Source organism: Streptomyces poonensis, from assembly GCF_014650915.1.
Lineage (GTDB): Bacteria > Actinomycetota > Actinomycetes > Streptomycetales > Streptomycetaceae > Streptomyces > Streptomyces poonensis.
In genome coordinates this window covers 575,753-633,209 of sequence record NZ_BMVW01000003.1, presented here as the reverse complement: position 1 = coordinate 633,209, position 57,457 = coordinate 575,753, and the positions used below count along the sequence as shown (strand labels likewise).

Below are 57,457 nucleotides of genomic sequence, written 5' to 3'. Positions count from 1 at the left end.
TGTGCTGCTGCTCGTTCGTGGCGGTCGAGGTCAATGCGGGGTCTCCCTGGACAGTGGTCCGGCGTGGTCGTGAGGCTCAACGACCGGGCCGGGATTTCGAACTGATGTGTTTCGGTCGCTCTCGGAGTCCCGAGATAGAGCACGCGGCGGAGCGTGCGGGATGCATCGACCCGCTCCACACAACAGGACTGGCAGGAATGGCGGTTGGCCGAAACGCCGAGATCCGTCCGGCGGGCTTACAGAAGGTCTCGAAGTGCTCGCTCGGCCTCGTCCACGGCTTCGGCGAGGGCCTGCATATGGGCCGGCGGGAGCTCTCCGGTGCCCAGCCCGGCAGCGGTGAGTACGGCGTTGAGTTCCTGTCTTTGCTCAGCGGACAGGCAGGAGCCTTCCGCGTCGCGGTGCAGGACGTCGCGAGCGGCATAGGCGTCGAGAACCGCCACGTCGGCGATGGCACTGCACAGGTGAGCCGCGTGAGGGCTGGTGCGGTCGCAGACCAGGTCGAGCGCGGCCAGCCCGACGCGGGCCTGGAATGCCGCGGCCGCAGCGTCGGGCTGGGCCACCACCGCGACCGCCTCCTGGAGAGCGAGGTCCACTTCTGGTTGCGGCGCGGTGGCCACGTCGGGCCGGCAGTGGACACGCAGAAGAGCCGCGACGGCGTTCTCCCACGGCTCTGTGAAAGCGGTGGTCTCGACCATGGAGCGCGCCTGCTCGTCGAGGCCGCGTTCCATCAGCGACATGATCATGATTTGGCGGCCGTCGAGGAGACGGTGGCCGATGCCGCGGTGTGCGGTCATGGCTTCGGCGGCCTTGGTCCAGCAGCCGATGCGTGCCAGGGCGCGTGCGCCGTCGACGAGCAGGGCGACCCACAACTCCTGGCAGATCTTGCGGTGGTCCGCGTCCGTGCTGATCAGGGCCGGGAGGTCGATCACGTGGCCGTGGATCTCGGCGGTGCCGCGTTGCTGGGCGGCGCGGTAGAGGCGGGTGAGTACGTCGTAGGCGGCGTGGCCGTCGCCGTCGCGGGTCAGCAGCCGGGAGATGTTGATCAGGGGCATCAGCGACATGACGGCGATGTCGCCCGTCAGGTGCCTGGCGCTGGCGAAGATCCGGTGCTGTCGCCAGCACAGGTCGGCTGCCAGGGCGGGCATCCCGGCGTCGGAGGCGATCAGCGCGGCGTAGTTGAGGACCCCGCAGGCGCGGGCCACCCGGTCGTGGTGGCTCGCGCCTGCGGGCGCGACGGTCAGCCCGGTGAGGTGGGTGATGCGCTCGTCCAGCGGGAGCGCGGGCGCCTTGGGGCGCTTGACCAGGGGGATGCGGCTGGCTATCGCGGGGATCATCGGCTCAGCCCTTGCGCGGCCAGTCGACGACGAGTCGGCTGTGCGCCTTGTCGATGACGAAGCGCGGGTCGGCGACCGTCAGCCGGCCGCGGGCGTCGCCGACGGCCATGCGGAAGCCGGGTTCCGGGGCCGTGTTGCCCCAGCCCTCGTCCCAGGTGCGGATCTCGGTGACGAACCGATCGGCGAGGTCGGCGCCGTGGGAGCCGTGACCGATGACGCCGATCTCCCAGAAGCGGCCGGCGTCGTCCGCGCCTTCGCGGATGGTCAGGTAGGCGAGGGAGTCGCCGTCGAGGGCGGCCATGGAGCCCCAGCCGAAGTGCGGGGTGAAGCCGGGCCGGGACCCGGGCATGCGGGACAGGCCATTGGGCAGCGCGCAGGCCAGGTACAGGTACAGCCACTCGAAGGGGTCGCCCTGGCGGAGCTTGACGCCGGTGAAGATCTTGGTCTGCGGCGTGTCCAGGACGGTGCGGAGCGCGTCGCGGTCCACCTCCTGCTCGCTGAAGGTCTCCAAGCGGACGTTGCCGTCACCGGCCATGGGCACGAGGGTGTAGATGTCGTCGCAGACGCCCTTGCGCAGGGGGATGAAGGTGCACATCTCGCAGGAGACGGTCCTCCAGGTGTCGCCGTCGCGCTCGAAGGCGAAACTGCGGCTGATGCTGCCGCGGATCCGCATGGGCAGGACCAGACGCCCGCCGGGAGCCAGCTGGTCGAGGAGCTTGGCGGGGACGTCGCCCGCGCCGACGGTGAACTGGATGCGGTCGTAGGGGGCGTGTTCGGGAAGGCCGGCGGCTCCGTCGGCCAGCACGGCGGTGACGTTGGTGGCCCCGGCCTGGGCGAGGTTCTTGTTCGCGCCGTCGACGAGGTCCTGGTCGACGTCCAGGGTCCACACCTGCCCGGAGGGGCCGACCAGCTTGCCCAGCAGGTGCGCGTTGTAGCCGGTGGCGGCGCCGGCCTCCAGGACGGTGTGGCCGGGCCGGGCGTCGAGTTGTTCGAGCTGAGTGGCGACGATGGAGGGCGCGGAGATGCAGGAGATCATCTCGCCGTGCTCGTCGTGCTTGATGGGCACCGCGTCCTCCTTGTACGCCGACTCCAGGTCGACGCCGGGGAGGAACTCGTGACGGTCGGTGGTGCGGAAGGCGTCGATGATGGCGGGGGTGCGCAGGTGGCCGCTCTCCTGAAGGCGGTTCGCCAGGGATGCGCGCAGTTCGACGGGGTCGGTGACGGGTGTCACGGTGATCTCCATTCGAGGAAGGTCAGGGTCCGGCGAAGCGGACCAGCGGGTAGGCACAGGGGTATCAGCCGTTGTGGAGAAGGCGACTTGACGGCCCAGCCATGCGGTGGCGGCCTGCTCGGCGACAGGGATGCCGGCGCGATTGCACGCGAAGATCGCATGATGGGCGAGGACAGCGCGCAGGCCGCGTATCAGCCGTCCATCGGCGGCGAGCCGGCGCAGACGCCGGCCGGCGTCTGCGAAGGCGGCGACGCGGTCGGTCCAGCCCGGTTCGGCGTCGGGTCGCCGGGCGGCGTCGGCGTTCACCAGCCGCCGCATGGCCGCCACGGAGCGGTCGAGTGCGGGCCCGGCGGGCGGATCGACGGAAGGGCGCAGGGCGGCGAACTGGGACCAGACGTCCCCGGCCTCGAAGGGGTCCAGGCCGGCTTCGCGGATCATGACGGACAGCAGCATCACGCAGCGCTCGCGGGTGCCGGAGCTGCCGGTCTCGGGCAGGGCGCTGCGGCTGTCGGCGCAGAACACGGCGTGCGCCACGTCCATGCCCTCGGGGCCGCCGAAGGCCTCGGTTTCCGGCTCATAGATGCCGCGGATCCAGCCGGTGATCTGCTGCTCGGCGACGAGGCGGTCCAGCAGGGCCGCACAGGGGCGTTCGGTGCGCAGGCGCAGCCCTGCATCCTTGCGCAGGAAGTGGAAGCGCTGATCGTGCAGGGCTGCCGACAGGGCCTGGGCGGCCGCGGGGCTCACCGCGCCGCCGGGGAAGGCGACGCTGGCGTGCCACCAGGTCGTGTCGTGTGTGATCGGTAGGTTTTCGTCGTCGAAGGCCATACGCGTGGGCGTTCCTTGTCAGCGGGGGCGGTGCGGGGTCAGGTGATCAGCAGCACGCTGGTCCAGTTCGTGGCGTTCGTGCCGTCGAGGGCGAGCCGCGCACCGCTGCGGCCCTCCATGAAGCCGGGCTTGGACAGTTGGTCCAGGTCGGTGGCCAGGCGCTGCTGCAGGTCGTTGATCAGCGGTGCGAAGCGTTCGGGGGCGGGGCTGTCGGCGGCGACGGCGCGGGCGAGGGTCACCAGGCCTGCCCAGCCGTGGCACAGCGTGGCGTCGGTGATCCGGGCGAGGTGAGCGGGGTCGGTGAGCGTGCGTACGACGGTGTCTTCTGCTCTCTGGCGTCGGGCGCGGTCGCCCAGGGCGAGCGCGGCAAGCTGTTGGGCGCGGGCGATGCCGGGTCGGCCGTAGCACCAGGACGGACGGGCAGGCCCCGGCTCGGGCGGCTCGGCGGCGTCCAGGTGGGCGCGGGTGGTCCAGTAGTGGCCGCCGTACCGGTCCAGCCAGCGGGCGAAGACCTCGATCGCCTCGTGCTGGCCCGGCACGAGGACGTCGTGACGGGCGGCGAGGGAGAGCACCGACAGGGGGCCGGCGATGCCGTGCGCCATGCCGTTGTTGCTGTGCCCGCCGGCCATCTCCTCGCCGCCCGGCCCCACTGCGGACCACCACCCGGGCAGCCTCTTCCCCTGGGAGTAGACCGGCTGGGAGAGGGAGACGAGGTAGAGCAGCACGTCCGTCAGCCGCGTCGAGGGCACCGGGCGGGTCAAGAGCAGCGCGCCCAGTCCTGCCAGGCCCCGGATGTGATCCCATTCCGTGAGGTCCGGCAGTGCCCCGGAGGACTGCCGTCGCCGTGCTGCGACCAGGCGTGCGTCCACGACGCGGTCGACGACCTCGCGTATGTCGGGACCGGCGTGTCCGGCACGGGCGAGCACGAACTCCAGCGCCGGGGCTCCGTGGAACAGGCTCGCGTTGCCGCCGGTACTCACGCCGTGGGCGATGCCCTGCGCGAGGTGGCGCCGCGCGGCGGTCAGGTCCCCTCGCTCGATGTCCAGCAGCGCGATCCCGAGAGGGCCCTCGGAAAGGTCCTGCGTACGGGGCGGGAGCGTCGTGGCCGTCATGCGCGAGCCACCAGGGGGAGGACGAGGCTGTGAGCCCGGCCGCCGATCCAGTTGTCGGCGTCGGCCGGCGGCGCTTCGTGCAGGGTGGCAACGCCGATGGGGCTGGCGTCCAGGTGGGCGCGCAGCAGATCCAGGTGCATGTCCTGATGGAGGTCAAGGGGGAGCTGCTGGTCGTCCTCGGCCAGCAGCACCCGGTCGGGCACCCGCAACCGGTCCCGCCAGGCGTGCAGGTGCTCGGCCCACTCCTTCAAGGCCGTGGTCCGGCCGGGTAAATCCCGGGCGCGCACCTTCCAGCGCGCGGCCGTGAGGACGGACCGTCGGTAGGTGAGCGCCGGGGTGAAGGGCAGGGCCCAGGCCACGCCCCAGTCGAACCAGGTCACCTGGGGTGCGGTGGCCCGGCTGATCTCGCCGAGGAAGCGGGCCATCGGCGGCGTGTAGTTGTTCCAGAGGAAGTTGATCGCTGTCGGCGCCAGGAGTTCCAGGTGGGTGCCGGTGGCGATCTCCACCAGGCGCGGGCGGCCGTCGCGGACGCTGACCGCCAGGTCGGCGGGGAACAGCACACCGTCACCGGGGTGGCGGAACTCGCCGACGCTGACGATCCGAGGCAGCACGCGCGGGGCGCGGGTGAGCAGGTCGGCCGGTACGCGTCCTGCGTGGAAGGAGAGCTGGGCCACCTCGGCACCGGGCTCCATCGTGGGCAGGGCCGTGTGCGGGACGCCGGCTTCCGGGAGCAGGTGCCAGAACCGCCCCGTCATCGAGCCGGCCGAGCGGGAAACGGTGGCCACCTGAAGTCGGAAGTTCCCGCGTTCCAGCGCCTCGGCCGAGGGGGCATGGATCTGGGCGGCCAGTTCGAGGTGCGGTGCGGTGAGTCGGGGCTTGTCACCCACCGCCTCCAGCTCCTCGATCATCGCGCCGGTCAGGGGCACCGAGCGGGCGCCGGCGACGGCCGCGGTTCCGGCCAGCTCCAGCAGTAGCCGGTCGCGGCGGGACATCGGGCGGGGCGGCTCGACCATCTTGACGAAGCCGTCCGGGAAGCCGACGCCTCGCTCGGCGTCGGTCGCCACCTCGACGGGAACCGCAGTGTTCTCGCCGTATCGGTCGGTGAACTGCTCGATCCAGCGGCACCAGGCCGGAGTGCCGTTTGGGTGCGTGGCGAGCCGGGCCAGGACGGTCGCGGCCGTCTCAGCCTCGGTCAGGACTGCCTGCGGCAGTTGCACCGTGGCATCGAGCCGCAGATCGGCAACCGTCGCGAGATCGCGCACCTGTGCGCGCAGAGCGGGCGGTAAGGCTTCGGCGGGGTCGACGACGGTGGCGGGGGCACGCAGCGACGACCGCAGCAGCCGTACCCGAAGAAGCTCTCCGAGGAGCTGGATACGGGCGCCTTCGGCGGTGGTGGGGAACTCGGCGGCGAGCTTGTCCGCCAAGACGGAGTAGCGGATGGGGGCGTGAGCTGCGTCGAGCACGAACCTGAGCGCGGGGCTGCTCAGCGCGAGGCGGAACTCGGCGTCGCCCTCGGACGGCACGCAGACATGTCCGTCGCGCTGCTGGGCAAGGGGATGGACGCACACGTCGACATCGGTCATCCGGGTGGCGTCCGCCTCCCAGGCGCTGATCGCCTCGTCGAGTGCCACCGGATCGGGGCGGGTGACGGCCTGGTGCCGGTCCCCGAAGCGGATGTTCGCCGTGTCCCCGAACTCGATCATGGCGACGCCCGCGAAGAGGCCGTACGGAGTGGAGCGGCGCGCGTACCGGATCGCGTACCGGGCCGTGGCCAGTGCCGCCCGGCGCACGCGGCGCAGCTTCGGGGCCCGGCCGCCGAGGATCGCCTGCACCTGGCCGGCCAGGTCCGGGCTGGCACTGCCTACGGCCTGCCGGAAGGTCTCGTCGGCCCACACGGTGCCCAGCCACACACGCCAGTCGTCGAGCGAGGCCGAGCGCCCCGGCCACGGCGCCATGACCGGCTCATCGACGCTCACTGCTGCGCGCAGCATCCCTTGCCCGGTGCCCCGGTACAGGCGGTGTCGTGCGCGTGTCATCACCACTCCTTTCTTGGTAGGCGGGGGTGTGCGGGCCGGCCGGGTCAGCCCCGTCCGGCCCGCAGTGCCGAGTTGCCTCGGGTTTTACGAGGTGACGCAGGCGCTCGGGCAGGAGCTGCCGCAGGTGTCGCCGGTGCTGCACATCAGGACTGTCTCGGTCGCCGGCGTCCCCTCGATGAAGGTGATGTCGAGGTTGAACGGGTCGGTGGCGTCGTGGACGGCCTCAGCGTCGGGCTGCGTGGGCGCGATCGGACGCTCCAACTGGATGGTCATGCGGTGCCTCCTTGGGGCAGTCGTTGATGGTGCACGGCCCGGGCCCTGAGACGGGGTCCGGGAGTTTTTGGCCCATGTCGCCGTGGGGCTGTCCGGTGGTGCGAGAGGGCATGGCGGCCGGGCCGGTAACCGGCATCTGGGCGCGGCCCGGCCCGGTCGGTCAGATCCGTTCCCGGTAGCGGTTGATCTCCGTGTCCGGCACAAGCCGGCCCAGCGTCATGACCTCCTGGTATGCCGCCGTGGCGTAGTGCGTGACGACGTCTCTGCCGAAGTACTTGTTGGCGATGCTGCTCGATTCCAGGGCCCGCGCTGCGGTGGTGAGGCTGCTGGGGACGGGCACTACTCCCTTGCCCGCTTCGGCCTCATAGCCGTCGCCGGTCCACGGCTCGGGCGGATCCATCTTGTGGGCCAGGCCGTAGTTGATGCCCGCGCAGACGGCAGCGACAGCCAGGTAGGGATTGGCGTCGGCGCCGGGCAGCCGTACCTCCAGGTGGGCGCCCGCGCCGTGGCCAGTGACCCGGATCGCGCAGGTCCGGTTGTCGACTCCCCAGGTGTAGTGCGTGGGTGCGAAGGAGTACGGCTGGTACCGGCGGTAGCTGTTGGGGTTCGGCGCGTACAGCGGCGCGAGGTCGGGGAGTGCGGCGAGCAGTCCCGCGATGGCGTGCCGCATAGCCTCGGGCAACTCCGCAGGGCCGGTGGCGGCGAACGCCGGCTCGTCACCCTGCCAGAGGGAGACGTGCACGTGGAGGCCGCTGGCGGTGCCCGTCTGCGGGGCGGCCATGAAGGTGGGCAGCATGCCGTGCTCGCCGGCTATCTCCTTCAGCAGGTGCTTGTAGACGGTGTAGTCGTCGCACGCCCTCATGGCCGGCCCGTAGGGGAACGCCACCTCGATCTGGCCGGGCGCTCCCTCGGTCTTCACGGACTCCGCGGGCGTGGCGGAGAAGGCCAGCGCCCGCTCCAGCTGGGTGAAGAAATCGGTGAGGGCGCGGGGGTGCTGCAGCGCGTAGTCGAGATTGTGCTGGGTGACCGGGCGCAGGGTGGTCGCGTCGTAGAGGACCACTTCGTTCTCCAGGCCCGCGCGCAGCTCGACGCCGTGCTCGCTGGTGAGCGCGTCGAGCTGCTGACGCAGCAGGTGCCGGGGTGCCACCGGTACGGGCTGCCCGCCGGGGTGGGCGGCGTCGCAGTGGACGAGCGCGGTACCGGACTGGTGGCGCAGGACGCGCAGTGTGCCCAGGTCCGGCATCGCGGCGATGTCCTGAAACCCGGCCATCCAACTGGTCAGGTCGTAGTCCTGGGCGGGGCTCATATCGATGTCTGTGGCCAGGACGTACGCGCATGCCTCCGCCACCGGGCGTCCTGGCTGGGAGGCTGCCTGCATGAACTTGCCTGCGGCCAAGCGCTTGCCGCGCAGGTTCCCGCCCATGTCCGGCAGGACGGGCAGCACAGTCGTAATGAGTCCCTCGTCGACCCAGTTCTCAAGGCCGTCCAGGGTGATCATGCCGGTTGGAGTCGACGGCTGCGCTTCGTTGTGGGTGGTCATCTCGCGAGTCCTTGGTAAGAGTGGGCGTGCGGCTGGGTCAGGCGGCGGTGCGGCGGATCCATGCACCGGGGTCGCTGATTTCGTCGGCGGTGGGCAGCAGCGTGTGATCGTTCCAGGCGCGGTTGATCGGGTCTGTGCCGCGCTCATGGACGACGTGGTGGACGAAGGCCACCCCGCGCAGGTAGGCGTCGTGCCTCACGCCGGCGAAGAGCGGGAGGTGGCATACGCCTTTGGCGAGCTGGTATCGCAGAGAGCGGTGGGCGTGCTCATGGTGGTCGACCGGCCTGCCGAACACGCGGCAAGTGACCTGCTGTGCAACCCAGTGGGCGTGCCCCTTCACCAGGGTTACGGCACCGCGGGGGCAGATACGGCGCTCACGGGGGAAGAGCGTGCGCCACGGTGCTCCGGCGACGGCTTGGAAGTGGTGAGTGAGTTCGTGGGCGACCAATTGGCAGAGCAGCGGCGCCTCATCGACCAGGCCGGTGTGGTGCAGTGCCCGGGGGGCGATGATCGTCTCGCTGCCGCCGTCACCGGCCTCCACGGTCAGGGCGGAGAACAGCGGCCAGATCACAGCCGGTAGGAAGCCGGTGATCTTGACGGCGATGTCGGCACCCTCCAGCTGTTCGGGCGTGAGAACAAGGTCGAGGTTGGCGCGATCGCGGTCCAGGACGCGGCGAGTGTGCTGCCCGCACTCGTGCCGCCACGCCTTCGGCTCCAGCAGGCGGAAGCGGACCTCGTTCGACGGGGCGGGCAGACCTGTCAGCTGCCGTACGTGCGGCGCCACGATGATCAGCAGCTGCTCGATGCTCTCCTTGAGCTCGGAGTTGCGCTGGGTGTCGTCGAGGACGGTGCAGAACACGAGGATCCCGTCTGAAATCGTGAGCTGGGGTTGCTGTGCGGCGAGCCGACGTGCCCGCTCGGACCGCCCCGCCGCCCGGGGTGTGACGCCCCGATGGGCGGCGGGACGGAGCGCAGAGGTGGGGGGAGGCCCGAGGGAAGGGTGGCCTCCCCCCACCCTTCATCCGCAGCCGCCCGTCGTTGCAGGGCGGATGCGGAGATCTGGCCAGATCGGCGTCACAGGACGCTCCTGGTGAATTCGGTCTGCTCGTCGATGTTGCCGAGGGTCGGCACCTTGTAGTTCTGGCTCTTGCCGCGGACCTTCCACATCGCCGCCGCCAGGATGATCATGGCGAGCGCGGTGACGCCGGCGTAGTTGAAGCTGCTGACGGTGATGGGCGAGGCTTGTGGCAGGCAGAACACGATCGTGATGACGATGACGTAGGCGACGGCCGTCCAGCCGATCGGTCCGCTCCATCGGCCCAGAGTCCACGGGCCGGGCGTGAAGCGGGCGGAGTGCCGGCGCCGCAGATAGACGGGGATGATGTAGGCCGGGGTGATGCCGATGACGTTGATCGCGGTGACGGCCGCGTAGGCGGTCGGCGAGTACAGGCTGGGCAGTGCGATCAGCAGGGCGACACCGACGGAGGCCCATACCGCGGCCACGGGTGTGCTGTTGCGGTTGACGCGCCGCCACAGGTGCGAGCCGGGCAGGGCCCCGTCCCGGGAGAACGCGTACACCATGCGGGACGCGGCCGCCGTCTCCGCGTTGCCGCAGAACAGCTGCGCCACGATGACGACGAGCAGCAGGAGCTTGGTGGTGGTCGCGCCGAGGACGTCGAGCATGATCTGGGCGGGCGGCACACCGGTCGCGGTGGCGACGGTGCCGGCGTAGTCCTGGATGGCGAAGAGCAGGCCGGCCAGCAGCAGGAACCCGACGATCCAGGCGGTCCACACGGAGCGGACCATGCCGCGAGGCGCGGCGATCTGCGCATTCTTGGTCTCCTCCGACAGGTGCGAGCTGGCGTCGTATCCGCAGAACGTGTACGCGGCCAGGAGGCTGCCGATCATGCACACGTAGACGGCGGAGCTGAAACCCGTGCCGTTCTCGAACTGCCCGAAGACGAAGCTCACGTCCTGGTGCTCGGCCGGCGCCAGGCTCAGTGCGCCGATGATGAGGGCGACGCCGCACACCTGCCACCACACGCTGATGCTGTTCAATATGGAGGCCAGCCGCACGCCGGCTGTGTTCAGCGTCCCGTGCAGCAGCAGGATGCCCGCGAAGATCCACATGGTCAGCTCGGGTGTCGGTGTGATGCCCCACTGCAAGTTGGCGAACGCACCGACGAACAGTGCGCATCCGTAGTCGATGCCGGCGATGGCGCCGAGCAGGCCGAGCAGGTTGAACCAGCCGGTGAACCAGCCCCATCGGGGCCCGCCGAGCTGGTGGGCCATGTAGTACAGGCCGCCGGACGTGGGGTAGGCGGACGTGACCTCCGCCAGGGACAGGGCCACCAGGAGGGTCAGGAATCCGATGATGACCCAGCCCCACATCATGACGGCCGGGCCGCCGGTGTTCAGGCCGAACCCGAACAACGTCAGGCAGCCGGCCAGCGGGCAGATCACGCTGAACGAGATGGCGTAGTTGCCGAAGCCACTCATCCGGCGGGCCAGGACCGGCTTGTAGCCGAGCGCCTGCAGAACGCCGTCGTCGGTCGGGTCGTCGCTGTACGGGGCAGACATTCGTCTCGCGGACACCGTGGTTTTCCTCGCATGTGGATGGGGAGTGACAGGGGCGGACACGTGGGGGCTCGGGGGTGCTCGGCTGCGGGTCATCTCCACCGCCGTAGCGCGCCCCGGCGCGCGGTGTGGAAGTCGTGGATCCAGTCGCCGCCGATGCTTAGGCCCTCCCAGGGGGCGGGGGTGGCGTAGGGGCCGATCGCCTCGAACACCTCCGCCGCGCCGGACAGGCCGGTGGCCGACAGGGCGTACGCCAGGTGGTTGAGGTCGGTCAGGGGCGCGGCTTCCGGGTCGCTCAGCTTGCGGAACCAGTGGTCGCGTGCGCGCTCGGTGTAGTAGACGACCTGGCTGTCCTGCCAGAAGCCCAGGGTGTTGCCGATCTGCCCGTTTCCCAGCCGTTCCCGGGCGAGCGCGGCGTAGGCGTGCAGCACGAGCGGCAGCACTGGGGAGCCCTCGGGGGCGACCTGGTTGGCCCAGCAGGCGAAGTCGAGCGCTCCGTATCTGCGGGCGTGCAGGCACTGGTACATGCGCAGGAACGCCTCACGCGAGCCCTCGGGGTGGCGCGCGTGGACCTGGTCCAGGAGCTGCCATGGGCCGCGGGGCAGCATCGGGTCCTGCGTCCGTCCCCAGTGGTGGGGGCGGTGGGGGTTCATCGGGTCCGTGTCGAGCGCGGTAAGGGCCAGCTGGCACACCCAGGGCACAGGATCGGCGGGGTAGGCCTGGGACGCGTTCCCACACGCACGCCGTGCCCGCTCCACCACGTCGTACGGCACCGTCCCGCGGCGGCCCGCGGTGAGCACGCCCTCGGTGAGGGTGCGCGCCCACAGCATCAGGGCGTCGGGATGGTGGGGTTCTTCCTGGCGCCATGCGCGGACGTTCTCGGCGTCGAGGTCCACGCAGGCGATCACCTGACTGCGCGCCGTGCGCAGAGCCCAGTCGTCGCCTGTGCGGGCCAGCAGGTCCCTGGTCGAATGCCAGTGGCCCATCCGCAGATCTTCGAGCACAACGCGGAGGGCTTCGTCGCGTCCGGCAGGATGAATTATCAGGGACATGTCATCGAGCTTCACCGAGGTGCCTCCCCCGCGTACTTGCGGACATAGGGCAGGGCTGGAGTCAAGGGCATGGGAGTCGAGGGCCTTGGGGGAGTGGTCGGATTGGAGAACTGGTCGTCAGTGCGGTCTAGGCTGCGACGAAAACCCAGATGTCTTTGCCGGAGAGGCGCCGAGTCACGTTCATCTCGTCGACCAGGGCGCGCACGAGAGTGAGGCCGCGGCCGGCCTCGGCGAGACTGCTCACCGGCCTGGGTGCAGGCACCCTGTCATCTCTGTCGCCGACAACCGCGCTGATACCGCCCGGCACGAGCTGGATACGGAGCTCAGCTATGTGGCAGCCATTGAGGTCAGGCTCGGTGTGCTCCAAGACGTTGCTGAGCAGCTCGTTGACTGCCGTGACGAGACGTTCTTGCACATCCGGATCGATGCCCCACCATTCCAGGACGTCGCCGAGGATGCGCCGTATAACCGACAGGTGCTCGGCTTCGACATCGAATCTCAGGGTGAGCACACCACGTCCCACTTTCGGCACCGTCCAGATGGAATTCCCCTCGCGGGAACCGCTGACCGTTCCGTTCATGGTGGCTGCTCCGTCCGCTCTTGCTCATCCTTTGCCGTTCAGGTCCGGTGCGGTGTGTACTGGTGCGAGAACCGGCAGCAACCATTCAGGCAGAGCGGCCCGAGAGTGTGCAGGGGGCCGATGCCGACAGCTGGAAGGTTCGGCATCACGAGACGGGAATGGGATACATGCCGCAGCCAGAGAAGCAGCTCGATCCGGGAGCCTCGCCCGCGCAGTGGTTCGGGTGGCAGCTACGCAAGCGGCGGAAGGAAGCGAAGCTGTCAGGAAGGGCGCTTGGTCGGTTAGTCCAGGTCAGCGACGACATGATCCACGCGATCGAGAAGGGCAAGTATCCCTCGTGTCAACAGGACCTGGCCCGTCGGCTGGACGAAGTCCTGGAGGCTGACGGCCTCTTCGAGAGCGCTTGGCCGATGGTGTTCGGCAACCGCGATGCCGAGAAGAAGCGCGCTGATGCCGATAAACGGTCCCGAGGGGTGGCGGAGGCAACGGTTCAGCCACTGACAGGCCGCATCCTGGGCAGAGACGAAGAATCTCCTCGCTCTGGGAGCACTGCACCTGTGGACCGACGCGCCTTCCTCCAGACCAGCGGCGTAGCCGCCTTCACACCAATAGAACTCGCTCAGGCGTTCACGCCGACCGACCTGACATGGCCCGAGTCCATTGGCGCGGCTCACATCGGTGAAGTCCGGGAAGCGGCCACCGCCATCAGCCTCCTCGACAACCGCTTCGGCGGTGGCGGCATAGTTCGGGGTTTCGCCGGACGGGCGATGCAGTGGGCCGCGGGCCTCCTGCAGGTGCCCTGCTCAGAGCACATGCGATCGGACCTCTTCGCAGCCGTTTCCCACTTGGGCATCGTGGTTGCCGCTTCCGAATTCGACGCCTACGAACACGGCGCAGCCACCCGGAACTTCCTGTTCGCGGCCGACTGTGCCGAGGAAGCAGGGAACTGGCACCTGCGAGCCAAGGCGTACAGCTTTCTCGCCCGCCAGGCCGTGTGGATCGGCGAACCCGACGACGGGCTGACGTACGCGGAAAAGGGCCTGGTGCGCTCCGACCGGATCACTCCCACGGAACAGGCCATGCTCTACACGGCGAAGGCCCGCGCGTTCGGAAAGATGGGCATGGTCCGGGAGTGCATGAAGGCCGTCGGCGAGGCTGACGAAGCCTTCACGGACGCCCGCCCCTCCGAAGACCCGCCGTGGATGAAGTACTACGACGAGGCACAGCACAATGGCGACACCGCTCACGCCCTGTTCGATCTCGTGATCCTCACCGGGCAGGATCCCGGCCGCACGGCCCGTCGCTTCGACACCGCGGTGAAGAAGCACTCGGACGACTACAAGCGGTCCCGAGCGATCTCCCGCACCAAGCTGGCCTCCCTCCTCATGGCCGAGGGGGACCCGCGCCAGGCAGCGACGATCGGCCACCAGGCGCTGGACGAGGTCGGTCGACTGACCTCCCGGCGTGCGGCTGACGACCTCAGGCAGCTCTCGGCCTTCGCCGCCAAGCATCCGCACACTCCTGAAGCAGTCCACCTCCGTGAGCGCATCGCAAGTACGGTCTCGACATGACGACATCGACCGCCGCCCCTGCCCGCCACGTCCTCGAAGAAGCCTGCGCCATGGCCGGTCTGAACGCGGCCGGCGCGGAACCCGTTCGCCTGGCGGAGAACCAGATATGGCGCCTTCCCGGCCGGGTGATCGTGCGGATCGCCCAGTCCGGGCAGGCCACCGCGGCGGCCCGCGAGGTGCGTGTCGCACGGTGGCTCGCCCAGCAGGGCGTCCCCGCGGTGCGCTTGATCGATGTCGAACAGCCAGTCCAGGCACAGGGACGGCCGGTCACGTTCTGGAAGGAACTCCCACCGCAGGAACACGGCTCCCCCCGCGACGTCGCCTACCTGCTACGGCAGTTGCACGCACTTCCGGTACCGGACATCGAGCTGGGCTACCTGAACCCGTTCGTCCGGGTCACCGAGCGGCTGGAAGCTGCTACGACGATTTCGGACGATGACCGGGCGTGGCTCCGCGGCCTCCACAGGGACCTCGCCGCGGCGTGGGCCGACCGGCCAGCTGGACTCCCGGACCGGGCCGTACACGGTGACGCCTGGCCGGGCAACCTCGTACGGGCAGGTGGTGAGCCCCTGATGATGGACCTGGAACGCTTCTCTGTCGGCCCTCCGGAATGGGACCTGGTGTCAACTGCGGTGCGCGCGAAGACGACGGGCGCGGCCACGAGCAAGGAGTACGCCGAGTTCTGCGAGGCCTACGGATTCGACGTCACTGAGTGGGAGGGGTATCCCATCCTGGCCGGTGCCCGGGAACTGCGAATGACGACGTACGCCGCCCAGCACGCAGCATCCAACCCTGAGTGGGCGGACCAAGCGCAGTACCGGATCGACTGTCTGCGCGGTCGATCCGGTCCGCGGCCTTGGTCTTGGAAGGGCATCCTCTGATTGGCGCGCCCGTCGCGCACCGGAGCCAGCGCCTCCTTCTCCAGTAGACGCCGCAGGCTGCGCCGGGCGCCTGCGGGCGGCCTGCCCCGGGCCGGAGCGCGCTCCAACTCTCCGCGTCCATGGCGAGCTGGCGCCGCCGCTCTTCGCCGACCCGCAGGTCGGCAAGGAGCGCGTCGAGCGTGGTGATCGAGGCGTACTCCGGCACGCCCTCGATTGTCCCCAGTGCGATGCCGTTGCGACGAGGCCGAGCCCAGAGTTCATCAACACGGCGTGGCGCACGAGGGTCGATGCCCTCGGCATGAGGGAGTCGGCCCGGCTGCGGATGCTGATCGGCTACGTGCACGGCGCCACCCATCCACACCGCTGAGTCGGGCGCTCACGCAGCGGCTCGTGCCAGGAGTTCGGGAACGCCCTGGGCGGTTCGGTATTCCTCGAACCGCGGGATGAGGTCGTGTACGAGCTGCACGCAGCGGGGGGCCCCGACTCGCTGGGCGAGGTCCAGGGACTCGAGAGCGGCCGCAGCGGCGAGTTCTGGCTCCCTTACGTCGAGATGGCTCGCGGCCTGATAGGTAAGGAACACTCCCCGTGTCTTGCCACGGCTGGGCGGCAGGAGGTCTTGGCCTTGGCGGATGAGCTGGTGTGCGCGACGGGTTTCGCCCAGGTCAAGGAGGCTTTGCCCGGAGTCGACGAGCAGGTCGGCCTCGGAGAGCCAGGAGCACCAGCCTGGGATGGGTTCGCCCGACGATGTCCCCAGCAAGTGCTCGGCTGCTTCGAGCGCGCGGAGGGTGCCGCGGCGTTCCCCCTGTGCCGCCAGCGCACGCCCGAGACGAAGGTGAAGCAAGGACTGGGCTGCTGGGTGATGCGTGCGGGTGAGGGCGCGCTCGAGGATTCCCGCAGCCGCGCGGGGGTCGTTCCGCCAGGAGGCTTGATAGGCCAGATCCCCGAGCAGGGCGGCGCCCATGTCGCGGTCACCGCCGGCGTGGGCACTGTGTAGGCCGGCCACCCAGTATTTGGTGGCCTGTGCGTGCAAGCCGTGGTCGAAGCGATGCCAGGCCAGGGTCTGTGCCATGGATGCGGCCAGCGCGTGCAGGCGCACTCCGAGGGGGCGGGCGTAGTGCCCGTCGGCGATGAGCTCGGTCACCGTCGCCAGATGGGCTTCCAGCAGAGGCGCGGTGTCCTCGCGGTGCTCGATCGGCATGGCGGTCAGCCGCGCACTGGTCTCCTCGAGGAAGGCGACGAACTCGTCACTAACCGGTTTGCCGCTGGTGGCCTCCACTGCTGGTGTCCACGCCTCCGTGCCTGCCCAGGTACCGGCCAGAGTGATCAAAGCCGTGCTGGAGATCGCGGTCAGGACGGTGCGGCGGGAGCGGTCCATGGATTCCTTCAACGCCTCTCGCAGGGCTAGCACGACGCGGCTGGCCGGGCCGAGCGGGATGACGCCCGCTTCGGGCAACCAGTACGGCCAGGACGCCGGGTCCACGATTTCGGTCGGCAGCCCGAGTGCCTCGGCGATGTAAATCTGAGACGTCTCATCGGGCCTGATTCCGCGGATCTCCCACTTGTTGACGCGCTGTTTGTCCGTGCCGGACCGCAGTCCGCGGCGTGCCGCGGCGGCGCGGATGCCCTCTGCGAGGTCCTCACCGGTCATTCCTCGCACTTCCCGGGCCAGCGCCAGGGGGTGTTTCGCAGCCACGCCGCCATCCAATCAGCAGATCACCCGCGGTGCGTAGCCGGGAATCGGCCGGGACTACTAGACGGGACTACCGCTTAACTCTTCCTCCGCTAGACGGCGTTGGTCGATACTCAAGCACCCCCACGACTTGGTGCACCGCCGGCATCCGTCGGTTATCGAGTGCGCTGAGCTGAGGGTTCCACCCCGTTTCTGCAGCGCCGCCCGGCGGCGCCGCACGCATGCATCGTGAAAGGAATCCGCAGATGCGGCAATCACCGTTCCTGGGCCGAAACTCAGCCTCGGCCGACGTGATCGCGGCGAGCGGCTCCCCGGCGCATGCAAACCTGGGCCGGCCCGTCCCGAGGGGCATGCGCACCACCAGGTAGATCAACGTGCAGTACGCCGGGGGCTGCCGACAGAACCGAACCGCATCACCGCCGACAAGTACCTGCTGATCACCGTGCCGGCTATCGGCGCTTCCGGTCGACTCGGCCACGGGATTGGAGCGCGGTCTGCTGCGCCCCTGACCCAGTTCCCTGCCGGGGTCGGCCCGGGGGCCGTGAGGTCCGTACTGACTAGGAGAGATATGAGCATCGCACCACCCGATCCGTCGGAGTTCACGCTGCCCATCGCCATCATCACCGGCGGCTGGTCCAAAGAGCGCGACCGGTCGCTACTGAGCTGCGCTGATGTGCGGGACGCCCTGGCCAGTCTGGGCCTGCAGCCGCGGGTCATCGACCTGGAGCGGGACCGAGACAGCCTCGTGAGACGACTGGACGGCGTGAGCGTGGCGTTGCTGGCGATAGCCGGCCGCGGGGCAGAGGACGGCCGCCTGCAGGGGTTACTGGAGACGCTCGGCATCCCCTACACCGGGTCGGGGGTACTGGCATCCGCTGTCGGCATGAACAAGCTGGCCGCGAAGACGATCGTCGCTGCTGCGGGTGTCCGAGTGCTGGAAGGCTGCCGGATTGATCGAGAAGCCAAGGCGGATACCGAAGCAGCCCGGATCGCGCAGGAACTGGGGCTGCCGGTGATCGTCAAGCCGGTCAGCGAGGGGGGATCGATCGGGCTGCGCATCGCCCACGGCCGAGACGAGCTCGTGGACGCCATCCTCGGTGGTGCTGGCGACGAGCTGATGGCCGAGGTCTACCAGCCGGGCCGCTCGGTCAGTGTCGGGGTGTTGGTGGACGAGGACACCGACGCGGTGCGGGTGCTGCCGCCGCTGGAGGCGGAGACGTTGGACGGCGTCTACTCGTACACGGCGAAGCGGAATAGCGCCCAGTGCGCCTACCACTGTCCGGCCCGCGTCGGGCCGGACGCTCTGCGAGCCCTGCAAATGCAGGCGGTGACCGCCCACCGCGCACTGGGCTGCCACAGTTACAGCCGCCACGACTTCATCGTCACCGCCAGCAGCGAGGTCCTGTGGTTGGAGGTCAACACCCTGCCCGGGCTCACCCGCGGCGGGAACCTCGCCCGCATGGCACACACCGCCGGCATCGGCTACGAGCACCTGATCGCCCATATCCTTCGCGGCGCCCGCACCGACCGTCGGGCCCACGCATGAGACAGGAGAAGACCGCTGTGCCGATGACGCCCACCGACGTGCTGCACGCGGTCGGAAGACTGCGCGGCGTCGCCGCCCGGACCCCGCTGCTCACCTCGTCGCCGGTCGATGACTTGCTGGGCCGCAAGGTCTGGGTCAAGGCCGAGACTCAGCAGCGCACCGGATCCTTCAAATTCCGCGGCGCCTTCAACGCGCTGGCCACCCTGGACGATCGCGCCCGCGCGGCGGGCGTGATCGCCGCGTCCTCCGGTAACCATGCCCAGGCCCTCGCCCTGGCCGCTCGCCTGCACAAGGCCCCGGCTACCGTCGTCATTCCCGCTGACGCGCCCGCTGTCAAACGGCAGGCAATCGAGGCGCTCGGCGAGCGGATCATCACCTACAACCGGCGAACGGACCGTCGCGACGCCCTGGTCGAGCAGATCGCCCACCGCGACCAGCTGACCATCGTGCCCTCCGCGAACCACCGTGAGGTCATCGCCGGAGCAGGCACCGTGGCATGGGAGATGCTCCAGGAGGTCCCCGACTTGGTCGCGATCCTCGTTCCTGTGGGCGGTGGCGGTCTCGCCGCCGGCACCGTGCTGGCGGCGCACTCCCACAACCCGGGCCTGCAGGTGATCGGTGTCGAGCCCGCCACCGCGGACGACACCCGCCGGTCTCTGCACGCGGGTCGGCTTGTCCCGATCCCGCCGCCGGTCACGATCGCCGATGGCCTGGGCCACACCCAGCCCAGTCGGCTTCCGTTCGAGATCAACAAGCGGCTCCTGGCCGACGTGGTCACCGTCCCGGAGCCGGCCATCGCCGATGCCATGGCCTACCTGTGGCGCTATTACCGCACCGCTGCCGAGCCCTCCGGCGCGGTCGCCCTCGCCGGGCTGCTGCGGGCCCGCGACCGCCTTCCGGACGGACCTGTCGGCGTGGTCGTCTCCGGCGGCAACGTCGACTGGAGCGCATATCGCACGCTGCTGGACACCGCCATGGAACGAGTAGACAGGGAACGATCCGATGCTGCCCCCGTGCTGTGCTGACACCACCGGCACCGCGCCCCGCCCGGTCCACGCCCCGGTGCCAGTGGTCACCCAGTACGCCACACCCGAGTTGATCGGCCGCGTCGCCTACGACGGGCACGATCCGGCCGACGATCCGGCCTGGAAGACCTCTGGCGCGCCGTCGCAGTCGGCGTACGGCCGCTGGTGCCGCCACCTGTGCGGCATCGCCTGTCTGCGCATGGCGCTGCTCCACCGCGACGGCCAGGCCCCCAACCTGTTCCAGCTCCTGGCCGGCGCCCGCCACCACGGCGCCTACATCGACCAGGGCGGCGGAACAATCAAGGGACTGATCTATGCCCCGTTCGCCGAGTACACCCGCGACAGCCACGGCCTGCCCGCCACCGTCCACCGCGAACTGGAGATGGGAGAGCTCGTCGACCTCCTGGACGCCGGGCACATGGTCATGGCCTCCGTCTCCAAAGAGATCCGCCGTCCCGAGCACGAACCCGCCCGGCGCGGGGGCCACCTCGTCCTTGTCATCGGACGCGAAGGCGACTTGATCCACTTCCGCAACCCCTCCGGCCACACCCCGCACGCCCGCCAGGCCAGCCTCGCCGTGGATCGCTTTGATGCTTTCTTCGGCGGCCGCGGCCTCTCCCTGTATTTGGGCTCCTCTCCAGTGCGCCGAAGCGCGTCCGCGCAGGTGGAGGACCGATGAGCGAAACGCCCAGCCTGTACGTGCGGGTGCGGCAGATGGCCGAGTTACTGCGCGCCGAGATCAAGGAAGGCCGCTGGCAGCCAGGCTGCGTACTTACTCAGCCCGCCCTTGCCAGGCGGTACGGCGCGCCAGTGCACATCGTCACCGCGGCGATCGGGTTGCTCCGCGAGGAAGGGCTTGTGGAGAGCCGGTCCCGGATCGGCACCCGTCCCAAAGCCGCAGGGGAGACCTGGGACGCCCCAGACGGGGTGCCGCAGATCCTGCACATTGAATGCACCGTACGCGCGCATCGCTGACGGCACCTATCCGCTCTTCGAGCAAGTTCCGTCCCTGGCCGACTTCGCGGCCGAGTTCGGTGTCTCCGCCACCATCGTCGCGAAGGCCCTTCAGCCAGTGAGACACGAGGGACTGCTCGCCCGCTACCCGGCCGCCGCGGCGTGGTCGTGACCGCGCGTCACCGCCTCAGCCCGGCAGCATCCATGAGAAACATTCGATTTGGGAGATCCCGTGCACCCCATGCCTTTGTCGACCATCGCTGAAGTCGTCGGCGGCCGCCTGTCCGACACCCCCGACCCTGCCGCCCGCGTCGTCGCGCCCGCCGTGTTCGACTCCCGCGAGGCCAAGCCCGGATCGCTGTTCATCGCCCTCGCCGGCAAGACCGGCGACGGGCACGACTACGCGAAGCAGGCAGCCACGCGCGGCGCGGTGGCCGCGCTGACCACCCGGCCCGTCGGTGTCCCCGCGATCGTCGTCGACGACGTGCTCGCCGCGTTCGGGCGCCTGGGCCGGCACCTCGTCCACAGCGCCCTCACGGACACCCGCGTCGTCGCGATCACCGGCTCGGCCGGCAAGACGTCCACCAAGGACTTCATCGCCCAGCTCCTGCCCGCCGCCGGCCCCACAGTGGCCACGCCCCAGAGCTTCAACAACGAGATCGGCCTGCCGCTGACCATCACCCTGGCCGACCCCTCCACCCGCTTCCTCGTCCTGGAAATGGGCGCCAGGAAGATCGGCCACATCCGCGACCTGACCGAGATCGCCCCGCCCCGCATCAGCGTCGTCACCAACGTCGGCACCGCCCACGTCGGTGAATTCGGCGGCCAGGACAACATCGCCCGCGCCAAGGGCGAAATCGTCGAAGCCCTCCCCACCGGCGGGCTCGCCGTCCTCAACGCCGACGACCCCCGCGTACGGGCCATGGCCCACCGCACCGCCGCCCGCGTCGTCACCTACGGCCTGGACGAGAGCGCCGACATCCGGGCCACCGACATCACCCTCAACGATCAGGGCCAGCCCGCCTACACCCTGCACACGCCCGAGGGCACCGCCCCGGTCCAGCTGCAGTTCGTCGGCCGCCCCCAGATCTACAACAGCCTCGCCGCGTCCGCCGTCGGTCGCGAAGCCGGCCTGCCCCCGGCCCAGATCGCCGACCTGCTGTCCGCCGCCACCACCCAGTCCCGGTGGCGCATGGAGACGCACACCCGGGCCGACGGCGTCACGATCGTCAACGACGCCTACAACGCCAACCCGGACTCGATGCGCTCCTCCCTCGACGCGCTCGCCGCCATGGCCCGCGGCCATGACCAGCAGGCGATCGCCGTCCTCGGCCGCATGAACGAACTCGGCCCGGATACGCGTGCCGCCCACGAGGACATCGGCCGGCACGCCGCCCGCCTGAACCTGCACCAGCTCATCACAGTGGGAGGCGACGAAGCCGGATGGATCCAGCAGGCCGCCCGGGACGCCGGAGCCACCGCCCTGCACCTGCCCGACCAGGACGCCGCCTTGCAGCTGCTGCGCTCCACGCTCCGCAGCGGCGACGTCGTCCTGGTCAAGGCCTCCCGTGGGGTCCAGATGCAGCAGCTCGCCGAAGCACTGCTGCAGCCAGACCCCGAGCCCGCCGGCGCTTAGGCCGCGGCCTGGACCAGGCCGCTCAGCGCCGCCGTCAGCCGCGAGCCGTGGTCGACCAGGTCACCCGTGCCGATGAGCACGACCACGTCCCCCGGCCGCGCCGCCCGGGCGGCACGCACCACGGCCTCGGCCCGGTCCCGCTCCACGGCCCGAGCGGTGCCGCCCGCCCGGCTGATCTGGACGGACAGCACCTCCAGCGCCTCCTGACGCAGGAGGCCGGTGCTGTCCGTCAGCACCACCTGGTCGCAGCCCGCCAGCGCGGTCCCGTACGCGGCGCCGAAGGCGTCGAGCCGGGCCTGACCGGTCGGCTGGAACACCGCGATCACGCGCCCCTCCTCACCGAGGAGGGTACGCGCGGCCGCCAGGTCCGCGGTGACCTCGGCCGGGTGGTGCGCATACGAGTCGTACACCCGCACCCCGGCCGCCTCACCGGCCATGCTCATCCGGCGCGCCACGCCGTCGAAGTAGCCCAGCTGCTCCACGAGCAGCTCGTGGTCCAGCCCCAGGGCGTGGACGGCGGCCACGGCCGCGGCCGCGTTCCTGAGCTGGTGCACGCCCGGAATCCGCAGCTTGAGAGACATCTCGAGCCCACCCGGCCCGTGCAGCATCGCCGTGCTGGAGCCGCCGACGGAGACCGCGTTCGTCAGGCGCCAGGTCGCGTGCGACGCCGTGCCGACCGTGACCAGCCGCGGTCCGCCGTCGGCCTCGGCCAGCCGTGCGGCGAGGGCCTGGCCCGCGGGCGCGTCCGTGCTGAGCACCACGAGGCCGTTCGACGGCATGCCACGCACGAACGACTCGTACGCCTGGACGTGATCCTGCTCGCCGGCGTAGCACTCCGGGTGGTCGTGACCGATGTCGGTGATCACCGCCACGTCCACCCGCACGCCCAGGTGCGAGCGGTCGGACTCGTCGACCTCGGCGACGAAGAATCCGCCGTCACCGGACCGGCCGCCGCTGGCCGGCCCCTGCAGCTCGCCGCCGACCACGTACGTCGGCGCGTGCTCCATGCGAGTGAGCCCGACCGAGAGCATTCCCGCCGTGGAGGTCTTGCCGTGGGTGCCCAGCACACCGATCGCCGTCACGCCGCTCATCAGGACGTTCAGCGCCGCCGAGCGGTGCACCAGCGGGATGCCCCGCAGATGCGCCGCACGGATCTCCGGGTTGTCCTCCGCAACCGCATGGGTGAACACCACGGCCGTCGCGTCCGCGGGCACCTGCGCGGCGGAGTGCCCGACATGCACCCTGGCGCCCAGACGCTCCAGCTCGCTCAGGCCCGCCGACGGCTTGGCGTCGCTGCCGGACACGGCGAACCCCCGCCCGACGCACACCCGCGCCAGCGGCAGCATCCCGGTACCGCCGACGCCGACGAAGTGCACCCGGCTCAGGTCGACCGGGTCACCGGCCACCAGGCTCGGAGTGATCTTGGGAACTGCGGTCTCTGCCATGGAACAGCCTCCTTCAGGGCGGCAGTTGCCACCCCAACTCGTAAACGGCGCAACGGTGTTGAGCGCCGCGAGACCACGGTGTCCTTCCGGGGCGCATGGCATCTACTGCTCACGGGGGTGCGGACGCGTTCGCACTCCCGAGCCACACCGCATGTGCCGTCCTGGCGTGGAGGAGACACGCCATGAGCACCCCCAACTACCCCCTTGCGCTGGCGCTCGCCGCCGCCGGCTGGAGCAACCACGAAACCGCCCGACGCCTCAACGCCTGCGCCTCCCACGCGGGGTATCGCGGCATCGCCGTCGACCACACACGCGTCGGACGCTGGATACGACGAGGGGAGCGGCCCCGTCCCCCGATCCCTGCGCTCTTGGCCGAGCTGCTCAGCGAACACCTCGGCCAGCTGCACACTCCCGAGGAGCTTCGCCTCACACAGAACCGCCCCCTCCGCATCAACCTGGAGCACACGGAGCATCGCTCCTTGGCGACCGCGGCTGCGGCTGCCAACCTCCGTCCCGAGGAGTTCGTGCGCGCCCTCATCCGCGCCGCTGTCCAGCGTCCCGGTATTGAGCAGCCGGACGGATGACTCACCAGAGGTATCGACGGGCGCAATGACTTGCTCGTAACGTGATCGTCGTACGCCGGAGAAGTGCCGTGCACGGTAGGGGAAGGTTCTCGACTTCGCTCTATCCCCGCGCGCGGCATCCGAGTGCAAAGCGGGCGTGCGTAGACGTTGTCGTGGCGCTGGCCTGCGGTGAGCAAGATGGCCAATGGGCGGTCCAGCTGTTCGTGACCACTGCACCTGTAATTGACCAGCTGCGCGAGTGCATCGCGGCTACGGTTTTCGCACCCCCACCCCGGTGCGGGCACCTGGAAGCGCATGACTGGCCTGTGGACTGCGGTATTCGGCATTCGCCCACGGCAGACGAGGAAGGGCTGCGAAACACTGGAACCTTCTACGGGGCTATGTCAACGTATGACACCCCGGAAACACGCGGCCGGTGAATGGCCAACCGGGTGACACATCGAGGAGTTCCGTGCGTCGACGCGCTCACCCCACCCTGTTCGTCTCTAACCACGCCGTCTTTCTCGCAAGTGCTGAACGCCTGGACCGAGCACATGCATCCGACTGCATGGCGCTCGCAGCGACTACCGACTTCCGTTCCTCGGGACTGGAGGCTTCGGGGTGAGGGCTGCTCTAGGGCATCGATGGGCGTTGTGACTGACAGCTGGCGACGACCCCACTGGCGGAGCGCGAGCGCATAATAAGCCACTACCGCCGGTTAGCCAAACCGGCAATCGTTACGACTATTGCGGGTGTTCGCCCCAGGCTGCCCTTGGCGGTGGAGCCGTAGCGGACACGGTGCATATCGCCGTGGATCCGAGGAGGAAGAGGAGAGAGCGGCACCGTATGGAGCTGCCTGATGGCCGTGGTGTTGTTGCGCTGGAACGCAGTCACGCCTGCGCCGATCTGGAATATCCACGTCTGAAGGAGAGTGAGTAGTCCTGTCCGTTCCGATCAAAAAGTTGCCGCCGAACGCCAAGGGGGAGGTCCGGTACAGGTTCGTAGTCGACGTAGGGGTTAACCCCACCACCGGCAAGCGCAAGCAGCTAACCCGTACGTTCGACACGTTGAAGGAAGCCAAGGCCGAGTATGCACGCATCACCAACCGTCGCCAGGAAGGGACGTTCGTACCACCCAATAAAATCACCGTGAATGAGTGGCTCGACCAGTGGCTAGCCATGAAAGCTGAAGATCTGGAAGAAACCACCATCTACAGCTACCGGATCACCCTGGACCGGCTTCGGGGGCAGCTCGGTAACATCCGTCTTCAGGAACTCACTGAAGAGAACGTAGAAGAGTGGATGCACTGGGCTCTGAAGTACGGGCGTGTACGCGCTGGTAAGGCAGGAACTCCACTCGGAGTGACCAGCGTGGACATGAGCCTTGCTCGGTTGAAGGATGCTTTGAACCGAGCCGTGACGCGTAGGCTGGTGCCTGTGAACGTGGCGAATCACGTGACCATTCCGCGCAGAGCTCGTAAAGAGGAGCGGAAGAACAAGCATGAGGTGAAGCCCTGGAACGTGCAGGAAGTTCAGGCTTTCGTTCAGGGGGTGAAGGAGGAACGGCTCTACGCTCCGCTCCTGCTGTCCCTCATGGGGCTACGTCCGGCTGAAGTCTGCGGACTTCGATGGGAAGACGTCGACCTGGACAGCGCCACGATCACCATTGCCAACACGCGCACGATGATGGGCAACCGGTACGTGGTGGAAAAGGACACCAAGTCTTTGGCTGGTGAACGGCAACTTCCGTTGCCCGCGCCGGTGCTGGCTGCTCTGCAGTCGTTCAGGGCTCTCCAAGCCAAGGAGAGGCTGGCTCTGGGTGAGGCTTACACGAACGCCGGCTACGTCCTGGTGCACGAGACCGGAGAAGCCTTCACGATCAAGCAGCTGCGCCGACGCGCGTACCGGCTCATGGAACTGCTCGGTCTCCGTCGCGTTCGCATATACGATGCCCGCTCGTCGTGCCTCACGTACCTGGCCAACAACGGGGTGCCGGACCACATCCTTGCGCGGTGGGCCGGGCACACGAACGTGAAGACCACCAAGAAGTGGTACGTCAAGCCGGATGTGGAGGATCTTCGCGGAGCCGCCACAACGTGGGACGGCTTGCACGGGGCCCCGACCCCGGCATGTGAGAAATTGTGAGATGTGAGAGCGTGCAGGACGTGAGCGAGACACCGACCAACACCCTGCAGTACCGCTGTGACGGGCCGGAAGACGCCCCAGTCCTCATCTTGGGTCCCTCACTGGGTACGACATGGCACATGTGGGACCGCCAGATCCCGGAGCTGACGAAGCAGTGGCGCGTCGTCCGGTTCGACCTGCCGGGCCACGGCGGTGCCCCCGCGCACCCGGCGGGCTCGGTCACCGAGCTGGCGACCCGGCTGCTGGCCACCCTCGACGCACTCGGGGTGCAGCGCTTCGGCTACGCGGGCTGCTCCCTCGGTGGCGCCGTCGGCGTGGAGCTCGCGCTGCGCCACCCCGAACGCGTCGCCTCGCTCGCGCTGATCGCCGCCTCACCGCGCTTCGGCACGGCGGACGAGTGGCGCCAGCGCGGAGTGATCGTACGGACGAACGGCCTCGACCCGATCGCCCGCAGCTCGCCCGAGCGGTGGTTCACCGGCGGGTTCGCGGCCGCCCAGCCCGCGATCACCGAGTGGGCCGTGCAGATGGTGCGCACCACCGACCCCGGCTGCTACATCGCGGCGTGCGAGGCGCTCGCAGCGTTCGACGTACGGGCCGAACTCGGCCGGGTCGGTGTGCCGACCCTCGTCCTCGTCGGCTCCGACGACCAGGTCACCGGGCCCGCCGAGGCCCGCACGCTGGTCGCCGGAATCCCGGACGCCCGGCTCGCCGTCGTCCCCGGCGCCTCCCACCTCGTCCCCGTCGAACAGCCCGCCGCCGTCACGGACCTGCTCGTACGCCACTTCTCCTCCGCCTGGCAGCCCGGGCCCGGCTACGACACGGCCACCGGGCACATGGCCATCACCCCGGCCGCGCCGAAGCCGGTGCCCGCCGTCGTGCCGCCGCAGGCGGGGCCCGTCGCCGAGATCGCCCCGGCCGTCGCCGTACAGCCCGTGGGCGAGGGGCGGCCCGACCCGTACGACACCGGGCTGAAGATCCGCCGCGAGGTGCTCGGTGACGCGCACGTCGACCGGGTGCTGTCCTCGGCGGACGAGTTCTCCGGCGACTTCCAGCAGTTCCTCACCCGGTACGTCTGGGGCGAGATCTGGGACCGGCCGGGTCTGGACCGGCGCACCCGCAGCTGCGTCACCCTGACCGCCCTGGTCGCGGGCGGCCACCTGGAGGAGCTCGCCTTCCACACCCGTGCCGCCCTGCGTAACGGGCTCACCCCGGCGGAGATCAAGGAAGTGCTGCTCCAGGCGGCGGTGTACTGCGGTGTGCCGGCCGCGAGCAGCGCCTTCAAGGTCGCCCAGGAGGTCATCCGCGAGGAGACGACACCCCAGGACTGAGACCACCCCGCCCCGCCCCCGTCGCCACCCGGAGGCAGGATGGAACCATGGACGGATCCATGAAACTCACGAAGAAGTCGCACGCCTGTGTCCGGCTGGAGAAGGGCGGGCGGACGCTCGTCATCGACCCCGGCGGGTTCAGCGAGGAGGACGCCACGGCCGGCGCGGACGCCGTCCTGGTGACGCACGAGCACGCCGACCACTTCGACGAGGGGCGGCTTCGCGCGGCCCTGGAGGCCAACCCGGACGCCGGGATCTGGACGCTGCGCTCCGTCGCCGAGAAGATCTCCGCCGCCTTCCCCGGCCGCGTGCACACGGTCGGCCACGGCGACACGTTCACCGCGGCGGGCTTCGACGTCCAGGTCCACGGCGAACTCCACGCCGTCATCCACCCGGACATCCCGCGCATCACGAACGTCGGTTACCTCGTCGACGGCCGCGTCTTCCACCCGGGCGACGCGCTCACCGTCCCGGACCACCCCGTCGAGACGCTGCTGCTCCCCGTCATGGCCCCCTGGAACAAGATCTCCGAGGTCATCGACTACGTCCGCGAGGTGAAGCCGCAGCGGGCGTACGACGTCCACGACGCGCTGCTCACCGACCTCGCCCGGCCGGTCTACGACCGGCAGATCGGCGCCCTGGGCGGCACCGACCACCAGCGGCTGGCACCGGGCGCGTCGGCCGAGTTCTGAGCGGGCGCGGGCGAACGGGCGCGGGCGGCGGGCGAGGGCGTTGTCGGACCCTCCGGGTAGGTTGGGACGCATGCGCATCGCGACCTGGAACGTCAACTCGATCACCGCCCGTCTGCCCCGGCTCCTGGCCTGGCTGGAGAGCAGCGGCACGGACGTGCTGTGTCTCCAGGAGGCCAAGATCGCCGAGGAGAACTTCCCGTTCGGCGAGCTGCGCGAGCTGGGCTACGAGGCGGCGGTCAACGCCACCGGCCGGTGGAACGGCGTGGCGGTGCTCTCCCGCGTCGGCCTCGAGGACGTCGTCAAGGGACTGCCCGGCGACCCGGGCTACGAGGGCACCGAGGAGCCCCGCGCCGTCTCCGCGACCTGCGGCCCGGTCCGCGTCTGGTCGGTGTACGTGCCGAACGGCCGCGAGGTGGACCACCCCCACTACGCGTACAAGCTCCAGTGGTTCGAGGCCCTCAGGGCAGCCGTCGCGGGCGACGCCGCCGGCAGCCGCCCGTTCGCGGTGCTGGGCGACTACAACGTGGCGCCGACGGACGACGACGTCTACGACCGGGCCGCCTTCGAGGGCTCCACCCACGTCACCCCGGCCGAGCGCGCCGCCCTCACCTCCCTGCGCGAGGCGGGCCTCACGGACGTCGTCCCCCGCCCCCTCAAGTACGACCACCCCTACACGTACTGGGACTACCGCCAGCTGTGCTTCCCCAAGAACCGGGGCATGCGCATCGACCTGGTCTACGGCAACGAGCCGTTCGCCAAGGCCGTGACGGACGCCTACGTGGACCGCGAGGAGCGCAAGGGCAAGGGCGCCTCCGACCACGCGCCGGTCGTGGTGGACCTGGACGTGTAGCGGTCGCCGGGGTGAGTGAGCCGCCACGAGGACAGCGGTTCACTCACCTCCTCAGCATCCGCAGGTCCACCGACTCCGCCAGCGCCGCGAGCCCCGCGCCGCCCGGGTGCAGATGGTCCCCGCTGTCGTACGCCGGGAGCAGCCGCGACGGGCGGTCCGGGTCCCGCAGCACCGCGTCGAAGTCGAGCACGCCGTCGAAGACGCCCGCCCGCCGCATCCAGGTGTTCACCTCCACCCGCTCGGCGTCGGCGGCGGCCGTGCAGCGCGTCTCGCCCTCGCACGGCGCGATCGTCGCCGCCAGGACGCGCAGCCCCCGCGCGTGCCCACGGGCGGCGATCTTGCGCAGTCCGGCGATCACCTGCCCGGACGTCGCGCCCCAGCGGACGTCGTTGACGCCCTGGAAGACGACGACGGTCCGGGCCGAGGTCTGCGCGAGGACATCGCGGTCCAGGCGGTTCAGGGCGCTGACACCGCCCGTGTCCGTCGAGACCCCGTCCCCCGGGTACCGGTCGCCGACCACGCGGTTCGCCGAGATGCCCTGGTTGAGGACCCCGTAACGGGGCACGGTGCCCTCGCCGCGCAGCCGCGCCGCGAGCAGATCGGGCCAGCGGCGGTTCGCGTCCGGCGCGGACTTCTCGCCGTCCGTGATCGAGTCCCCGAGGACCACGACGGACCCCGGCCCGCCGCCCACGTCCACCCCCGTCAGCAGCGGCCACGTGGTGATCGTCGAGGTGTACGCGGCGGCCGAGCCGTCGCGCGCGTGGTCGCCCGGCTCGCTGACGTACGAGGTCTGCAGCGCGAGCCGGTGCACGGGCGCCGCCGTGACCGTCCCCGGCAGATGGAAGCTCACCAGCAGGTCGCTGCCCGGCGGCACGTCGAAGGCCACCGGATCGCTGTAGACCTGGGCCCCCGCCGGGATCACGGTCTCCGCGGCACCCCGGAACGACAGCGGCACCGGCGCGCCGCGCGGGGCCGCGCCCGCGGCCCGTACGGCCACCGTCGCGCTCCCGACGCGCACCGGAGCGCCGGCGAAGGTGTTGTCGAGCCGGATCCGCACCCGGGGCCCGCCCGCCGAGGTGTGCACCACCAGCCGCAGCGTACGGTCCGTCCACGGCCCGACGGCGGTGTAGCCGGACGTCGAGGCCGCCCAGGTCCCGGTCCAGCCGCTCGACAGGGGCCGTACCGCGAGGTCGAAGACGTGCAGGGAACGGTTGCGCGGCAGGGACACCGACGCGACCTCGCGCCCGCGCACGACCGGCACGGTCACCACGTACAGCCGCGCCCGCTCCGCGACCTGACCGTCCGGGGTGTTGACGTGCGGCAGCGCCACCGCCTTCGTGGCGAGCGGACCGGTGCGCCAGTCCGGCGCGGTCAGCCGGTACGAGGAGCGCGTGCCGTCGCCGTAGCGGACCGTACCCGTGCCCCTCGCGGGGGAGCCACCCGTGCCCGCGACGAGGAAGGCGAGCGCGTCGCCGCGACCGCGCACGCGCACGGACTGCCCGTCGGCGCGTACGTTGTCGGGCTCGCCCGCCACACGGTCCGGCCAGGTCAGCCGGGCGCCCTGCACCGTCAGGGACCGCCCCGGCGTCCAGCCCGCGGCCGCCAGGTCCTGGGCCGACAGGGAGCCGCCCGAGCCGTCGAAGTCCGCCTCGCCCGGGCGCCCGTCGTCGCTGACGGCCCGGTTGTCGAAGTGCCGCTCCAGCGGCTGCGGCCGGGCCGCGGCGGCCGTCGCCCGCGCGGTGCCGACCGGGGCGGTGGCCGCGGACGCGACCGGAGCGGTGGCCGTCAGCAGGGCCAGGACGACTGCCGTACTCCACACACGTCGGCGCACTCCGACCTCTCTCCCGCAACCTCGGAACCCGTGAGGTGACAGTTGCGCTCCGAAACTAAGGAGCCGTCGGGCGCCGGTCAATGAGCCGGACGCGAACTCCGGGCGAACTCCACGCCAACTCCCCGGGGACAGAAGGCCAGCGCGCCTGTGGTGCCCGGGGCCGTCCGAATGACACGCTGGCCGTATGAACATCTCTTTCCTGGGCAACTGGCGCAAGAAGCACGGTCCCGCCTCCGGGGACGCGGTGTTCTCCGGCGGTACCGCCGAGCGCGGCGGGATCGCGGACCTGCTCGCCGAGTGCGAGCTGCTGCGCGCGCAGGCGTACGAAGCGGGTGTCGAACTCGACGACACGGCCGCCTCGTTGGAGGCGGTCGACCAGCTCGTGCCGCGCTGGCGGGACGACGAGGAGATCCTGTCCCGGCTCGGGAACGACGCGGGGCTCTACCTCGGCACGGTCGTCGTGCGCACGGTCCCGGGAGCCGGCTGGGCGCTGTGGCCGAGCGGCCATCCGGTGGTACGGCTCGCCTCCGGCCGCGAGATCGACGTGGTCGCCGCGGGGCACGAGTGGGCGGCCAGCGGGGTGCCGGAACTGTCCCGGATGTATGCCGAGGTGGCGGAGGGCTGACGGAGGGGGAGAGCCCGGACGGCCCGGCGGGATCGAACACCCCTCCGCCCGAGATCGGCCCGTCGACTACGATGTTGCGTTCACCCCTCGTGAGGTCCGGGGCCGTGGGAGGCACCCGGACACACCAGGGGCGCCGCTGCCCGGTGGGACTCCCCCCACAGCCACGGGACCGCAGGGGGAGAGCGGCGGCTCACAGGGCCAGGCCCGCCCGGCGGCAGCCGGAGATCACTGCTCGCGCAGCGGTACCGACACGAAGGACGGATCGTGCGGCGGCGAGGAGAAGGTCAGCTGCGCGCCGGACGGGTTGTGCTCGATGTAGAGCGGGTCGACCGTGTCGACGACCGCGACGAGCCGGTGCCCGGCCGGGACGTCGTAGGCCGTGGAGTACAGCTCCAGGTCCACGGCGTACGGCCGGCCGGGCGTCTGCCCGTGGAAGGTGTACGGCGCGCTGCTGACCAGCTTGCCGAGGCCGAGCGGCCCCACGTCGTAGAGGTACGCGACGAGGGTGCCGCTCGACCCGGTGCTCGTGACCGTGGTGTGCACCTCGGCCGTGCCGCGCACCTGCTGGCCCGCCGCGTACCGCTCCGACTGCCAGACGGCGGCGTGGCGGCGCGGCAGCAGGGGAGCGACGCCGTCGGGGGCGCCTGGACCAGCTGGTCGAGGAGCCTGGAGAGGAAGATGACCCCGCCGTTGGCCCCTTCATGGGGGCGAGGGTGTGCTCCACGCGGGCGCGAACCTTGCGGTGTGAGCGGTTGTGTTCCTCTGTCCAGAGGACGGCGTCCTCGCGGAAACGGCGACGTGGCCGGAGTGCGAGAAGAGGGCCGAGATGGTCGATGATGCGACCGGCCGCGGATTTCGAAATCCCTGACTGCGGGCCCAGCTGGCGCAGCGTCAAGTTGGTGCGCCAGTATGCCGCGACCGGCAGGGCACGGTCCTCCAGCGGCAGGCTCCATGGCCGGCCACGCCGGACGGCGCCCGCACCCTTGCGGCGTAGGGCAGCCACGAGCTTGCGGAAGCAGCGCGGGGTCAATCCGGTGAACGGGGCTGTGCAGGACGGTTCCGACGCCGTGATCACACCGGTTACACCATGATCATCGCACTGTGGACCGAGCAATGGTGGTCGGACGATCTCGGTCCGACCGGCGGATACGTGGGTGAGGCCGAGACGCCCACCTGGGCGGCCGCCGTTCATGAGGTGTGGGGCGACGGGGTGCTGACCGCCATGGACGAGCTGCGCGAGCGTATGGAGGCGGGCGCGGACCCGTTGCGCGGTCAGCAGCGCTGTCTGGCCGTCGCCCGTGCCTGGAAAGAGCTGACCGAGGCCTTGGGCTGTCCCGAGGTCACCGAACCGGAACCCGGAAAACCTCTGAAGGTCACCGATCTCTGGCCCATCGGGCCCGCGGCCGAGTAGGGTGAAAATTCGTACGCGTACGATGGGGGAGTGATGAACGCGATCGACGTTGCTGGGGCGAGGGAGCGATCCACGCCAACGCGGTTATTCGACTCCGTCGGGGAGCAGAGCCTGTCGAGACTGCTGCGTCCACATGTCCGGAGTTTCGCGGCCGTCGTGATTTTGCAGGTGGTCGGCGCCCTCGCGGGATTGGCGCCCCTGCTCGCGGTCGCCGAACTGGGTCGCACCCTGCTGGCGTCAGGCCCGATCGACGAAGACCACGTCTGGTTGGTCGTGATCGCGGGCGCGGTCGGCCTGTTCGTGCGGCTGCTGTTCACGGCCGCGTCCTCGGGACTCGGGCACATGCTCGACGGCCAGGCGCAGCTCACGCTCCGCCGACAACTGGCCGCGCGGCTGGGACGGGTGCCGATCGGCTGGTTCTCCCGGCGGAGGACCGGCGAGCTGGCCAAGGTGGTGGGGGAGGACGTGAGTGCCGTGCACCCCCTCATCGCCCACGCACCCGGGGAGCTTGTCTCCGCGTTCGTGGTGCCGCTGGCGTCGCTGATCTACCTGTTCACCGTCGAGTGGCGGATGACGCTGATCACGCTGATCCCGGTGGTGATGGCCATCGCGCTGGTCCCGCTGCTGATGCTTCCCGCCAGGACGCGCGAGCAGGAGGAGTTCGACGCGGCCATGGGACGGATCGCGGACTCCGTCGTCGAGTTCGTGCAGGGTATCTCGGTGGTCAAGGCGTTCGGCGGGTCCGGGCGCGCCCATGGGAAGTTCCTTTCCGCCGTGGACGATTTCGTCAGTACCTTCTTACGGTGGGTGCGCGGCATGTCCCTCGTCGCCGCCGGGATGCAGCTGGCGCTGTCGCCGCCGTTCGTGCTGCTGGTCATCCTGATCGGCGGTACGTCTCTGATCACGTCCGACGGCATGGCCCCGGCCGACCTGCTGCCCTTCCTGTTGCTGGGCCTGGGACTGACCGCTCCGGTGGCAGCACTGGGCCACGGCTTCGACGACATGCAGGCCGCCGGCCGCGCGGTCGGCCGGATCAAGGAAGTGCTCGAGGTCGAGCCGCTGCCGGAGCCCGTGCACCCGGTGGTGCCCCAAGGGCACCGGGTGGAACTGCGTGACGTTCGCTTCGGCTACGAAGACGATCGCGAGGTGCTGCGCGGGATCGACCTGGTGCTTGAGCCGGGGACATCCACAGCGGTCGTCGGGCCGTCGGGAAGCGGGAAGTCGACGCTGGTCCAGCTGCTGCCGCGGTTCTTCGACCCGACCCACGGCTCGGTCGTCCTGGGCGGTGTCGATCTGCGCGAGATCGGCAGCCGGCAGCTCTACCGGATGGTCTCCTTCGTCTTCCAGGATGTCCGCCTGCTGCGCGCGTCGGTCACGGACAACATCGCGCTGGCGGTGCCGCACGCCGAGCGCGACGATGTGGTGCGCGCTGCCCGGCTGGCGAACATTCACGACCGGATCCTCGAGCTGCCGCACGGGTACGAGACGGTGATCGGTGAGGACATCAAGCTGTCGGGTGGCGAGGCCCAGCGGATCTCTCTCGCCCGCGCACTGCTGGCCGACACGCCCGTCCTGGTGCTCGACGAGGCGACTGCCTTCGCCGACCCGCAGACCGATCACGCGATCCGCCAGGCCCTGGCGACGCTGGGCAGCGACCGGACGATCCTGGTCATTGCCCATCGCCTGGAAACAGTCGCCGACGCCGACACCGTCGTGATGCTGGAGAACGGGGCGATCGTCGAGCGCGGCAGGCCTGCCGAACTGCTGGCAGTCGACGGGAAGTTCGCTGCGTTCTGGCGATCCCAGGGAGGTGAGCTCCGATGATTCGAATGCTGCTGCGCGTGCTCGGACCCGAGTACGCCCGGGCGATGCGCCGCACCGTGGCCCTGATGACGATTACCGCGGTGGTCGAGGGTCTTTCCTACGCGCTGCTGGTTCCCGTGCTGCGGGAACTGTTCGGCAGCACGCCCGACGACGCCGTGCCGTGGCTGATCGCGTTCGGGGCGGCGGTTGCGGTCTACGCCGTGCTGCGCTACGTCAGCGATCTGTCCGGCATGCGCGTCGGGACCACGATGCTGCACGGCATGTACTACCGGCTGGGCGAGCATCTGGCCCGGCTGCCCATCGGCTGGTACAACGCCGGACGGGTCGGCGAGGTGTCCGTCATGGCCAGCCGCGGCCTGCTGCAGGCGATGGGCGTGGCTGCGCACCTGCTGGCACCGTTCGTCTCCGCCTTGGTGACCCCCTTGACGATCGTCGCCGTGATGATCGCCTTCAACTGGCAGCTGGGGGTGGCCGCGTTGATCGCCGCTCCCGTCGTGGCGGCGATCCAGACCTGGACTGCACGCTCGATGGCCGGCACCGACGCGGAGCGCCATGAACGTGACAAGGAGGCCTCGGGCCGAGTCATAGAGTTCCTTCAGGCCCAGCCGGTGTTGCGAGCCGGCGGCCGGACCGGGGAACGCTTCGAGCTGCTCGACGACTCTTTGCGGGAGGTCCAGCGCGCGTCCCGCCGTACCGTGCTGGCGGTGCTGCCCGGCGCGGTGGGCCTGACGCTCACGGTGCAGGTGGGCTTCACCGCGCTGCTGGCTCTGGGTGCCTCCCTCGCGCTCGGTGGGACCATCGGTGCGGCGGAGGTCCTGACGATCCTGGTGATCGCGGCTCGCTGCGCCGATCCGCTGCTCTCGCTGTCGGACATCGGGGCCGGACTTCGCGGTGCGCAGTCCGAGATCGAGAGGCTCGACAAGGTCCTGAGCACCGAGCCGCTGCCGGAACCTCGCGAACCTGTCCAGCCGGGCCACCACGAGCTGGCGTTCGAGTCCGTCACCTTCCGGCATGGCGAACGCATGGTGTTCGACGACGTGTCGTTCTCCGTGCCCGAGGGACAGCGGCTCGCCGTTGTCGGACCGTCGGGTGCGGGCAAGAGCACACTGCTGCAGTTGCTCGCGCGGTTCTACGACGTGGACACGGGCACGGTACGCATGGGCGGCGTGGACGTGCGCCAGATCAGCACTGAGGTGCTGATGGCGCAGATCGCCATCGTCTTCCAGGACGTCTATCTCTTCGACAGCACCATCGAGGAGAACGTGCGCCTCGGCCGCCCCGACGCCGACGAAGCCGACGTCCGGGCGGCGGCTGCCGCGGCACGGCTGGACGAGGTGATCGAGCGGCTGCCCGGCGGGTGGGCGGCGAACGTCGGCGAGGGCGGGGCACTGCTGTCGGGCGGTGAACGCCAGCGCGTCTCGATCGCGCGGGCGCTGCTGAAGAACGCGCCCGTCGTCCTGCTGGACGAGGTGACCTCCGCCCTTGACCCGGTGAACGAGGCAGCCGTCCACGAGGGCATCGAACGCCTGATGGCGGGGAGGACCGTGGTGATGGTCGCGCACCGGATGCGGACCGTGCAACGTGCCGACCGTGTCCTCTTCCTGGAAGGCGGCCGAATCGTGGAGGAGGGAGCCCACGACGAGCTTCTGCGCCGAGGTGGCCGCTACTCCGACTTCTGGAACATCTCCATGGCACCGGTAGCGAGTGAATGAGTGGGTACGGTGATTGATCCGTTGTCACGGGACCGACCGGCCGGCGCATTCCGCCGACTTGCGTCCCGGCCCTATGCCCGGGCCCGCGTGCGGTTGTTTCCGCATGGTGGCGGCAGCGCGAGTTATTACCGGTCGTGGGCCCCGGCGGCACCCTGGGACATCGAATTCCTCGCCGTCCGGTACCCGGGCCGGGAGGATCGGTACGCCGAACCGGTACCGGACGACATGCAACGGCTCGCCGCCGTATTGGCGGCCGACCCGCCGGCGGGATTGGTGGTGTCCGGGCATCCGGCCCCGGCATTGACACGGCCGGGCCGGATTCACCTCGGCAGCGACGAGGAGCTGATCGAGGAATTGCGCCGCACCGACGCGACACGGGCCGACATCCTCGACAATGCCCCGCTCGTCCAGACGTTTCTGCCCGTGATCCGGAGCGACTACCGGTTGAGCGAGACATATCGGCCGATGCCTGGGGCGCGCCTGCGGACCCCCGGTCACGGTGCTCTACGGCGATCCGGACCCTGAGATCACTTCGGTGGAAGCCCAGGGATGGCGCGAGGTCACCGACGGTGCGTGCGCATTCCGCACCTTCGAGGGCGGTCATTTCTACCTGGACGAGCACCGGGACTCGGTCGTCGAACTCCTCACGGCGCACGCACGGACGGTGTCCGAGAAGCTGTCGGTCCCCTGGCCGTCCGCTCCGTGAGGCCGCCGAGCTACCGGTCTTCCGCGATCTCGTCCGATCGCAGCAGTCCGTCGATGATCGCCGCCAGGCCCTGCCGATGAGTGTCACGAACATTGAGTTCGGCCCATCGGTCGGCGACCGCCGCCAGATGGGGGTGCGTGCCGCTCGTCAAACCGGTGACGACCTGGTCCTCATAGCTCGGTCGGGTGGCCCGGCTGCGTCGGTGCTTGCCCTTCACACGAATGATCAGGTCGCCGACGATGGCGTACCAGATCGTGCGGTAGATGTATACGGCCTGCTCCGGAGTGTGGCCGTAGTCCACCGCGGCGCCGATCATCTCCTCCACGAACCAGAGGGCCGAGGGGGCGACGAGGTCGTCGTCGGTCAGCACCTGGACGATCCACAGCCGGTCGGCGAGCAACTCGTAGAGCATGATCGACAACGCGATCAGTCGGTCACGGGGATCCTCCGGCAATTCCGGGCGGGGTATGTGCCGAGCCTGAGCCTCCATCAGGAGCAGGAGTAGTTCGTCCTTATTGCGCACGTGATAATAAAGGGCCATCGGCGCGCTGTTCAATTCGTTCGCCAGGCGCCGCATCGAAAGCTTTTCCGCACCCTCGGTCTGCAGAATGCGATCCGCCGCGGCGATGATGGCGTCGAGGGACAAATGAGGTGGCCTGCCGACGGCCTTGGGGTGGGGCTGTTCTGCGGGCATTTTATCCTCCATCTGGTGGGTTGATTCTAGCATTCCACATCTGTGGAAAATGCACACCGGCCGGGGAGAATCGGCCATTGCGGGGTAAAGGCTTCGATGTCAACTTGGTCGCATTCGCGCCTTCTTGCTTATTTTGAGCAGGCGCCGTGAAAAAGAGGACGTGAGATGTGCGGGATTACAGGCTGAGTGTCGTTCGAAGCCGATCTGACGCACCGGAGTGACGTGCTCGATGCGATGACCGAGACAATGGCCTGTCGCGGGCCGGACGGTTGCGGCACGTCTATGTGCGCACACATGTCGGGCTGGGGCACCGGCGCCTCGCCGTCATCGACCTGCCCGGCGGAGCGCAGCCGATGCAGCACTTCGATGCCCATTCTTCCCCCTATCGCTGCAGGCGCAGTCCTCCTCAGGGTCTGCTGCAGCAGCCTGAAGCCGCTGGCCATTGAGTCCGTTGTGGGTGATGGAGAACGCAACGCTTGCTCCCCGGCCCGCCCACGCAGAACTCGGTCCGCTCGCCGAAGCCCTGCTGGGCCGCGTCCTCGGTGACGATCTGGGCGTGCGCCCCGCAGTCCTTGATGAGCGCGGACAGCTCCAGGAGCGCGAACACGTCGCAGCGGTGCACCGCCAGATCCGGGCTGCCGGCGTCGCGGTTGACCACGAGGAGCGACTCGGAGTTGTCCGGGAGCCCGAAGAAGGCCTGTTCGCGGCGGAGTCTGCGCTGCCACAGGCAGGTTCGGGCGAGCCAGCCCGATCAGGCGATGATGCCCGCCGCGATCACCCCGAGGACGATGTTACGCACGTCGTCGTCCATGGGCGCGCATGCTGGCGGGCGGGACCGATGCCTGTACGAGGTGTCCCTGACGGGACCATGGCAACCGCGTTACGCTGCGCGGACGGTCGTCGACTGGAGGTACGCGGATGGATCGTTCTGTCGTACGGAAGCTGGCGGTACTGGCCGTCACGGCCACCGTGATGTCGGTGGGGGCGGCCGCGCCGCCGTCGGCCGCACAGCACACGGCCGGGAAGCAGACCCCTCAGAAGCAGCCCGTGGCCGTCGGCCGGGACGGCGCCGTCGCGAGCGTCGACGCGGACGCCTCCGCCGCCGGCATCGAGGTCCTGCGCAAGGGCGGCAACGCCGTCGACGCGGCGGTCGCCACGGCCGCCGCCCTCGGCGTCACCGAGCCGTACTCGGCGGGCATCGGCGGGGGCGGCTACTTCGTCTACTACGACGCCAAGTCCCGCAAGGTGCACACCATCGACGGCCGGGAGACCGCGCCCCGGACCGCCGACGAGAACCTGTTCGTGGAGAACGGCAAGGCGATCCCCTTCGCCGAGGCCGTCAGCAGCGGGCTGAGCGTCGGTACGCCCGGCACGCCCGCCACCTGGCAGGCGGCGCTGGACAGATGGGGGAGTGAGCGGCTCGGCACACTGCTGAAGCCTGCCGAGCGGCTCGCCCGGGACGGGTTCACCGTCGACGAGACGTTCCGCTCGCAGACCGCGTCCAACGAGACCCGCTTCCGGTACTTCCCCGACACGGCCGAGCTGTTCCTGCCGGGCGGCCGACTTCCGGTGGTCGGCTCCACCTTCAAGAACCCCGACCTGGCCCGTACGTACGCGGAGCTGAGGCGCAAGGGCGTCGGCACGCTCTACCGGGGCGGGCTGGCCGAGGACATCGTCGACACCGTCAACAAGCCGCCCGTCGACCCGGGCTCCGAGTACGACGCGCGCCCCGGCGACCTGTCGCTGAAGGACCTGGCGACGTACCGCGTCAAGCGCCAGGCGCCCACCAAGACCTCGTACCGCGGCCTCGACGTCTACTCCATGGCGCCCTCGTCCTCCGGTGGCACGACGGTCGGCCAGGCGCTCAACATGCTGGAGCGCACCGACCTGTCGAAGGCGAGCGAAGCCCAGTACCTGCACCGCTTCATCGAGGCGAGCCGGATCGCGTTCGCCGACCGGGGGCGCTGGGTGGGCGACCCCGCCTTCGAGGACGTGCCCACCAAGGAGTTGCTGTCCCAGCGGTACGCCGACGCACGGGAGTGCCTGATCAAGGACGACGCGGTGCTGACCAGCCCGGTGGCGCCCGGCGACCCGCGGCACCCGGGCCGCTGCACGACCGGCGGCACGCCCGCCCCGACGACGTACGAGGGCGACAGCACCACCCACCTCACGGTCGCCGACAAGTGGGGCAACGTCGTCTCGTACACCCTCACCATCGAGCAGACCGGCGGCAGCGGCATCACCGTCCCCGGACGCGGCTTCATCCTCAACAACGAGCTGACCGACTTCTCCTTCACGCCGGCCAGCCCGGACGTGCACGACCCGAACCTGCCGGGTCCGGGCAAGCGCCCGCGCTCCTCGATGGCGCCGACGATCGTGCTCGACCAGCAGGACAAGCCCGTGGTGGCGCTCGGCTCGCCGGGCGGCGCGACCATCATCACGACCGTGCTGCAGACGCTGACCGGCTTCCTCGACCGTGGTCTGCCGCTGGTCGACGCGATCGCCGCGCCCCGCGCCAGCCAGCGCAACCAGGCCACCACCGAGCTCGAACCGGGCCTGTGGAACAGCCCGCTCCGCGGCGAGCTCGAAGCCATCGGCCACAGCTTCCGGCAGAACCCGGAGATCGGCGCCACGGCCGGTGTCCAGCGGCTGCCGAACGGCAAGTGGCTGGCCGCCGCCGAGACCGTACGGCGGGGCGGCGGCTCGGCGATGGTGGTACGTCCGGCGCCTTAGCCGTCACGCGCGAGTAGCCGTCACGCGCGCTAGCCGTCACGCGCGCGCAGCCGTCGCGCGCCCCGTCCGCTCAGCCGCCGGCGGGCGGGGGCAGCCCCCGGTCCCGGTCCGACGACGGCGGCGGCGGGCCCTGGTGGACCGGCGGGGTCGTACGGAACGACAGCCGGTCGCTCTCGGCGTCCGTGTCCACCTCCACCCGGCTGCCGGGGGTGAGCCGGCCGTCGAGAAGCAGCCGGGAGAGCGGGTTGTCGACCTCGCGCTGGAGGGTGCGGCGCAGCGGACGGGCGCCGTACTCGGGCTGGTGGCCGTGGCGGGCCAGCCAGTCGACGGCCTGCCCGGTGAAGTCGATCGTGACGTCCTGGGCGTGCAGCCGGCGCCGGGTGCGCTCCAGGAGGAGATCGGTGATGCGGCGCAGTTGCTCGCCCGTGAGCTGCCGGAACACCACGATCTCGTCGATGCGGTTGAGGAACTCGGGCCGGAAGTGCTCGCGCAGCGGGCGCAGGATCCGCTCCCGGCGCGCTTCCTCGGCCATCTCGGCGCCGCCCGGTGAGAAGCCCAGGCCGGCACCGCTCCGGGTGATCATCTCGGAGCCGAGGTTGCTGGTCATCACGATGACGGTCTGGGTGAAGTCCACCGTCCGGCCCTGGGAGTCGGTGAGCCGGCCGTCGTCGAGGACCTGGAGCAGGATGTTGAAGACGTCCGGGTGGGCCTTCTCCACCTCGTCCAGCAGGAGCAGCGAGTACGGGTGGCGGCGCACGGTCTCGGTGAGCTGGCCGGCCTCCTCGTGGCCGACGTAGCCGGGCGGCGCGCCGACCAGACGGCTGACCGTGTGCCGCTCCTGGTACTCGCTCATGTCCAGGCGCACCATCCGGTCCTCGCTGCCGAACAGCGCCTCCGCCAGCGCCCGCGCCAGCTCCGTCTTGCCGACCCCGGTCGGGCCGAGGAACAGGAAGCTGCCGATCGGCCGGTCGGGGCTGGCGAGCCCGGCCCGTGAGCGCAGCACCGCGTCGGCCACCGCGGTCACCGCCTCCTCCTGCCCGATGACCCGCTGGTGCAGATGCTCCCGGAGGCCCAGCAGGCGCTGCTTCTCCTCCTGGGTGAGGCTGCTGACCGGGATGCCGGTGTGCCGGGACACCACCTCGGCGATGTCCTCCGCGGTGACCTCCAGGTGCTGCCCGTCGTCGGCCTGCTCGTCGCGCCCGGAGGCGATCCTCTCCTGGAGCTGCCCGATGCGGTCGCGCAGCCGGCTCGCCTCCTCGTACCGCTCGTCGTCGACCGCCCGGTCCTTGTCCCGGGTGAGCTGTTCGATCTCGCGCTCCATGGCCCGTACACCCGAACCCTTGGTACGGGAGCGCAGCCGCACCCGGGCGCCCGCCTGGTCCATCAGGTCGATGGCCTTGTCCGGCAGCTGCCGGTCGGTGAGATGGCGGTCGGACAGCTCCACGGCGGCCACCAGCGCCTCGTCGGTGTAGCGGACCTGGTGGTGGGCCTCGTAGCGGTCGCGCAGTCCGCGCAGGATCTGCAGCGCGTCCAGGGTGGACGGCTCGGGCACCAGGATCGGCTGGAAGCGGCGGGCCAGGGCCGCGTCCTTCTCGATCCTGCGGTACTCCTGCAGTGTCGTGGCGCCCACGATGTGCAGCTCGCCGCGGGCCAGCGCGGGCTTGAGGATGTTGCCCGCGTCCATGCCGCTGGTCTCGCCCGCGCCCGCGCCGACGACGGTGTGCAGCTCGTCGATGAAGACGACCAGCTCGTCCGAGTGCGTCCGGACCTCGTCGACGATCTTCGTCAGCCGCTCCTCGAAGTCGCCGCGGAAACGGGTGCCGGAGACCACCCCGGCCAGGTCCAGGGCGACGACCCGGCGGCCGGTGAGGATGTCGGGCACGTCGTCGTCGGCGATGCGCTGGGCGAGACCCTCCACGATCGCCGTCTTGCCGACACCGGCCTCGCCGATCAGGACCGGGTTGTTCTTGCCGCGCCGGGACAGCACCTCGACGGTCTGCTCGATCTCCTCCTCCCGCCCGATGACCGGGTCGATACGGCCCTGCCGCGCCAGGTCGGTCAGGTCGCGGCCGTACTTGTCCAGGGTCGGGGTGGAGCTCTGCTGCTGCCGGTCGGGGCGGGACCGGTCGCCGCCCGACGCCGGCGGGTCGGGGGCGTCGGGCGGCAGTTTCGAGGGGGAGAACCGGGCGGCGTTGAGGATCGCCCCGGCGGCCGAGTCCGGGTTCGCGACCAGCGCGGTCAGCACGTGCTCGGGGCCGATGTGGCCGGCGCCCCCCGCCCGGGCCAGCTCGTGGGCGTCCAGCAGGGCCCGTTTGGCGGCGGGGGTGAGGGCGAGCGAGGCGGGCGGGGGCGTGCTCTCGCCCGGCCGGTGGTCGGCCGGTCCGGTGCGCTCGTCGATCTGGGACGCCAGTGAGTCGGGATCCGCCCCCGCGCGGGCCAGCAGGCTCCGCGTCGGCTCGGCACCCACCGCCGCCCGCAGCAGGTGCTGGGTGTCCAGGTCGTGACTGCCGTGCTCGGCCGCGTACGTCGCCGCGTCCGCCACGAGCTGCCGCGCCTGCCGGCTCATCAGCCGTCCGATGTCGACGTGCTGGGGGCGCTGCCCGGCGAAGAAACGGGCGAGAAACTCCGAGAAGGGGTCCGGGCCGGAGCCCTGCGGACCGGTGAACCCGCTGGTCATGGCCATCCGTTCCAGGTGCCCGCCAGGCCCGGGGCGGGGCCGGGGCACCCTGCCGATCGACGTGCTCGTTCATGCTCGTTCCGCTCGCGGGTGCCCTGTCGGCCACCCGGTTACACCTGTGGCTCCTGACGCGGGAGTGACAGGCGGCGGTGCCGCTCGGCCGTCGGCGGCCCTGCCGCTCCGTCCTCGGCCCCACCGCTCCGTCCTCGGCCCTGCCGCTCCGCCCTCGGCCCTACCGTTCCGTGAGGATCCGCGGTCCCGCCTCCGTGATCGCCACCGTGTGCTCGGCGTGGGCCGCGCGGGAGCCGTCGTCGGTGCACAGGGTCCAGCCGTCCGGTGCCGCGTGGTAGCCGTCGGTGCCGCCGCCGATGAGCATCGGTTCGATGGCGAGCACCATGCCGGGGCGCAACCGCAGGCCGCGCCCGGGGCGGCCCTCGTTCGGCACCGGCGGGTCCTCGTGCATACGCCGGCCGATGCCGTGGCCGCCGAACCCGTCCGGGATGCCGTACCCGGCCGCGCGGCACACCGAGCCGATCGCGTGCGCGAGGTCGCCCATGCGGTTGCCGGGCACGGCGGCCGCGATGCCCGCCGCGAGCGCCCGCTCCGCCGTCTCGACCAGCCGCAGGTCGGCCGCCCGGGGTTCGCCCACGACGAAGCTCAGCGCCGAGTCGCCCGCCCAGCCGTCCAGCTCGGCGCCGCAGTCGATCGACACCAGGTCGCCGTCACGGAGCCGGTAGCCGGTCGGTATGCCGTGCACGATCGCGTCGTTGACCGAGGCGCAGATCACCGCGGGGAAGGGCGTGGGCGCGAAGTGGGGCCGGTAGCCGAGGAACGGCGACGTGGCCCCCGCCGCGCGCAGCACGTCCCGCGCCACCTCGTCCAGTTCCAGCAGGGAGACCCCCACGGCGGCTGCCTTCCGTACCGCGCTGAGTGCTTGTGCCACCACCTGTCCGGCGGCGTGCATGGCGTCGATGGAGGTGTCCGTCTTCAGTTCGATCATGCCAATTACTATACCGGTCCGCGCCAATTAGAATACCGGTCGGCGTTCGATCGCCGTGCCGGTTCCGGTGGCCGGAGTGCGGCCGGAGGCGGTATTAGAATGGGTCCCATGGTGCGCACACCCCTGACCCCCGAAGAGCGCGAGCGCGGTGAGCGGCTCGGGAGCCTGCTGCGCGACGCCCGTGGTGGCCGGAGCATGGCCGAGGTCGCCGCGGTCGCCGGGATCTCCGCGGAGACCCTGCGCAAGATCGAGACGGGCCGGGCCCCGACCCCCGCCTTCTTCACGGTGGCGGCACTGGCCCAGGCGCTCGGTCTGTCCATGGACGAGCTCGTCGGACGGTGCGTGCCGGCAGTCGTCTGACCGACCGCGCGGCGTGCGGTGGTTTCGCCGTACGACACGGCCGGGCAGTCCTTTCACAGAGAGCGGAGCGCGGGGCGCGAGGACGGCCGCACGGCCGGACCCGCACCCGAGGGGCGCGTAACACGATCGACTTCGACGGTTGACGGCCGCGGTCTTGCCCAGCCCGTCGGCGAGCCTTACGTTCGAGCCTCTACAGCCTGTGTCTACGGGCGTAGAGGCTCTCTGACGTCTCGTCGAAGGAGCAGCTCAATGGCCAATGTCGTACGCGCCGCCCTCGTCCAGGCGACCTGGACCGGCGACACGGAGTCCATGGTCGCCAAACACGAGGAGCACACCCGCGAGGCGGCCCGGCAGGGCGCGCGGGTCATCGGTTTCCAGGAGGTGTTCAACGCCCCCTACTTCTGCCAGGTCCAGGAGGCCGAGCACTACCGCTGGGCCGAGCCCGTGCCCGACGGGCCGACCGTCACCCGGATGCGGGAGCTGGCCCGCGAGACCGGCATGGTGATCGTCGTACCGGTCTTCGAGGTCGAGCAGTCCGGCTTCTACTACAACACCGCCGCGGTGATCGACGCCGACGGCAGCTACCTCGGCAAGTACCGCAAGCACCACATCCCGCAGGTCAAGGGCTTCTGGGAGAAGTACTACTTCAAGCCGGGCAACCTCGGCTGGCCCGTCTTCGACACCGCCGTCGGCAGGATCGGCGTCTACATCTGCTACGACCGCCACTTCCCGGAGGGCTGGCGGCAGCTCGGCCTGGGCGGCGCCCAGCTGGTCTACAACCCGTCCGCCACCCACCGGGGCCTCTCCTCCCACCTGTGGCAGCTGGAGCAGCCCGCGGCCGCCGTCGCCAACGAGTACTTCGTCGCCGCGATCAACCGTGTGGGCCGGGAGGAGTACGGGGACAACGACTTCTACGGCACGAGCTACTTCGTCGACCCGCGCGGGCAGTTCGTGGGCGAGGTCGCGAGCGACAAGAGCGAGGAGCTCCTCGTACGGGACCTCGACCTCGGCCTCATCGAGGAAGTACGGCAGCAGTGGGCGTTCTACCGCGACCGACGGCCCGACGCGTACGAAGGACTGGTGAAGCCGTGAACGATCCCGTGAACGAACCAGTGACCCGACCCGCGCCGGGACCCGCGACCGGAGCCGCCACCGGACCCGGGGCCGGACCCGTGACCGGACTCGCGACCGGTGAACTGCTGGGCCGCCACAGGGCCGTGCTCCCCGACTGGCTCGCCCTCTACTACGCCGACCCGATCGAGATCACCCACGGCGAGGGCCGCCACGTCTGGGACGCCGACGGCAACAGGTACCTCGACTTCTTCGGCGGCATCCTCACCACGATGACCGCGCACGCCCTGCCCGAGGTCACCAAGGCGATCGCCGAGCAGGCCGGGCGGATCGTCCACTCCTCCACGCTGTACCTCAACCGGCCGATGGTCGAACTCGCCGAGCGTGTCGCCCAGTTGTCCGGCATCCCGGACGCCCGGGTCTTCTTCACCACCTCCGGCACCGAGGCCAACGACACCGCGCTGCTGCTGGCCACGGCGTACCGCAGCAGCAACCAGATCCTGGCGATGCGCAACAGCTACCACGGCCGCTCCTTCAGCACGGTCGGCATCACCGGCAACAAGGGCTGGTCGCCCACCGGCCTGTCGCCCCTCCAGACGCTGTACGTCCACGGCGGCGTCCGCACCCGCGGCCCGTACGCCCGCCTGAGCGACGCCGACTTCATCGCGGCCTGCGTCGAGGACCTGAGGGACCTGCTCGGCCACACCCGCCCGCCGGCCGCGCTCATCGCCGAACCAGTCCAGGGCGTCGGCGGCTTCACCTCACCGCCGGACGGCCTGTACGCGGCCTTCCGTGAGGTGCTGCGGGAGCGCGGCGTCCTCTGGATCTCCGACGAGGTACAGACCGGCTGGGGCCGCACCGGCGACCACTTCTGGGGCTGGCAGGCCCACGGGCGGAGCGGCCCGCCGGACATCCTCACCTTCGCCAAGGGCATCGGCAACGGCATGTCCATCGGCGGGGTCGTCGCCCGCGCCGAGATCATGAACTGCCTCGACAGCAACTCGATCTCCACCTTCGGCGGCAGCCCGGTCACCATGGCCGCGGGCCTCGCCAATCTGACGTACCTGCTCGAACACGACCTGCAGGGCAACGCCCGGCGGGTCGGCGGACTGCTCATCGAACTGCTGCGGGCGGTCGCCGCACAGGTCCCCGCCGTACGGGAGGTGCGCGGCCGGGGCCTGATGATCGGCATCGAGCTGGCCAGGCCCGGCACGGACGAGGCCGACCCGGACGCGGCGGCCGCCGTGCTCGAGGCGGCCCGCGCGGGGGGCCTGCTGATCGGCAAGGGCGGCGGCCACGACACCAGCGCGCTGCGCATCGCCCCGCCCCTGACGCTCACCGTCGCGGAGGCGGAGGAGGGCGCCTCGATCCTGGAGGACGCCCTGCGGAGCCTCGGGTCGTGAGGTGACCTCGGCAGAGGTGTCCTCCGCAGAGTCGCCCGCCTTCCCGGACACACCGTGAACAGGAGACCGAGCATGAGCCGTACCGTGATCCGCGGTGGTCTCGTCATCACCGCGTCCGACGAGATGCACGCCGACGTCCTGATCGAGGACGGCCGCGTCGCCGCCCTCGCCGCGAGCGGCACCCCGGCCGCCGCGTCCTGGACGGCGGACCACACCATCGACGCCACCGGCAAGTACGTCATCCCGGGCGGTGTCGACGCCCACACGCACATGGAGCTGCCGTTCGGCGGGACGTTCGCCTCGGACACCTTCGAGACCGGTACCCGGGCCGCCGCCTGGGGCGGCACCACCACGATCATCGACTTCGCCGTGCAGAGCGTCGGCCGCCCGCTGCGCGAGGGACTGGACACCTGGAACGCCAAGGCCGACGGCCGGTGCGCCATCGACTACGGCTTCCACATGATCGTCTCCGATGTGAACGAGGAGACGCTGAAGGAGATGGACCTCCTGGTGGAGGAGGGGGTCACCTCCTTCAAGCAGTTCATGGCGTACCCGGGGGTCTTCTACTCCGACGACGGCCAGATCCTGCGCGCCATGCAGCGCTCCGCCGACAACGGCGGCCTGATCATGATGCACGCGGAGAACGGCATCGCCATCGACGTCCTCGTGGCACAGGCACTGGCCCGCGGCGAGACCGACCCCCGCTTCCACGGCGAGGTCCGCAAGGCGCTGCTGGAGGCCGAGGCGACCCACCGCGCCATCAAGCTCGCGCAGGTGGCCGGTGCGCCCCTGTACGTCGTGCACGTCTCGGCGACGGAGGCGGTCGCCGAACTGGCCCGCGCCCGCGACGAGGGCCTGAACGTCTTCGGCGAGACCTGCCCGCAGTACCTCTTCCTGTCGACGGACAACCTCGCGGAGCCGGACTTCGAGGGCGCCAAGTACGTCTGCTCCACACCTCTGCGCCCGCGCGAGCACCAGGCCGCACTGTGGAAGGGCCTGCGCACCAACGACCTCCAGGTGGTCTCCACCGACCACTGCCCCTTCTGCTTCACCGGCCAGAAGGACCTGGGCCGCGGCGACTTCTCGAAGATCCCCAACGGTCTGCCGGGCGTCGAGAACCGCATGGACCTGCTCCACCAGGCCGTCCTCGACGGGCACATCACACGCCGCCGCTGGATCGAGATCGCCTGCGCGACCCCGGCCCGCATGTTCGGCCTGTACGGGAAGAAGGGGACCGTCGCGCCGGGCGCGGACGCCGACATCGTGATCTACGACCCGCAGGCCGAGCAGGTCATGTCCGCCGCCACCCATCACATGAACGTCGACTACTCGGCGTACGAGGGGAAGCGCGTCACCGGCCGGGTCGATACGGTCCTCTCGCGCGGCGAGTTCGTCATCACCGACCGGGAGTTCACCGGCCGCGCCGGACACGGCGTCTACACGCCCCGCTCCACCTGTCAGTACCTGAACTAGGAGGTGCGCCCATGGACTTCGGACTCGTCCTGCAGACCGACCCGCCGGCCTCGCGCGTCATCGAGCTGATGCAGCGCGCCGAGCGGAACGGGTTCACCCACGGCTGGACCTTCGACTCCGCCGTGCTGTGGCAGGAGCCGTTCGTGATCTACAGCCAGATCCTGGCGAACACCCGGCGGCTGACGGTCGGCCCCATGGTCACCAACGCGGGCACCCGCACCTGGGAGGTCACCGCCTCCACGTTCGCCACGCTCAACGACATGTTCGGCAACCGCACCGTCTGCGGCATCGGCCGCGGCGACTCGGCGATGCGCGTCGCCGGCCGCAAGCCCAACACCCTGGCCCGGATCAGCGACGCCATGAAGGTGATCCGGGCGCTCGGCCGCGGTGAGGAGGCCGACCTCGGCGGTACGGCCGTCCGGCTGCCGTGGGTGAGGGACGGCGCCGAACTCCCGGTCTGGATGGCCGCGTACGGCCCGAAGGCGCTGAAGATGACGGGGGAGGAGGCCGACGGGTTCATCCTCCAGCTCGCGGACCTCTATCTGACCGAGTACATGGTCAAGGCCGTCAAGGACGCCGCCGTCGCCGCCGGGCGCGACCCGTCCGAGGTGACCATCTGCGTGGCCGCGCCCGCGTACGTGACCAAGGACGACTCGCCGGAAGCGCTCGCCCACGCGCGCGAGCAGTGCCGCTGGTTCGGTGGCATGGTGGGCAACCACGTCGCCGACCTGGTCACCCGGTACGGCGCGGACTCCGGTGCCGTACCGGCGGAACTCACCGGCTACATCAAGGCCCGTGAGGGTTACGACTACGCGCACCACGGGCGCAGCGGCAACCCGGACACGCGGTTCGTGCCCGACGAGATCGTCGACCGGTTCTGTGTCATCGGGCCGGTCGAGCGGCACATCGAGAAGCTGAAGGCACTGCGCGAGCTGGGCGTCGACCAGTTCGCCGTGTACGACATGCACGATGCGCAGGAGGCCGTGATCGACGCGTACGGCTCCGCCGTGATTGCCGCGGTCAATGCCTGACTGTGATTCCTCAGGGTCAACGCCTGACTGTGGTCCCCGCGGTCAACGCCTGACTGTGGTTCCCGCGGTCAATGCCTGGCAGTGATCTCCGCGGTCGGGTTCTGACCGGGTAAGCGGTCGTCCCCTCATGCTCCCGTTCCGCGCCGGCCCTCCCCGTAGCCCGGGGAGGGGTTCCGGCCCCGCCCCGCACGGCCTTTCCCGCCCCGCCTCACCGATTGGCCTGCCCATGACCGACACAGTCCCCCCAGGGCCACCGACCACCCGGACGACCGTCGCCGACGGCCGGATCGAACTCGCCCCCGGGGTCTTCCCCGCCGACAGCCCCTTCGCCAACGAGGACCTGCGCCCCGTCCCCCTCGCCGAGCGCAAGTGGACCACGTACAACTTCGCGGCCCTGTGGATCTCCATGGCCCACTGCATCCCGAGCTGGACCCTGGCCTCCGGCCTGGTCGCGATCGGCATGGACTGGAAGCAGGCCGTGTTCACCATCGCCCTCGCCAACGTCATCGTGCTGCTGCCGATGCTGGCCACCGGGCACGCGGGACCCAAGTACGGCATCCCCTTCCCCGTGCTCGCCCGCGCCTCCTTCGGCCTGCGCGGCGCCAACGTCCCTGCGCTCCTCCGCGCGGCCGTGGCCTGCGGCTGGTTCGGCATCCAGACCTGGATCGGCGGCAGCGGCATCTTCGCCCTCGGCTCGAAGATCACCGGCGGTGAGTGGGAGAACGCCGGGCGGATCGGGGGCCAGCCGTGGCCGCTGTGGCTGTGCTTCCTGCTCTTCTGGGCCGTGCAGATCGCGATCATCTGGCGCGGCATGAACTTCCTGCGCCACTTCGAGAACTGGGCCGCGCCCTTCGTGATCGTGGGCGCCTTAGTACTGCTGATCTGGATCGCCGTCAAGGCGGACGGCTTCGGCGAGCTGCTCTCGCAACGCTCGGAGCTGGGCTGGGGCGCCGACTTCTGGCCGGTCTTCTTCCCCGCCCTCATGGGCATGATCGGCTTCTGGGCGACCCTGTCGCTGAACATCCCCGACTTCACCCGCTTCGGCGCCGGACAGCGGGCACAAGTCTGGGGCCAGTCGCTCGGCCTGCCCACCACCATGACGCTGTTCGCGCTCCTCGCCGTGCTGGTCACCTCGGGCTCCGAGGCGGTGTACGGCGAGGCGATATGGGACCCGGTGGAGCTGTCCGCCCGGGCCGACAACGTCTTCGGCCTGCTGTTCGCCCTGATCACCGTGCTGGTCGCGACGGTCTCCACCAACATCGCGGCCAACGTCGTCTCGCCTGCCTACGACCTGGCCAACCTGGCCCCGAAGCTCATCACCTTCCGCACCGGCGCGCTGATCACCGGGGTCATCGGCATCCTGATCTTCCCGTGGAAGCTGATCTCCACCCCGGAGTTCTACATCTTCACCTGGCTCGGCGTCGTCGGCGGACTGCTCGGCACGGTCGCGGGCATCCTCATCGCCGACTACTGGATCGTCCGCCGCACAATCCTCCACCTCGCTGACCTCTACACGCCGGGCGGCCGCTACTGGTACGCGGCCGGCTGGAACTGGCGGGCCGTGGCGGCGTTCCTGGTGGGCGGGGTGCTCGCGGTCGGGGGTTCGTACTCGACGGTGAACGCCGAGGGGGTGAGGTCGGGCCCGTTCCCGGCGGACGGACTGATCCCGCCGCTGAAACCGCTCGCCGACTACGGCTGGGCCGTCGGCCTCGCCACGTCGCTGCTGCTGTACGTGGCGCTGATGGGCGGCAGGCGGCGGGAGGACGGACCGGTGTGAGATCCGCGGCCGGCGGCTCTCCATGGCTCCATGGCCTCACCGGCCGCCGTCCAGCGCGGCCACCGCCTCCTTGGCGGCCTTGATGGCGCCCTTGTTGATCTCGTCCGAGTCGGGGGCCTTCTTGCTCTCGAAGTCGCTGCCGTTGTACGTGACGGAGACCAGGGCGTTGGAGGCGCGCACGATCACGACGCCCTCGCGGGTCTGCTGCCCGTCCTCGGTGGTGACGTTCACGACGGAGTAGGCGGTGTCGCCGAGGCCGGGCACCGACCCGCCGCCGCTCTTCTCCTCCGTGCGCTGCTCGTAGGCGGTCCGGGCCGCGCCGTCGGACGACCGGATCTCGTACGACACGTCGAGCCAGCGGTAGTCGTAGCCCTTGAGCGCGTTCCAGGAGCAGGTGCGGCGTACGGACTCGTCGGTCGACGGTATCTCCTTGCCCGCCGCCTCGGCGCCCGGGACGAGGGAGGTGACCGTCTTCTCCGCGAGGGCGCCGCACGGGTCGGGTGCCTTCGGGTACGTGCGTGTCGCGGCCGACGTGGAGGGTGCCGACGGGGCGGCGGAAGCGGGCCCCGAGCCGGACTCCTGCCGTTCCTGCGCCGCGCTCTGGCCCGTGGCGGGCGTGGCGGCGAACGGTCCGGAGGTCATCGCCCAGCCCGCGCAGGCCAGCGCGGCGACCGGCAGCAGACGCGCGGTGAGGGCGAACGGCAGAGGGAGATCTCGCACGGCGCACTTCTCGGGGAGGTCGGTGCGGAAGGGTCCGCACGGCGGTGGGGGACGCCAGTCTCACATGACTGTCTGTGAGGGGGAAGGGAGAAGTCTTTCCGTAGCCGTGCGGTCACCGAGGCTTCATGTCCGCCGACTGTCCGCCGACTGCGGAGCGGGGCGTTCCGGTCCCGGGGTGTCATGATCCGCTCATGCATCCGATACGACGCCGTACCGCTTCCCTGGCCCTCGTGTCCGTGGCCGTCACCCTCGCCGCGAGCGGCTGCGGCCTCTCGGAGGAGGTGGAACGCGAACTCGACCCCGTGCGCACGGCCGCCGCGCCCGGGGGACCGGGTGCCTCCGGCGGTTCCGCGTCCCCGGACCCGTCACCGTCGTCCGGCATCGTGCGGGCGGAGGAGCTGCCGACCGTCGCCCCGCCTCAGGGTGCCCCGACTCCCACCCCGGCCCCCACCACCTGTCCCGCCTCCGGCGTGCGGATCCATCCTGGTCTCGTCGAGGCCGCGATGGGCCTGCGCGCGATGACCGTGACCCTCACCAACTGCGGCGAGCAGCCGTACCGTCTCAACGGCTACCCGGAACTCCAGGTGCTCGACGAGCAGCGCGAGGCCCTCGACGTGCGGATCATCCAGGGCGCTGAGCCGATCACCACGGGAGTGCCCGACCCGGGCCCGCACCCCGTCACCCTCCGGCCCGGTGAGTCGGCCCGGACCGGGCTGGTCTGGCGCAACACGGTCACCGACGTCACCACGAACGCCGTGAACGGGCCCTATCTCCGTGTCACTCCCGCCGAAGGTGAGTCGTCGCAGGTCCTCACTGTCGACGGTGGCGTCGACCTGGGCAACACCGGGCGGCTGGGAGCCACCGCGTGGGAGAAGGACCCCGGCTGACCGGACGACCCGACAGCGTGCGGGGTTCCGTACGGGGCGGCTCTGCGTACGATCTTCGGACTTCGAACGCGCGCCGAACTGTGAAGGAGTCCGCCCTTGTTCACGACCCGTCCGACGCTCCAGGGAACCTTCGGCATGGTGTCCTCCACCCACTGGCTGGCCTCGCAGTCGGCGATGGCCGTCCTGGAGGACGGGGGCAACGCGTTCGACGCCGCCGTCGCCGCCGGCTTCGTGCTGCACGTCGTCGAGCCGCACCTCAACGGCCCGGCCGGCGAGGTCCCGATCGTCCTGGCTCCGGCGGGCGGTGAGGTGAGGGTGCTGTGCGGGCAGGGCGTCGCGCCCGCCGGCGCGACCGTCGCGCACTACCGGGGCCTCGGCCTGGAGCTCGTCCCCGGCACCGGCCCCCTCGCGGCCGCCGTGCCGGGCGCGTTCGACGCGTGGATGCTCCTGCTGCGCGATCACGGGACGAAGTCCCTCGCCGACGTCCTGAAGTACGCCATCGGGTACGCGGAGCACGGTCACGCGCCCGTGGAGAGGGTCGGTGAGACCGTCGAGACGGTGCGCGGCCTGTTCGAGGAGGAGTGGACCTCGTCGGCGGAGGTGTACCTGCCCGGCGGCAGAGCCCCGCGCGCGGGAGAGCTGTTCCGCAATCCCGCGCTGGCCGCTACCTGGAAGAGGCTGCTCGCCGAGGTCGCCGGATCCGGGGGCCGGGAGGCCGAGATCGAGGCCGCGCGCGCGGTGTGGCGCTCCGGCTTCATAGCGGAGGCCCTCGTACGGCAGGCCGGCCGGCCCACCATGGACACCACCGGCGAGCGCCACACCGGCACCCTCACGGCCGCCGACCTGGCCTCCTGGTCCGCCTCCTACGAGGCACCGGTCACCTACGACTGGAACGGCTGGACCCTGTGCAAGGCGGGCCCGTGGAGCCAGGGCCCCGTCCTGCTGCAGCAACTCGCGCTGCTGCCGCGGGAACTGCCGCCGTACGGGTCCGCCGAGTACGTGCACCTGCTGATCGAGGGCTGCAAGCTCGCCATGGCGGACCGGGAGGCCTGGTACGGGGACGCGGCCGACGTGCCGCTCGGCGAGCTCCTGTCGGAGGAGTACAACGCCGGGCGGCGTGCGCTCATCGGCGACAAGGCCTCGTACGAGCTGCGGCCCGGCAGTCCCGGAGGACGTGTGCCGTGGCTGAGCGCCCACGCGCGCGAGGTGGCGGCCGGCGAGCCCGCCCTCGGCCCGCTCGGCGCCGCCTCGCCGATGGGAGCGGGGGAGCCCACCGTCGCCAAGAGCCCGCTGTCACCGGTGCCGGGCGAGCCGGACGTCGCGCCCGACGGTGCCACCCGCGGCGACACCTGCCACCTGGACGTCGTCGACCGCTGGGGCAACATGGTCGCGGCCACGCCCAGCGGCGGCTGGCTCCAGTCCAACCCGGTCGTGCCCGAGCTGGGTTTCCCGCTCGGCACCCGGCTCCAGATGACCTGGCTGGACGAGGGCCTGCCGGGCTCCCTCACGCCAGGCCGCCGGCCCCGTACCACCCTCACCCCGTCGCTGGCGCTGCGCGACGGGGTGCCGGTCATGGCGTTCGGCACGCCCGGTGGTGACCAGCAGGACCAGTGGCAGCTGCACTTCTTCCTGGCGGTCGCCCTGCGGGCCCGGGTCCGCGGCGGCCTCGACCTCCAGGGCGCGATCGACGCTCCCAACTGGCACAACGACAGCTTCCCCGGCTCCTTCTATCCGCGCGGCATGCGTCCCGGCGGCGTCACGGTCGAGTCCCGTATGCCGTCCGGGGTGGTCGAGGACCTGCGCTCGCGCGGCCACGAGGTGATCGTCGGCGACGCCTGGTCCGAGGGGCGGCTGTGCGCGGTCGCGCGGGACCCGGAGACGGGGGTGCTGTCGGCGGCGGCCAATCCGCGGGGGATGCAGGGGTATGCGGTCGGGCGCTGACGGGCCGGCGAGCCGCCGATCGACCCTTGATCGAACGGAGGTTCGTCCGAAGTGTCCGGCCGGATGGGGATTGTCAGTGGGGCGTGATCTGATGGAGTCATGATCGAACATCCGGGAACCATCGATGAGTTTCTCGCCCGGCACGCCGCCGACGTAGAAGAGGCCGTCCGCAAGGCCGCCGCCACGGAGATCATGCCGCGCTTCCGGCAGCTCGCCGCGGACGAGGTGGACCAGAAGAGCGGCCCGCACGACCTGGTGACGGACGCGGACCGCAAGGCCGAGCTGTATCTGACGGAGGCGCTGACCGCACTGCTGCCCGGCTCGGCGGTGGTCGGCGAGGAGGCCGTGCACGCCGACCCGGCGTCGTACGGGGCGATACGCGGCGAGGCGCCGGTGTGGATCGTCGACCCGGTCGACGGCACCCGTCAGTTCGTCCACGGCGACACCGGCTTCTGCACCCTGGTCGCCCTCGTCCGGCACGGTGTCGTCCAGGCGTCGTGGACCTACGCCCCGGTCCTCGACCAGCTCGCCGTGGCCGTCAGGGGCCGGGGTGCCGTCCTCGACGGCGAGCCCCTGCGCGCGGGATCGCCCGAACCGGGCAGCGAGCTCCGGGTGGCCACGTCCCACCCGGACTACACGACCGAGGAGCAGAAGCGCGCCCTGCTCGGTCTGCGCACCGAGGGCGTCGCCCCGCGCCCGTGCGGCTCGGCCGGGCTGGAGTACCTCGCCGTCGCGCGCGGCGCGCTGGACGCCACGGTCTTCGACTGGGAGGCCGCCTGGGACCATGCGGCGGGTCTGCTGCTGGTCGAGGAGGCGGGCGGTGCTCATCTGACCCTGGCCGGCGAGCCGTTCCGGGTCGCCGGCGGCAACACCCTGCCGTTCAGCGCGGCACGGGACACGGCGACGGCCCGCAGGGTCGTGGACCTGCTCTCGACCGGGGTCTGACGCCCCGCGGGGTCATATCCTGATCCCCTGATACCCATCCCGAGCGGCCGCCGGCCGCGACGGGATCGGCTGACGAAGGAGTCCGAAGGTGCCGTCGATGCTCGATGCGGTCGTGGTGGGTGCTGGCCCGAACGGACTGACGGCCGCCGTGGAGCTCGCCCGCCGCGGTTTCTCCGTGGCCGTGTTCGAGGCGAAGGGGACCGTCGGCGGAGGCGCCCGCACCGAGGAGCTCACCCTGCCGGGCTTCCGGCACGACCCCTGCTCGGCGGCGCATCCGCTCGGCATCAACTCGCCCGTGTTCCGCACGATGCCGCTCGAGCGGTACGGGCTTCAGTGGGCGCACGCCCCTCTGCCCATGGCGCACCCGTTCCCCGACGGCACGGCCGCGGTGCTGTCGCGGTCGGTCGCCGAGACGGCCGCCTCGTTCGGACCGCGCGACGCGGGGACGTACCGCAGGCTCGTGGAGTCCTTCCTGCCCCGCTGGGACACCCTGCTGCGGGACTTCATGTCGCTGCCGCTGACCGCGCTGCCGCGCGACCCGGTCACCCTGGCCCGCTTCGGGCTCACCGGACTGCCGCCCGCCACCTGGCTGATGCGCCGCTTCCGCGACGAGCGCGCCAAGACCCTCTTCTCCGGCCTGGTCGCCCATGTCATCGCGCCCCTCGACGGCCTCGCCACCGGCGCCGTCGGCCTGGTCTTCGCGCTGGCCGCACACGCGCGCGGCTGGCCGGTCGCCCGCGGCGGCTCCCAGTCGATCTCCGACGCGCTCGCCGCGTACCTCCGGGACCTCGGCGGTGCCGTCCACACCGACTACGAGGTCAAGCGGCTCGACGACCTGCCGCCCGCGCGCGCGTACGTCTTCGACACCTCACCCGCCGCCCTGGCCCGGATCGCGGGCTTCGGGCACCACTACGAGTCGTACCGCTACGGCGCCGGCGTCTTCAAGATCGACTACGCGCTGGACGGCCCCGTGCCGTGGACGGCGGAGGAGGCGCGCAGGGCCGGCACCGTACAGGTGGCCGCCGACCACACGGAGATCGGCACGGCCCTGGACGCGGTCGCCCGCGCGGGCCGTGCCCCGGACGTGCCCTTCCTGATCACCGTGCAGCCCGGTGTCGCCGACCGCACCCGGGCCCCCGAGGGCAAGCACGTCTTCTGGGCGTACGGCCATGTCCCGAACGGCTGGAACGGCGACCTCACCGACGCGATCGAACGCCAACTGGAGCGTTTCGCACCGGGGTTCCGCGACCGGGTCCTCGCCCGTGCCACCGCCGGACCGCCCGAGATCGCCGCCCGCAACGCCAACTACATCGGCGGCGACATCGCCTGCGGAGCCGCCTCGGGCCTGCAGCTCCTGCTCCGCCCCAGGTTCTCCGCCTTCCCTTACAACACCCCGCACCCGGCGGTGTTCCTGTGCTCGTCGGCCACCCCGCCCGGCCCGGGCGTGCACGGCATGTCGGGACACAACGCGGCCAAGGCGGTGTGGCGGCATCTGCGCCGGACGCCGGCCGGCCGTGTGGCCGAGGAGCGGCAGGAGGAGCGCGCATGACCACCGTCACGCTGGTGCAGGGCGACATCACCCGGCAGTCCGTCGACGCCGTCGTCAACGCGGCGAACTCCTCCCTCCTAGGCGGCGGAGGCGTCGACGGCGCCATCCACCGCCGGGGCGGCCCCGCGATCCTCGCCGAGTGCCGCGCCCTCCGCGCATCCAGGTACGGCAGGGGGCTGCCCACCGGCCAGGCGGTCGCCAC

Annotated in this window: 49 protein-coding genes and 4 pseudogenes (2 of these 53 cut by a window edge); 32 read left to right on the top strand and 21 right to left on the bottom strand. The window is 70.6% G+C overall.

From position 1 onward, the window contains the following. The 11 genes from IE242_RS12790 to IE242_RS12740 form a co-directional block, all read right to left on the bottom strand. A protein-coding gene (locus tag IE242_RS12790; RefSeq protein WP_189858437.1) for an ATP-binding cassette domain-containing protein crosses the window boundary here: on the bottom strand, positions 1–34 show its 5' end (the start). The gene continues 1,856 nt to the left of window position 1, outside the view; 34 of the gene's 1,890 nt are visible here — the first part of the coding sequence; it begins with the start codon at positions 32–34; its stop codon lies beyond the left edge, outside the window. Positions 35–236: 202 nt separating this feature from the next. Next, a complete protein-coding gene (locus IE242_RS12785) occupies positions 237–1,334 on the bottom strand; it encodes a hypothetical protein (RefSeq protein WP_189858436.1) in 1,098 nt (365 codons plus the stop codon). A 4-nt stretch (positions 1,335–1,338) separates the two neighbouring features. Next, a complete protein-coding gene (gene fxlM, locus IE242_RS12780; RefSeq protein ID WP_189858435.1) occupies positions 1,339–3,390 on the bottom strand; it encodes a methyltransferase, FxLD system in 2,052 nt (683 codons plus the stop codon). A 38-nt stretch (positions 3,391–3,428) separates the two neighbouring features. Next, entirely contained in the window at positions 3,429–4,502 is a 1,074-nt protein-coding gene (locus IE242_RS12775; protein WP_189858433.1) for a lanthionine synthetase LanC family protein, read from the bottom strand. After that, the gene (locus tag IE242_RS12770) at positions 4,499–6,538 is read right to left on the bottom strand and encodes a lantibiotic dehydratase family protein (protein ID WP_229858838.1); all 2,040 of its coding nucleotides are present in this window, start codon (positions 6,536–6,538) and stop codon (positions 4,499–4,501) included. Before IE242_RS12770 ends, IE242_RS12775 begins: the two co-directional genes overlap by 4 nt. An 84-nt stretch (positions 6,539–6,622) precedes the next feature. Then, the gene (locus IE242_RS12765) at positions 6,623–6,811 is read right to left on the bottom strand and encodes an FxLD family lanthipeptide (RefSeq protein ID WP_189858432.1); all 189 of its coding nucleotides are present in this window, start codon (positions 6,809–6,811) and stop codon (positions 6,623–6,625) included. A gap of 160 nt (positions 6,812–6,971) precedes the next feature. Next, complete coding sequence (locus tag IE242_RS12760; RefSeq protein WP_189858431.1) at positions 6,972–8,351, bottom strand: glutamine synthetase family protein; 1,380 nt, start codon at positions 8,349–8,351, stop codon at positions 6,972–6,974. A gap of 37 nt (positions 8,352–8,388) precedes the next feature. Continuing rightward, positions 8,389–9,210 (bottom strand): zinc-dependent metalloprotease, encoded by an 822-nt coding sequence (locus tag IE242_RS12755; protein ID WP_189858430.1) that lies wholly within the window; start codon positions 9,208–9,210, stop codon positions 8,389–8,391. Positions 9,211–9,425: 215 nt separating this feature from the next. Next, positions 9,426–10,931, bottom strand: coding sequence for an amino acid permease (locus IE242_RS12750; protein WP_189858429.1), 1,506 nt, complete (start codon positions 10,929–10,931; stop codon positions 9,426–9,428). Positions 10,932–11,020: 89 nt separating this feature from the next. Then, positions 11,021–11,995 (bottom strand): hypothetical protein, encoded by a 975-nt coding sequence (locus tag IE242_RS12745; protein ID WP_189858428.1) that lies wholly within the window; start codon positions 11,993–11,995, stop codon positions 11,021–11,023. Positions 11,996–12,107: 112 nt separating this feature from the next. Next, complete coding sequence (locus IE242_RS12740) at positions 12,108–12,560, bottom strand: ATP-binding protein (protein ID WP_189858427.1); 453 nt, start codon at positions 12,558–12,560, stop codon at positions 12,108–12,110. 62 nt (positions 12,561–12,622) lie between these two features. Between IE242_RS12740 and IE242_RS12735 the strand changes: the two genes are divergently transcribed. Both IE242_RS12735 and IE242_RS12730 read left to right on the top strand, forming a co-directional pair. Continuing rightward, the gene (locus IE242_RS12735; protein ID WP_229858837.1) at positions 12,623–14,131 is read left to right on the top strand and encodes a helix-turn-helix domain-containing protein; all 1,509 of its coding nucleotides are present in this window, start codon (positions 12,623–12,625) and stop codon (positions 14,129–14,131) included. Then, entirely contained in the window at positions 14,128–15,012 is an 885-nt protein-coding gene (locus IE242_RS12730) for an aminoglycoside phosphotransferase family protein (protein WP_189858426.1), read from the top strand. Before IE242_RS12735 ends, IE242_RS12730 begins: the two co-directional genes overlap by 4 nt. 376 nt (positions 15,013–15,388) lie before the next feature. Here the strand turns inward: IE242_RS12730 and IE242_RS12725 are convergent, their stop codons facing one another. Next, positions 15,389–16,705, bottom strand: coding sequence for an NsdA family TPR-like regulatory protein (locus IE242_RS12725; RefSeq protein WP_506417244.1), 1,317 nt, complete (start codon positions 16,703–16,705; stop codon positions 15,389–15,391). Positions 16,706–17,270: 565 nt separating this feature from the next. On the opposite strand from IE242_RS12725, the gene IE242_RS12720 reads away from it, so the two are divergent. The 6 genes from IE242_RS12720 to IE242_RS12695 all read left to right on the top strand — a co-directional run bounded on the left by IE242_RS12720 (position 17,271) and on the right by IE242_RS12695 (position 21,863). Then, the gene (locus tag IE242_RS12720) at positions 17,271–18,248 is read left to right on the top strand and encodes a D-alanine--D-alanine ligase family protein (RefSeq protein ID WP_189858424.1); all 978 of its coding nucleotides are present in this window, start codon (positions 17,271–17,273) and stop codon (positions 18,246–18,248) included. A 23-nt stretch (positions 18,249–18,271) separates the two neighbouring features. Continuing rightward, on the top strand, positions 18,272–19,273 hold the full coding sequence (locus tag IE242_RS12715) for a threonine ammonia-lyase (RefSeq protein ID WP_189858423.1): 1,002 nt from the start codon (positions 18,272–18,274) through the stop codon (positions 19,271–19,273). After that, a complete protein-coding gene (locus tag IE242_RS12710; protein WP_189858422.1) occupies positions 19,251–19,952 on the top strand; it encodes a cysteine peptidase family C39 domain-containing protein in 702 nt (233 codons plus the stop codon). Before IE242_RS12715 ends, IE242_RS12710 begins: the two co-directional genes overlap by 23 nt. After that, positions 19,949–20,248, top strand: coding sequence for a GntR family transcriptional regulator (locus IE242_RS12705; protein ID WP_189858421.1), 300 nt, complete (start codon positions 19,949–19,951; stop codon positions 20,246–20,248). The genes IE242_RS12710 and IE242_RS12705 overlap by 4 nt, the downstream gene beginning before the upstream one ends. Next, positions 20,220–20,399 (top strand): GntR family transcriptional regulator, encoded by a 180-nt coding sequence (locus tag IE242_RS12700; protein WP_189858420.1) that lies wholly within the window; start codon positions 20,220–20,222, stop codon positions 20,397–20,399. Before IE242_RS12705 ends, IE242_RS12700 begins: the two co-directional genes overlap by 29 nt. 69 nt (positions 20,400–20,468) lie before the next feature. Then, a complete protein-coding gene (locus tag IE242_RS12695) occupies positions 20,469–21,863 on the top strand; it encodes a UDP-N-acetylmuramoyl-tripeptide--D-alanyl-D-alanine ligase (protein ID WP_373299511.1) in 1,395 nt (464 codons plus the stop codon). Here the strand turns inward: IE242_RS12695 and IE242_RS12690 are convergent. After that, positions 21,860–23,308 (bottom strand): UDP-N-acetylmuramate--L-alanine ligase, encoded by a 1,449-nt coding sequence (locus IE242_RS12690; RefSeq protein ID WP_189858418.1) that lies wholly within the window; start codon positions 23,306–23,308, stop codon positions 21,860–21,862. The genes IE242_RS12695 and IE242_RS12690 overlap by 4 nt on opposite strands. Positions 23,309–23,490: 182 nt before the next feature. Between IE242_RS12690 and IE242_RS12685 the strand changes: the two genes are divergently transcribed. The 5 genes from IE242_RS12685 (at position 23,491) to IE242_RS12665 (ending at position 28,885) form a co-directional block, all read left to right on the top strand. Then, positions 23,491–23,892 (top strand): hypothetical protein, encoded by a 402-nt coding sequence (locus tag IE242_RS12685; protein WP_189858417.1) that lies wholly within the window; start codon positions 23,491–23,493, stop codon positions 23,890–23,892. A gap of 941 nt (positions 23,893–24,833) precedes the next feature. Further along, complete coding sequence (locus tag IE242_RS12680) at positions 24,834–26,015, top strand: site-specific integrase (RefSeq protein WP_229858834.1); 1,182 nt, start codon at positions 24,834–24,836, stop codon at positions 26,013–26,015. A gap of 20 nt (positions 26,016–26,035) precedes the next feature. Then, a complete protein-coding gene (gene pcaDC, locus IE242_RS12675; RefSeq protein WP_189858416.1) occupies positions 26,036–27,343 on the top strand; it encodes a bifunctional 3-oxoadipate enol-lactonase/4-carboxymuconolactone decarboxylase PcaDC in 1,308 nt (435 codons plus the stop codon). Between the two features lie 59 nt (positions 27,344–27,402). Further along, a complete protein-coding gene (locus tag IE242_RS12670) occupies positions 27,403–28,035 on the top strand; it encodes an MBL fold metallo-hydrolase (RefSeq protein ID WP_189858517.1) in 633 nt (210 codons plus the stop codon). Positions 28,036–28,105: 70 nt separating this feature from the next. Then, positions 28,106–28,885: an exodeoxyribonuclease III gene (locus IE242_RS12665; protein ID WP_189858415.1), complete on the top strand. Its 780-nt coding sequence runs from the start codon at positions 28,106–28,108 to the stop codon at positions 28,883–28,885. Positions 28,886–28,928: 43 nt separating this feature from the next. Here IE242_RS12665 and IE242_RS12660 read toward each other — a convergent pair whose 3' ends face one another. Continuing rightward, positions 28,929–30,704, bottom strand: a complete 1,776-nt coding sequence (locus IE242_RS12660; RefSeq protein ID WP_229858832.1) for an SGNH/GDSL hydrolase family protein — start codon at positions 30,702–30,704, stop codon at positions 28,929–28,931. A 196-nt stretch (positions 30,705–30,900) separates the two neighbouring features. Between IE242_RS12660 and IE242_RS12655 the strand changes: the two genes are divergently transcribed. Further along, positions 30,901–31,341 carry a DUF6278 family protein gene (locus tag IE242_RS12655; RefSeq protein ID WP_189858413.1) on the top strand — a complete coding sequence of 147 codons (441 nt, stop codon included), beginning with the start codon at positions 30,901–30,903 and terminating at the stop codon, positions 31,339–31,341. Between the two features lie 225 nt (positions 31,342–31,566). On the opposite strand, the pseudogene IE242_RS12650 reads toward IE242_RS12655, so the two are convergent. After that, a pseudogene (locus IE242_RS12650) lies at positions 31,567–32,039 on the bottom strand (CocE/NonD family hydrolase C-terminal non-catalytic domain-containing protein); the annotation flags it as partial. 71 nt (positions 32,040–32,110) lie between these two features. After that, positions 32,111–32,455: pseudogene (locus IE242_RS12645) on the bottom strand (helix-turn-helix domain-containing protein); the annotation flags it as partial. On the opposite strand from IE242_RS12645, the gene IE242_RS12640 reads away from it, so the two are divergent. The 5 genes from IE242_RS12640 to IE242_RS12620 are packed head-to-tail and all read left to right on the top strand — an operon-like array spanning position 32,429 to position 36,994. Then, positions 32,429–32,752 carry a hypothetical protein gene (locus tag IE242_RS12640; RefSeq protein WP_189858412.1) on the top strand — a complete coding sequence of 108 codons (324 nt, stop codon included), beginning with the start codon at positions 32,429–32,431 and terminating at the stop codon, positions 32,750–32,752. The pseudogene IE242_RS12645 and the gene IE242_RS12640 overlap by 27 nt on opposite strands. 33 nt (positions 32,753–32,785) lie before the next feature. Further along, positions 32,786–34,576: an ABC transporter ATP-binding protein gene (locus IE242_RS12635; protein WP_189858411.1), complete on the top strand. Its 1,791-nt coding sequence runs from the start codon at positions 32,786–32,788 to the stop codon at positions 34,574–34,576. Further along, on the top strand, positions 34,573–36,288 hold the full coding sequence (locus IE242_RS12630; protein ID WP_189858410.1) for an ABC transporter ATP-binding protein: 1,716 nt from the start codon (positions 34,573–34,575) through the stop codon (positions 36,286–36,288). Before IE242_RS12635 ends, IE242_RS12630 begins: the two co-directional genes overlap by 4 nt. A gap of 9 nt (positions 36,289–36,297) precedes the next feature. After that, positions 36,298–36,813 carry a thioesterase II family protein gene (locus IE242_RS12625; protein ID WP_189858409.1) on the top strand — a complete coding sequence of 172 codons (516 nt, stop codon included), beginning with the start codon at positions 36,298–36,300 and terminating at the stop codon, positions 36,811–36,813. 10 nt (positions 36,814–36,823) lie between these two features. Then, complete coding sequence (locus tag IE242_RS12620) at positions 36,824–36,994, top strand: hypothetical protein (RefSeq protein ID WP_189858408.1); 171 nt, start codon at positions 36,824–36,826, stop codon at positions 36,992–36,994. 10 nt (positions 36,995–37,004) lie between these two features. Here the strand turns inward: IE242_RS12620 and IE242_RS12615 are convergent, their stop codons facing one another. Further along, complete coding sequence (locus IE242_RS12615) at positions 37,005–37,688, bottom strand: TetR/AcrR family transcriptional regulator (protein WP_189858407.1); 684 nt, start codon at positions 37,686–37,688, stop codon at positions 37,005–37,007. A gap of 186 nt (positions 37,689–37,874) precedes the next feature. Here IE242_RS12615 and IE242_RS39535 point away from each other — a divergent pair. Further along, a pseudogene (locus IE242_RS39535) lies at positions 37,875–38,044 on the top strand (hypothetical protein); the annotation flags it as partial. Positions 38,045–38,145: 101 nt separating this feature from the next. On the opposite strand, the pseudogene IE242_RS12610 reads toward IE242_RS39535, so the two are convergent. After that, positions 38,146–38,499, bottom strand: a pseudogene (locus IE242_RS12610) (hypothetical protein); the annotation flags it as partial. A 107-nt stretch (positions 38,500–38,606) separates the two neighbouring features. Between IE242_RS12610 and ggt the strand changes: the two are divergent. Further along, positions 38,607–40,421: a gamma-glutamyltransferase gene (ggt, locus tag IE242_RS12605; RefSeq protein ID WP_189858406.1), complete on the top strand. Its 1,815-nt coding sequence runs from the start codon at positions 38,607–38,609 to the stop codon at positions 40,419–40,421. A gap of 70 nt (positions 40,422–40,491) precedes the next feature. On the opposite strand, the gene IE242_RS12600 is transcribed toward ggt, so the two are convergent. Next, entirely contained in the window at positions 40,492–43,098 is a 2,607-nt protein-coding gene (locus IE242_RS12600) for an ATP-dependent Clp protease ATP-binding subunit (protein WP_189858404.1), read from the bottom strand. A gap of 232 nt (positions 43,099–43,330) precedes the next feature. Then, on the bottom strand, positions 43,331–44,098 hold the full coding sequence (gene map, locus IE242_RS12595; RefSeq protein WP_189858402.1) for a type I methionyl aminopeptidase: 768 nt from the start codon (positions 44,096–44,098) through the stop codon (positions 43,331–43,333). Positions 44,099–44,206: 108 nt separating this feature from the next. On the opposite strand from map, the gene IE242_RS12590 reads away from it, so the two are divergent. From IE242_RS12590 to IE242_RS12565, 6 genes are all read left to right on the top strand, one after another. After that, complete coding sequence (locus IE242_RS12590) at positions 44,207–44,458, top strand: helix-turn-helix domain-containing protein (protein ID WP_189858400.1); 252 nt, start codon at positions 44,207–44,209, stop codon at positions 44,456–44,458. Positions 44,459–44,707: 249 nt separating this feature from the next. Next, a complete protein-coding gene (locus IE242_RS12585) occupies positions 44,708–45,550 on the top strand; it encodes a nitrilase-related carbon-nitrogen hydrolase (protein WP_189858399.1) in 843 nt (280 codons plus the stop codon). An 80-nt stretch (positions 45,551–45,630) separates the two neighbouring features. Continuing rightward, positions 45,631–46,932, top strand: a complete 1,302-nt coding sequence (locus IE242_RS12580) for an aspartate aminotransferase family protein (protein ID WP_189858515.1) — start codon at positions 45,631–45,633, stop codon at positions 46,930–46,932. 72 nt (positions 46,933–47,004) lie between these two features. After that, positions 47,005–48,405, top strand: a complete 1,401-nt coding sequence (gene hydA / locus IE242_RS12575) for a dihydropyrimidinase (RefSeq protein ID WP_189858398.1) — start codon at positions 47,005–47,007, stop codon at positions 48,403–48,405. Positions 48,406–48,416: 11 nt separating this feature from the next. Further along, positions 48,417–49,436: a TIGR03842 family LLM class F420-dependent oxidoreductase gene (locus IE242_RS12570; RefSeq protein WP_189858397.1), complete on the top strand. Its 1,020-nt coding sequence runs from the start codon at positions 48,417–48,419 to the stop codon at positions 49,434–49,436. 226 nt (positions 49,437–49,662) lie between these two features. Then, positions 49,663–51,213, top strand: a complete 1,551-nt coding sequence (locus IE242_RS12565) for an NCS1 family nucleobase:cation symporter-1 (RefSeq protein ID WP_189858396.1) — start codon at positions 49,663–49,665, stop codon at positions 51,211–51,213. Between the two features lie 36 nt (positions 51,214–51,249). Here the strand turns inward: IE242_RS12565 and IE242_RS12560 are convergent, their stop codons facing one another. Next, positions 51,250–51,933: a hypothetical protein gene (locus IE242_RS12560; protein ID WP_189858394.1), complete on the bottom strand. Its 684-nt coding sequence runs from the start codon at positions 51,931–51,933 to the stop codon at positions 51,250–51,252. A gap of 191 nt (positions 51,934–52,124) precedes the next feature. Between IE242_RS12560 and IE242_RS12555 the strand changes: the two genes are divergently transcribed. From IE242_RS12555 to IE242_RS12535, 5 genes are all read left to right on the top strand, one after another. Then, positions 52,125–52,820 (top strand): DUF4232 domain-containing protein, encoded by a 696-nt coding sequence (locus IE242_RS12555; protein ID WP_189858392.1) that lies wholly within the window; start codon positions 52,125–52,127, stop codon positions 52,818–52,820. A 96-nt stretch (positions 52,821–52,916) separates the two neighbouring features. Further along, positions 52,917–54,761, top strand: coding sequence for a gamma-glutamyltransferase family protein (locus IE242_RS12550; RefSeq protein ID WP_189858390.1), 1,845 nt, complete (start codon positions 52,917–52,919; stop codon positions 54,759–54,761). A 99-nt stretch (positions 54,762–54,860) separates the two neighbouring features. Then, positions 54,861–55,706, top strand: a complete 846-nt coding sequence (locus IE242_RS12545; protein ID WP_189858388.1) for an inositol monophosphatase family protein — start codon at positions 54,861–54,863, stop codon at positions 55,704–55,706. A gap of 97 nt (positions 55,707–55,803) precedes the next feature. Beyond that, positions 55,804–57,255, top strand: coding sequence for a phytoene desaturase family protein (locus tag IE242_RS12540; RefSeq protein ID WP_189858513.1), 1,452 nt, complete (start codon positions 55,804–55,806; stop codon positions 57,253–57,255). Further along, positions 57,252–57,457, top strand: the start of a protein-coding gene (locus IE242_RS12535; protein WP_189858386.1) for an O-acetyl-ADP-ribose deacetylase. 316 nt of this gene lie beyond the right edge of the window; only the first 206 of its 522 coding nucleotides appear in the window; its start codon is at positions 57,252–57,254; the stop codon falls past the right edge of the window. Before IE242_RS12540 ends, IE242_RS12535 begins: the two co-directional genes overlap by 4 nt.

Excerpts from the sequence above, each read along its gene's own strand:
- IE242_RS12760 (WP_189858431.1), bottom strand. The coding sequence starts at position 8,351 with ATGACCACCCACAACGAAGCGCAGCCGTCGACTCCAACCGGCATGATC.
- IE242_RS12630 (WP_189858410.1), top strand. The coding sequence starts at position 34,573 with ATGATTCGAATGCTGCTGCGCGTGCTCGGACCCGAGTACGCCCGGGCG.
- IE242_RS12670 (WP_189858517.1), top strand. The coding sequence starts at position 27,403 with ATGAAACTCACGAAGAAGTCGCACGCCTGTGTCCGGCTGGAGAAGGGC.
- IE242_RS12615 (WP_189858407.1), bottom strand. The coding sequence starts at position 37,688 with ATGCCCGCAGAACAGCCCCACCCCAAGGCCGTCGGCAGGCCACCTCAT.
- IE242_RS12770 (WP_229858838.1), bottom strand. The coding sequence starts at position 6,538 with ATGACACGCGCACGACACCGCCTGTACCGGGGCACCGGGCAAGGGATG.
- IE242_RS12585 (WP_189858399.1), top strand. The coding sequence starts at position 44,708 with ATGGCCAATGTCGTACGCGCCGCCCTCGTCCAGGCGACCTGGACCGGC.
- IE242_RS12600 (WP_189858404.1), bottom strand. The coding sequence starts at position 43,098 with ATGACCAGCGGGTTCACCGGTCCGCAGGGCTCCGGCCCGGACCCCTTC.
- IE242_RS12695 (WP_373299511.1), top strand. The coding sequence starts at position 20,469 with ATGCCTTTGTCGACCATCGCTGAAGTCGTCGGCGGCCGCCTGTCCGAC.
- hydA (WP_189858398.1), top strand. The coding sequence starts at position 47,005 with ATGAGCCGTACCGTGATCCGCGGTGGTCTCGTCATCACCGCGTCCGAC.
- IE242_RS12565 (WP_189858396.1), top strand. The coding sequence starts at position 49,663 with ATGACCGACACAGTCCCCCCAGGGCCACCGACCACCCGGACGACCGTC.
- IE242_RS12710 (WP_189858422.1), top strand. The coding sequence starts at position 19,251 with ATGCTGCCCCCGTGCTGTGCTGACACCACCGGCACCGCGCCCCGCCCG.
- IE242_RS12540 (WP_189858513.1), top strand. The coding sequence starts at position 55,804 with ATGCTCGATGCGGTCGTGGTGGGTGCTGGCCCGAACGGACTGACGGCC.
- IE242_RS12720 (WP_189858424.1), top strand. The coding sequence starts at position 17,271 with ATGAGCATCGCACCACCCGATCCGTCGGAGTTCACGCTGCCCATCGCC.
- IE242_RS12635 (WP_189858411.1), top strand. The coding sequence starts at position 32,786 with ATGAACGCGATCGACGTTGCTGGGGCGAGGGAGCGATCCACGCCAACG.
- IE242_RS12690 (WP_189858418.1), bottom strand. The coding sequence starts at position 23,308 with ATGGCAGAGACCGCAGTTCCCAAGATCACTCCGAGCCTGGTGGCCGGT.
- IE242_RS12570 (WP_189858397.1), top strand. The coding sequence starts at position 48,417 with ATGGACTTCGGACTCGTCCTGCAGACCGACCCGCCGGCCTCGCGCGTC.
- IE242_RS12715 (WP_189858423.1), top strand. The coding sequence starts at position 18,272 with ATGACGCCCACCGACGTGCTGCACGCGGTCGGAAGACTGCGCGGCGTC.
- IE242_RS12775 (WP_189858433.1), bottom strand. The coding sequence starts at position 4,502 with ATGACGGCCACGACGCTCCCGCCCCGTACGCAGGACCTTTCCGAGGGC.
- IE242_RS12590 (WP_189858400.1), top strand. The coding sequence starts at position 44,207 with ATGGTGCGCACACCCCTGACCCCCGAAGAGCGCGAGCGCGGTGAGCGG.
- IE242_RS12740 (WP_189858427.1), bottom strand. The coding sequence starts at position 12,560 with ATGAACGGAACGGTCAGCGGTTCCCGCGAGGGGAATTCCATCTGGACG.
- IE242_RS12705 (WP_189858421.1), top strand. The coding sequence starts at position 19,949 with ATGAGCGAAACGCCCAGCCTGTACGTGCGGGTGCGGCAGATGGCCGAG.
- map (WP_189858402.1), bottom strand. The coding sequence starts at position 44,098 with ATGATCGAACTGAAGACGGACACCTCCATCGACGCCATGCACGCCGCC.
- IE242_RS12730 (WP_189858426.1), top strand. The coding sequence starts at position 14,128 with ATGACGACATCGACCGCCGCCCCTGCCCGCCACGTCCTCGAAGAAGCC.
- IE242_RS12655 (WP_189858413.1), top strand. The coding sequence starts at position 30,901 with ATGAACATCTCTTTCCTGGGCAACTGGCGCAAGAAGCACGGTCCCGCC.
- IE242_RS12765 (WP_189858432.1), bottom strand. The coding sequence starts at position 6,811 with ATGACCATCCAGTTGGAGCGTCCGATCGCGCCCACGCAGCCCGACGCT.
- ggt (WP_189858406.1), top strand. The coding sequence starts at position 38,607 with ATGGATCGTTCTGTCGTACGGAAGCTGGCGGTACTGGCCGTCACGGCC.
- IE242_RS12785 (WP_189858436.1), bottom strand. The coding sequence starts at position 1,334 with ATGATCCCCGCGATAGCCAGCCGCATCCCCCTGGTCAAGCGCCCCAAG.
- IE242_RS12750 (WP_189858429.1), bottom strand. The coding sequence starts at position 10,931 with ATGTCTGCCCCGTACAGCGACGACCCGACCGACGACGGCGTTCTGCAG.
- IE242_RS12665 (WP_189858415.1), top strand. The coding sequence starts at position 28,106 with ATGCGCATCGCGACCTGGAACGTCAACTCGATCACCGCCCGTCTGCCC.
- IE242_RS12640 (WP_189858412.1), top strand. The coding sequence starts at position 32,429 with ATGATCATCGCACTGTGGACCGAGCAATGGTGGTCGGACGATCTCGGT.
- IE242_RS12685 (WP_189858417.1), top strand. The coding sequence starts at position 23,491 with ATGAGCACCCCCAACTACCCCCTTGCGCTGGCGCTCGCCGCCGCCGGC.
- IE242_RS12555 (WP_189858392.1), top strand. The coding sequence starts at position 52,125 with ATGCATCCGATACGACGCCGTACCGCTTCCCTGGCCCTCGTGTCCGTG.
- fxlM (WP_189858435.1), bottom strand. The coding sequence starts at position 3,390 with ATGGCCTTCGACGACGAAAACCTACCGATCACACACGACACGACCTGG.
- IE242_RS12545 (WP_189858388.1), top strand. The coding sequence starts at position 54,861 with ATGATCGAACATCCGGGAACCATCGATGAGTTTCTCGCCCGGCACGCC.